Here is a 57,451-nt window from a genome sequence, read left to right as displayed (position 1 = left end):
GGGCAGAGAGTAAAGGGTTCATAAGTCAACTCTAATATGAATCTGTGTGTATATTTAGGTTGACTTCTTAGTGGCGCAAAATCCAATATAAATAAGATATATTTTGATATAGAAAATATATGGGTGGTTAATGGAATTTCGTTACATGAAGTACTTTGCGGCCGTCGCAGAGGCAAAACATTTCACGCGTGCGGCGGAGCAACTTGGCATAGCCCAGCCACCTTTAAGTCAGCAAATCAAAAAGTTAGAAGAAGAGCTTGGCGTCAATCTTTTCAAACGATTATCACGAGGCGTTGAGTTGACGCCCGCCGGTGAGCTTTTTTATCAGGATACGACCAGCATTCTCCAACAAGTTGAACGAGCCAAAGATCGAGTTAGACAAAGGGCAAGGGGAGAGCATCTTGAACTGCGTTTAGGCTTTGCTGCCTCAACCGCCAGCAGTTCTGTGGTATTAGAAAAAGTGTGCCAACTGCATGAAACGATTCCAGATCTACAATTGATCGCCGTAGAACATCCGATGCCAGAGTTGGCTAGAATGATCCAAGAAAAACAGTTGGATATCGCATTTATGCGTTTGCCTTGTTATGCCAGTGAAGCGCTACGGCGAAAGATATTATTTGATGACCCATTTGTGGCGGTGATCCCCGCCGTGCATACGTTAGCGGAAGTGGAAAAGATTCAGCTCATCCAGCTTAACCATGAAAATGTATTGATGTTTCCACGAGAGGTCGGCCCGGCCCTGTACGACAATATTGAAGCCGCATTCAGCGCAGCCGGTGTCAATATCGCGCGATCGTATGCTGCGCCACAGTTAAGAACGGCAATTACTATGGCGCAAGCTGGGTTTGGCATTGCGATCGTTCCTTTATCGCTCACAGATCATCTTGACCATTCGGTGGTGGTGAAGACGATTCAAGATATGCCGTTTGTCAGTCAGGTTGCTATCGTTTCTGATGCCGGACATCACCACCCCTTACTCAATCGCTGCATTGCGTGTATGGGGGAGTGAATACAGAAGCAACATTTATTTGCCATCATCGACCAAGTGAATGTGGTGGATCTGATTCGCTACCTATCCCAACGATCCAAAACCACACTATGAAGGTGGAGTGAATAAAAATAGAGCGTCAATCGACGCTCTATTTTTTTATAGATAGGCTTACATCAACACTTGGACAATGAATATTGACTTAATGACTACACTTTATTTTTCTCAATAACGTGAATCGCTACCGCTAAAAAGAGAATATCTTTCAATAAAAAGAAGTTTGGAACCAAAATCCCATCCGATACCTTCCAAGTATCAGGCGTTGTGATCAGAAAACTTAAAGTGCTAATAAAAATCACCACGCTCGCAATGCCAGAGTAATAAGCTACTTTAGAAGAGCGTAATCCAATCAATAAACCAATCCCTACTATTATTTCTGTCGCACCAATTAGGTTAGAAACCGCTTGTACGGAGAGAAATTGGTAAGTCCAGCCCATCAAGGGGTGGTTAAGTACCAAAGGCTCGATTAATTTGGCTTCGGTGGGGGTAAATTTGTAAATCCCCAACCAAATCAAGATCAGTGATACCCCCAACACACCGATAAGATAGCTGTATTGAGTTGTTAGGTTGTGCGTTTTCGAGTCGTGCATGAAAGCTCCTTTAAACAGATATACAAAGAATTATTGAGCAAAAATGAGTTCACATTTGCTGGTTCAAAGGAGATGACCTGAGAGGTTGAAAAATTCATTCACGCTTTTATATCGTATTTGGACATGAGTTATAACCAGTTTAAAAACAGCCGACATGCTTAAAAAACGCCCGAGAATAGAGAGCTAATTTAACCATCTCTAATAAATGGTTCTGTGAACCAATATCACAAATATTGGCTTAAAATAATGACGGTTGATAAGTAAAAATATGAGAAGTCATCTAAAACTTTCGTTTAAATCGATTTTCTCTATTAAATTCATCGTTATTTCCCATTTAGTGAAAAGGGTTATTTACCCTTATATTCTCGCTGGGCAGAAAAGAGCTTTTGATTTCTTCATTCTCCGCAACGTCGGTCAGAATGGCAGGTCGCATTGGAGAGCAACCATGCATATGTCAAAAAGCTTTTTAATTATTTCAATGGGTTTTGTGGCGGTATCCGTACAGGCACAAACTCTTACGCGAGACAACGGTGCGCCAGTTGGCGATAACCAAAACTCCATCACGGCAGGTGAGCATGGCAGTGTATTGCTGCAAGATGTTCATCTGATCCAAAAATTGCAGCGTTTTGCCAGAGAACGTATTCCTGAGCGGGTAGTGCATGCCAGAGGAACTGGCGCACATGGTGAGTTTGTCGCATCCGGTGATTTTAGTGATCTGACACTCTCCGCGCCGTTTACCAGCAAAGGCAAAATCACACCGGTATTTGTGCGTTTTTCAACGGTGATTCACTCAAAAGGTTCGCCAGAAACGCTGCGCGATCCGCGAGGTTTTGCGACCAAATTTTATACCGAACAAGGCAACTGGGATTTGGTAGGGAACAACCTGCCTGTGTTCTTCATTCGTGATTCGATCAAGTTTCCGGATATGGTTCACTCGCTGAAACCATCACCCGTCACCAATCTTCAGGATCCGAATCGCTTTTTTGATTTTTTCAGTCATGAGCCAGGGTCTACACATATGTTGACTTGGGTGTATACCAACTTAGGTACACCGGCAAGCTATCGAACCATGGATGGTTTTGGTGTTCATGCTTATAAATGGATCAATCAAAAAGGCGATGTGAACTACGTGAAATTCCATTGGAAAAGCCTGCAAGGAATTGAAAGTTTGCGCCCTGATGAGGTCGTCAAAGTTCAAGGACAGTACTTTAACCATTTAACGAATGATCTCTACACACAAATTAACGCGGGTAATCACCCCAAATGGGATCTTTATGCTCAGGTGTTGACACCAGAACAACTGAGCAAACTGGATTACAACGGCTTAGATGCCACCAAGGTATGGTTGGATGTGCCGGAGAAGAAAGTCGGTACGATGACCTTGAACAAAGTACCTGACAACTTCTTTTTGGAAACCGAACAGTCGGCATTTGCGCCATCAAACCTAATTCCTGGTATTGAGCCATCGGAAGACCGTCTGTTGCAGGGGCGTTTATTTGCGTATGCCGATACACAGCTTTATCGCTTAGGTGCCAATTTGTTCCAACTGCCAATTAACCGCCCATTGGTTGAGGTGAACAGCCATAACCAAGAGGGCGCGAGTAACAGTGCACAAACGGCTTCAGACATTAACTACCAACCCAGTCGTAAGCTTGAATTGAAAGAGGACCCTCAATTTAAAGCGGTACAAACGCAGTTGGTTGGAAGTGTTCAGCAAAAAGCGATCAGCAATCCGCGTAACTTTTATCAAGCAGGTGTGCTCTATCGCAGCTTAAATGAACAGGACAAACAAGACCTTATCACCAACTTGGCGGGCGACTTAAACAAAGTCACGGACAAAGAGATCAAAGCTACTATGGTCAGCCATTTCTACCGAGCGGATAAGGATTACGGTACTCGCTTAGCTCGTGCGACCAATACCGATTTGAAACAGGTGGCAAAACTGGCCGCGATGTAACCGATAAAAATTTGCCCCGCAAGAGATAAATCCGCTCTTTTCTGCCCAGAAAATAGGGCTCTTGTGGGGCATTCACTATGGCAAAGGAGAGGAATGATGAAATGGCTATGGCAGCTCGCCCTAATCGGCTTATTAGTACTATCCCCTTTTAGATTGAGTGTAGCGGCTTCGGAGCCGTCTGGTACTGCACGGTCAGATACAAGCCAAGAGTACCAGTCTCTGATCTCACTCTTTTTCGCAGCAGTAAGGACAGGGAATGACGAAGTTGTGAATGAATTTCTCTCCGCTGGATTTCCGATTAATCAACGAAATGCGGAGAGCTATACCGCATTAATGGTTGCAGCCTACCAAGGCAACGCACAAACCGTGGAACTTTTACTACGCTTTGGAGCGAATGCTTGTTTGCAAGATAAACGTGGTAATACGGCTTTAATGGGAGCTCTACTGAAGCGGGAAATCCAAATCGCGAGAGCTTTATACCAAGCAGAGTGTGCGGATAACCTTCGCAATAAAGCGGGACTCTCGGTGCAAGAATTTGCTGAGTTGTACGGTCAATCTGAGACGTTAAAAGCGCTGCATCAAGAAAAATTGGCTGTGTCGTCTTCCACTCAATCACGACCTCTCAACTAACTGTGTCTTACTCTCAAACCCTCAATAAGGATATCCATCATGAATCAATTTACTTTGTTTGCGGTCGCCGCGTTTTTTTCTTCTTCGGTTTTGGCGCAAGAAATGACCGTAGTGATGACGGATTTGAGCTCTGGCCAATCCGTGGGCACCGTTACCTTAACTGATAGCGAGTATGGTACGGTCTTTACTCCGCAGTTAACTGGCTTGCCAGCCGGTTTGCACGGTTTTCATGTACACGCGAATGGCTCATGTGAAACCTCGTCCAAAGATGGCAAAACCGTATTAGGTGGCGCTGCGGGTGGGCATTATGATCCGCAAAACACGGGAAAACACGGCTATCCGTGGACCAACGACAATCACTTGGGTGATCTCCCAGCTTTGTACGTGGATGCGCAAGGCCAAGCAAATCAACCCGTTTTGGCATCCCGCTTCAAAATGGCAGAGGTAAAAGGTAAAGCTTTGATGGTCCACGCGGGCGGGGATAACCATTCCGACCATCCAATGCCTTTGGGTGGCGGTGGTGCGCGCATCGTATGTGGTGTGATTGGTTTATAAAACGCTTTAAATATTGTTGGCCATCCTAGATGGCCAACAATATTTTATCTCGCACTGGAATCTGAGCTGGGCTGAGTGATGCGTTGCCAAGTGCCTTGGAGATATATCTCAATCCCTTGATCAGCAAAACGGGCCAGATAGAGCCATTCATGCTTAACCAAATGTTCAACCACGCGGTGTGAAGCCATCACTTGCTCAATCCGTTCGCGCGGCGCATCAATCACCACAGTGAGACGTAAGGCTTCATGTCGCCACCCTTGGCCATCATGCAGCGATTGCAGGGCTAAGCCACAGCGCAGATCGCCTCCGTTGCCTTCAAAAAGACCGATATTTCCTCCTACCACATTATGCAAGGTTTTATTGCCACTGCCGAAGCGGCGATTATCGACGGTGGAGGCAAAATACTGCATGTTAATCCAGTGTGTGACCAGCATTGGGGCTGTCATAATTTGTGTCAGTAATTGCCCTTCGGGATCGCGCTCCGGTTGGTATTCATGCAAAAACACTCGACCATCGAGTTTCGCCTGCTTTGAACGTTGGCGCGGTGCAATGATAAAAGCGGCATTGTTGGTCAGCCCCCATTCAGGGCGAGTTTGCGTCCAATCATGGGCTCGACGCAGAAACGCTTGCTCCAACTGCTGGGCAGATAGGGCGTTGTCCTTGCTTGGAGGCGCTTGGTGGTTGTGATTCAATTCAAGACTTGGCGCGCGTTCTTGACGTGCGCCATGGCTGGCGGCCGTGAGCTGCTGATCAAGTTGTTCTAGCGCCTCGCGATGGCTTGTTGGGATCTCATGGCGATCAAAAAGCCTCATCGCTTCTGTCGTGGTGTTGTGTAGCGCCGCGATAAAGTGGACGTCATCGCGCAGCGAAATTCCATATTCAGGCAACGCTTGGCGCACCGCCTGATCATTTAGCAATGCTGCTAACGTGCGAGCGTTGACTTCGCCGCTTTGACCGCAGCAGGCTCCACAATCCAGCCCTGCACGCTGCGGATTATTTTGCGTCTGTGAGCCGTGCCCCACGAGTAGCACCAAGCGTGCTTGCTCGGTGGCGATCCCCAACGCTCGCAGAATGTTGGCCGCCATTTGAGCACGCTGCGCTAACGTCTGTGGATCGCGCGTGAATTGCGGTTTGACACTCTGCCACTCATGTTCCGTAAAGGCGAAACGCTCCACCGATGCACTCAATGCAGGGTAGGATAAGGTGCGTTTAAGGAGCTTGGTTAAATACGCCAACCCCGTGGTTTCCACCAGAGTAAACGTGGAGGCGGGGAGGTGATGAAACGCGCGCCAGCTAAAGTGTCGCTTGAGTCGAGCACGGCGACGCAAGGCCAATTTCGCGTCTTGATCTTCATTCCCTGTGCTGTCAGAGACGATCAAGCTCGGCGCTAATAAGCCCGGTAACTGTGGGCGGCTTGCTTCGGTGCCCAATAACTGATAGCGGATCGGTAAGCCAAAAAAGCCTGCGAAGCCAAGGGTTTGAATATGGGGTGATTGCGCTTCTAAGTGGCGGCGAATGACTTCTGAACGCACATCGATACAAAAAGCCGCTTGCACCTCGGGATAACTTGATTGGGGAGCCGACTCTTGTGCTGATGTCAGCGCAGCAAAAAGTTGGCGTTGATAGGCGATTTCCGCACTGCGTTGCCACAGTAGCGCAATGCGTAGTGCGCGATCCTCCTCGCACGATTGGCGCGGTGCCCAAGATTGCTGCCATTGTAACCACACAGAGCCCATACCGCGCTCACCATCATCAAGTAAGTTCTCCCAGCAGAGACGAATCGCCAACAGATCGCGCAGGTGCTCATCGTGCCGACCCTCAAACCCTGCCTGCCATGCGAGATAAGCACACCAGGATGCCCAGCCACTGATGCGCATTAACACGGCTTGTAAATACGTTTCTTGTTGCGCAGGGGCAATAGCGAGTTGCGCTAGAGTTTGCTCGATGGCGGCCATAGCATCCTCGGGAAGCTTGGTGGCTTTTTGTTTTACGCTTGTCTCGTTGAGCAGCAGCGTAATGCTGCGATCGTGGATCATCGCCTCACGCCAAGTGGCAAAGAGTCCGGTTTGCTGATCTGGGCTCCAATCGGCTTGATGATGGTCAAAATAGGCGGCGCAAAATTGCGAAATTTGATGGGTGATGGCGTCATTCCATGCGGGATGATGCTCAAGATCACGCCGGCTATCGACGGTGTCGCACAGCAATGGCCAAGGATGACTCGGCGCTGTGGGCTGTTGTAAAGCGGCAATCAAGGTAGATTCGCTAAGGTCACTGTTTTGTTCAGCGATGGCTTGTTGCAAATCCGCTGATTGGATTTGCTTATTTTGCCAACGAAGGTGGTAATCACTGAGCGTCATGGTCATGGGGGAGGCGGCCAATTGTTTGAGCTCGGCGGCGGCTTGTGCAAAGGGCTTATCAATCCGTTTCCAATAAGGGCTCACCGCAATCATGCGATCCAGCGGCCAGTTAGGAGCAATCAAGGCGCAGACTTGTTCGACAAGTGTCGATAATGCTGGGTTAGCGGTGGTGCTTAAAGCTGAGAGCGAACGTGGCGCATTCATACGCGTTCTCCTGTCGTCGGTTGCGCTTGAGTTGATGAAAGAGCGGTAGGCAGAGTTAATTGCACGGGCCAATATTTGAAGGTCAGGCGCGTAAAAGTCTCATCAAGATAAAAACCATGGTAAACCCAAGGATAGAGCCACAGTGATAAACGGCTTTTGGGGTAGAGGCAGAGCAGCACTTGCATCAGATACAAGGTGATAAAACAGAACATCACAAAGCTCAGCGCGAGTGGGCTAGCGGGGCGCAGCTCGGGTGCTAAACCCGCAAACAGCAGATGCCATACGAAATAGAGTTGGGTGAGTAGGGCAACCCGCAGCACACCGAGGCTCAAGCCACTTGGTGTAAAACGTCCACTTTGCCAAAGTAGCGGAGCAAAACCTAAGGCGAGAATCGCGACCACCGCATTGGGTAGATGCAAATTGGGTGTTAAGGATTGCCATAAATGGTGCAGTATCAGGATAAGCGCTGCGCTGAGCCCTACCGCGAGCAAAGCCCCCACGGCTTTACCATTGACACTTTGTGGGGCTTGAAAATCATGCAGACGTGCTCGCTCCACCGCTTCGCCAGAACTTAGGAAGGCATAAGCTTTATAAAGTGAATGCGCCACCAAATGGAGCAGGGCGAGCTCATATAAGCCTAAGCCGATTTCCATCAGCATAAAGCCCATTTGCGCGCACGTTGACCAAGCTAAACGAACTTTAATGCTGATCCGAGTCAGCATGACCATGCCAGCGAGCACCGCAGTGAGGCTACCGACGATCACCAGCAACCATTGCGCCGAAGGAACAAGTCCAATCAGTTCTGCGACGCGCAGCAGAACGAATCCCCCCATGTTAACCACACCCGCATGCAATAACGCCGAGACTGGCGTTGGCGCTTCCATCACCTGAATCAGCCAGCCGTGCAGAGGTAACTGGGCGGTTTTTAAGATAGCAGCGAAGGCGAGTAACAACGCAGCCCCTGTTAAGCTAAGTGGCAGCGAATCCTGCGCGTTTAACGCGAAGTGAATCTCTTGTAGCGACAAGCTACCGACATCGAGATAGATCAAACCGAGCGCTAACAACAAACAGATTTCGGCAAAACGGCTGACTAAGAATTTTTTGTGTGCCACCACGCGTGCGGCTTTGCGCTCTGGGTAAAAGGTCAGGAGACGATGTAGGCCAACGCTGGTTCCGCTCCACGCCAGCACGATCACAAGCAGATGCTGACTGGTGACCAACAAGGCTACGCAGCTTAGGGTAAACAGCGTGGCGGTGACAAAACGCGCTTGCTGCGCTTCGCCTTGCAGATAACGATGGGCGAAGCGGGTTATCACCCAGCCTAGGAGCGAGACGAGTATCGCCATCACGATGCCTAATCCATCGACTGGGACTAGGTTGATGCTCGCTTGCCCTATCGCAAAAAGGGTATTTCCAAGCATGGCGATGAAGCCGGCGAGAGTGGCGAACTTGGCGATACGCCACTGCTGTTGAGGTAACCATAAGCTCAATACAAGGCCACCAAGATACAAACTAACAAGGAGCCACTGGGGTGACAGTTCCGACATGGGTCGGCCTCCTGATTGAAAAATAAGATGTTATCGGTGGCGCTATTGTGGTTGCGAAGGAATGAGTAAGTAAAATATATTGTTATTAACAAAACGTTCTATAAAAGAGAACAAAGCGATGCGACATCTGAATTTTCACCATTTACATTACTTCTGGACTGTGGCTAAAGAGGGGCATCTCACTCGTGCTGCGCAGCAACTCAATGTGTCACAATCGGCGCTTTCTTCACAAATTCGTCAGTTAGAAGGTCAATTGGGGCATGATCTGTTTGTGCGCCAAGGGCGCAGTTTGCAGCTCACCGAAGTTGGGCATTTGGTTCTGGAATATGCCGAAAGCATATTTAACTTGAGCGGCGAGCTGCTTTCGATCATGGAGAGCGGTGAATTACAACGGGTACAGCAATTAAGGATTGGCTCGGTGGCGACCTTATCGCGAAACTTTCAGGAAAACTTTTTACGCCCTGTGCTCGGTAAATCGGATGTGCGGCTTATCTTGTCTTCCTCTACCTTGGAAGATCTTCTAGGTCAGTTACAAATGCATAAGCTCGACCTGATCCTTTCCAATCGTCCGGTACCGAGTGACTCAACGCAGCCTTGGCGTTGTAAGCGCATTGCACAGCAAAGTGTCTGCCTTGTCGGACCGCCGAGCGACACTTTGCGCCGTTATCAATTTCCGCAGGATTTACCTAAAGTGAAAACCTTGGTGCCGGGGGCAAGCAGTGAAATTCGGCTGCAATTTGATCTGTATTGTGAACAGTTAGGGTTAGCGGTAACGCCCTACGCTGAAGTCGATGATATGGCGATGTTGCGTCTATTGGCGCGCGATGTGGAAGGCGTCACTGTGGTGCCCGAGGTCGTGGTACAAGATGAAATTGAAACAGGGAGGCTGTGCAATTACGGAACACTGGACGCGGTGACCGAAAGCTTTTACGCGATCACCACGAAACGCCATTTTGATATGTCTATTGTCAATCGGTTGCTCGACAACTAGTTGCAATTATAGGTTGTAGACCTTCGCGCCATAGAAAGGAGGCCGGGCGCTCGGTAGCTGACAATGCCATACAATTCTGCGACAGATTTGTTACAGAGAGAGGGTTATGGTGTCGTGCATAACCAATTTATCAATAACATGGCGATGTACTGCGAGACAAGACACTCTATTTTGGCGGCTATTCAGGCTAACCGACATGCCCCTGCATTATGGGTTAAACAGAAAACCTACACCTATCAAGAGATGACCGATATGGCACTCTCATTGAGTGACTATTGGCATTTACAGGGCGTGCAGCGAGTTGCGATCCTTTCGGTGCGCGATCTCGCGGCTTATTCTGCGATATGGGCGAGCTATTTGGGCGGTATGACTTATATTCCGCTCAATGCGCGAGCAACAACAGAACAGATCCAAGAGACGCTGATCGCGACACAATGTGATTCCATCATGGTAGACGCGCAGCAATTGAGTCGTTTGTCCTCCTTACTAGAGACTTGCATTGACCGATTACACATTTATGCACTGCCTGATGTGGATGTGGAACCGTTACGTCAGCAATATCCTCAGCACACTTTTCACACAGTGCAAATAACCGAACAAGATGTGGAATTACTGGTAGTGAAATACCATTTAGACAATGAACATGAGTACGCTTATATCATGCAAACCTCAGGTTCGACTGGTAAACCCAAACGTATTGCGGTCAGCTACAGTAATTTGCATTGCTATATCAGTCAAATTGACAAACTATTTCCACTCAATGCGCAAGATCGAGTGGGGCAATATTCTGATTTGACTTTTGATCTTTCGGTACATGATATTTTTTACAGTTTGATCTCTGGTGCTTGTTTATATGTTGTGCCTGAATTGGCGAAATTAAGTCCAGCAGAATTTATTCGTCACCATCAATTAACGGTATGGCTTTCTGTGCCTACTGTTATTGAGTTGGCCCTACAAAGACAAACCTTAACCCCACACAGTTTACCTTCTCTGCGACTGAGTTTTTTCTGCGGACAAGCCTTGCTGCATGATTTAGCCGAACAATGGCAACAGGCCACCCAGCAGCCGGTGATCAATCTGTATGGTCCAACAGAGTGCACGATTGCCGTTACCTATCATCGATTTGTCGCCCATTCAGGTATGGCATCGGTGCCGATTGGTCGTGCTTTTGAAGAGGAGTGTTTAGCCATCATCAACGAACAAGGCGAGTTGATGCGCTTTGAATCTGCACCCGAGGGGTATCGCGGAGAATTACTTCTGTCGGGCAAACAGTTAGTGAAGGGTTATCTGAATGATCCGCTGAATACGCAAAGTGCCTTTTTCCAGCACGAAGGGCGTCTTTGGTGTCGTTCAGGTGACATTGTCACTAAATCAAATGGCGTGCTGATTCATCTTGGGCGCCGCGATCACCAAGTGAAAATTGCCGGACAACGGGTGGAATTAGAAGAGATTGAAACCGTTGTTCGCCGCGTGACTCAAGCGCACAGCGTGGCGATTGTGCCTTGGCCTTTAAGTGAGTCGGGCTATGCCAGCGGCACGGTGGCGTTTGTGGATACCCATACCCAATGGCAACCAGATCTGTGGTTGAGCCAATGCAAACAACAATTAAATCCGACTTTTGTGCCTAAGCGTTGGTATGCCATTGAACAATTACCAAGAAATGCCAATGGCAAAACCGATATTAAAGCTTTACAACAACAATTAGCGAGTCAGACATATGAAACAAGCCATTGAAAATATCCTTATTGAGCGATTACAAACCAGTATTGAGGGTATTTCATCGATATTGTCGCCAAAGTAGAAAGCCAGTTTTCGGCACAAATTAATCTATTTGATATGCCATTAACCATGGAATCGTCAGTCAATGAAGTCATTGATTGGTTAGTGAGCGAAGTAGGGGAATAACGTGCGTATTTTTTGGTTAAAAGCGTTAACCTCAGGTTTATTTTATTTACCACTGTCGATAAAAAATGGTTTATGCCGCCTCGTGGCTAAGCCGATAAGTCGGAAAAAAATGGCAGCGGCTTTAACGCAACTTAATTACGCGTTACCTGATTTGAGTGACGTAAAAAAGCAGGCGATTGTTGAGCAATCCACGCGCTTATCATTGAAGAATTTACTCGGGTTTTGCCATCTTAAGCGTTACCAATATCAAGTTGAACAGCCTGACTTGGTTCAAGAGATCCTAGATAACCAAGGCGGCGGTATTATCGTTTGTCCCCATATGGGCGTTTACGATGGGGTGACTTGGTGGCTTAACCAGCAAGGTAAAAAAGCCGTCACTATTTTTGGGGCGGGCAGCTCAGGCGATCGTCCAGATGAAAATGCCATGATCTCCCAAGCTGCGAAATTAGCCAGAGTTCCCTATCTGCTACGCAAACAAAACTTGATGTTGGAGTTAGCACAGCGGATCAAACAAGGTGAATGGGTGGTGTTACATATGGATATGCGCACTGAAGGTGTGCCTGTTCGTTGGTTTGGGCAAGCCACACAATTGTCGGCAACGCCTTTTTTCCTTGCGCATAAACTCGCATGCCCGATCTATTTTCATTATGCGCTCAGTGAGGGAATGACGCAGAGACTGCATTTCTCGCGCTTTGCCTTGCACCAAACCGATGACTTAAGTCGCAATATTGCGCAGGATGCGCAGCAGTTAGCCGACATGATGCAGCAAGCGATCACCGCGCATCCCGAGCAGTGGATCTGGCTTTATCGGCGTTTTAAGTAAAAGCAATTCGGTGTATCTAAGAAGTTGATGTGGATGATTGAGCGCCACGCGCGATTCGCTGATTCATCACACAAACAGCCTCGATAATCCCTTGACCTCATTAGGGGAATGCTTCATAAAGCCCCCCTGATACGCGATTTATCGAGGCTCTTAATATGTCCGTCCCAACTCAAATTACCTTTTTTGAATTTTTGACCCCCTTGGTGGCCTCTGGCCAGAAGACCATCACCATCCGTGATAAATCGGAGAGCCATTACGTGCCCGGCACTCGCGTTGAAGTGTTCACTTTAGAAACCCAGCGTAAAGTGTGTGAGATAGATATTCTGGCGGTTGAACCGCTCAAGTTTGATGAGATCAACGAGTTTCACGCTGAGCAAGAAGCGATAGAATTACCCAAACTCAAGGCGTTGATCCAAGAGATTTACCCCAATATCGATGAGCTGTATGTCATTACTTATCAACTAGCGAAGTCATCGAGCGCAAGAATCATGGTGAAATAAGCATGTCGAATACACACCAAGGCTTAAAAGCGGTCGCGATTTTAGAGTCGACCAAAGGGATTGTGTCGCTATTGTTGGGGTTAGGGCTGCACTATGTTGCTGGCGATAGCCTACAGCAGTTGTTGCTAGATCTGTTACAGCACTTGCACCTTAATCCTGCCAGTTATTGGCCAGAGAAATTACTGCATCAAGCGGGGCTTCTCACCCATTTCAATTTGAACTGGGTGGCCGCAGGTGCGCTAGTGTATGGTGCGATCCGTTTGATTGAAGCTTATGGTCTTTGGCACAACTTATTATGGACGGAGTGGTTTGCACTGCTCAGCGGAGCCATCTATCTACCATTTGAAGTGTATGAGTTGTTTACCCATCCTGGTGTATTCAGTATGGCGGCTCTACTGATTAACCTAGTTATTGTGCTTTATATGTATCGGATTATCCGCAATAAAGTACCGCAAAGGTAAGATGCAAACGGCATGGCGCTCCTATAGACTAGCGGCGCCGTAGTTTGGGACGGTTATCCAAAGAGGACAGAGTAAAAATGAATCCGATTGTGGTCAGTGTCGGTCTGCTGATTTGCAGCAATGTGTTTATGACTTTTGCTTGGTACGCGCATCTTAAAGAGCTGAATAACAAACCGTGGATTATTGCGGCGTTGGTGAGCTGGGGCATTGCGCTGTTTGAATACTTACTGCAAGTACCCGCCAATCGAATTGGTTATACCGCGCTAAATGTTGGGCAACTTAAAATTTTGCAAGAAGTGATTACCTTAATGGTGTTTGTGCCTTTCTCAGTCTTTTATCTGCGTGAACCATTAAAGCTCGATTATTTGTGGGCTGGGCTTTGTCTGGTTGGGGCGGTCTATTTCGCCTTTCGCAGCAAGTTTGCTTAACCTTGATCTAGGCTCCTTATCGATCGTTTAGCGGCATAAAAACCGGAATGATATCTAGAATTCGCCCCTCCAATGAGGGGCGCATTCTTTTATGGCTAAGGTTTAATGGCTAGGGTTTTATGGCTAAGGTTTAATGGGCAATCCCGCCTTGTGTGAGATTTTTCGGGTCAAGCAGGGCTTCAAGCGCGGCGCGATCAAGGTCCGTCTCTTCCGCAGCGACATCCAAAATCGCGCGGCCTTGCTGGTAGGCTTTTTTGGCAATATCAGCCGCTTTGAGATAACCAATGACAGGGTTCAAGGCGGTGACGAGAATCGGGTTTTTGGCCAAGGCTTTTTCCAGATTGTCATGACGAACTTTAAAGGTTGCGATGGCTTTATCGGCGAGCGCATGGCACGCATTGGTCAATAATGCTATTGATTCCAGTAGGTTGTGCGCGATCACAGGCAGCATCACATTAAGCTGGAAATTACCGGATTGGCCAGCCACGGTAATGGTAGTGTCATTGCCAATCACTTGCGCAGCGACCATAGTCACGGCTTCCGGGATCACAGGGTTAACTTTTCCCGGCATGATCGAGGAGCCCGGTTGTAAGCCTTGCAGCTCAATTTCCCCTAGCCCCGCCAAGGGACCTGAGTTCATCCAGCGCAAATCGTTAGCGATTTTCATCAGCGCGACTGCGGCGGTTTTCAACTGACCAGAAAGGCCGACCACGCAGTCTTGGCTGCTTAGGTTATAGAAAAAATTGTCGCTGGGCTGAAAAGCAACATGACTCAATTGACTGAGGTTATCGGCAAAAATACGCGCGAAGCGCGGATCCGCATTAATGCCTGTGCCGACCGCTGTGCCGCCTTGCGCCAAGGCTTTGATGGGGGAAAGCGCATGGCTGATGCCTTGCGCGGCGTTGTCGATTTGGCTTTTCCATCCACCCAGTTCTTGTGCGAAAGTCACGGGCATCGCATCCATCAAATGGGGGCGGCCAGTTTTGACCACATCAGCCAACTCTGACTGTTTATCCGCGAGAGTTTGACTTAAATGCGCCAAGGCGGGGAGCAGTTGCTGCTCAATATTGATGGCCGCACTGACTTGGATTGCTGTTGGGATCACATCATTACTGCTTTGTCCCATGTTGACATGATCGTTTGGACTCACCGCATAGCCCAACTCACGCGAGGCGAGGGTGGCAATCACCTCATTGGCGTTCATATTGGAGCTGGTGCCTGAACCTGTTTGGAAAACATCAATCGGGAACTGTTCGGCATACTGACCATCAATCACCGCTTGCGATGCATTGGCAATCGCTTGGGCGATGTCCCCTTCTAAATGACCTAACTGCGCATTGGTCATCGCCGCCGCTTGTTTAATGTAGGCGAGGGCAGCAATAAACGCGCTAGGCATGGTGTAGCGGCTTAACGTAAAGTTATCTACGGCACGTTGAGTTTGTGCTTGATAAAGCGCATCAGCAGGGACTTTGACCTCACCCATGCTGTCTTTTTCAATTCGGTATTCGCGAGTCATAACAGATCCTTTTGGTTAATCAAGCGGGGCTTGAATTCGTTGTAATTGTTGTTTGAGTTGGCGTAAACGCAGTTCACCGTTATCCACTTGTTGATAACATTTGTTGAGCTCCATCAAGAGGATATAGATGGAATCAAGGCAGACGCGGCGGAAAATGCGGCTACGTGTAGGGTCTTGAATGGCATCTAAAAAATGGAAGTAGATTTGGCGTAGAAACAGTTCACACAGCAGGAAGTTTTGCTCTTTTGCACCTTGGTAATGGAGTGAGGCGAGTAAGCGCGCGCAATGAATGTAATCATAGATCACTTCGGGTTCAAAACCGCTCTCCACCTCATGCGCTAGAAATCGATCCTGCGCCTTAAAAAAGGCGTTGTATAACCACGTTCTGTTTTCCATATCCCCCCCTTCTTCATTTAAATGATAATTATTATCACATTAATGATGATTGCAACCGACTTTTGCGTTTATGGACGAAAAAAGCAGTCCAACCTGAACAGGAATGGCGAATCGTGTATACCCTTCCTACTTGAAGCTGCAGCGGTGTTGGCTACGTTCGTTCACCCCAATCACATAGTGTATCTATGCTCATGGGGATGAACTCACTTGCCGCCTACCTGCAACTCCAAGTAGTTTGGGTGTATAAAAATCCTTGGACTATGGCGTTGATGGTTTGATCGCTCACTTAAGGCGTTATTTCTTATCCTTATCAGGTAATGTTTTGTCATTATTTCTCTGAGTTTAGATACACCTTTCCTCTCGGTTTCCTTCATCAAAATTGATACAAATCAAATTTGTCTGGCACGGGCAATTTGCGCTGCGCGGACTAAACCAATCCAGTGCCAATGACGTATGAGTCACTAAAGATGGTCGTTAGTGTTAACCCCATCACTGGTTTGTTTCATTTTTTGAGGAAAAGAGATGTTAGATACCCTCATGCTGTCGCGGATCCAATTCGCTGCCAATATCAGCTTTCATATACTGTTTCCCACCATCACCATTGCGTTGGGCTGGATATTGGTGTTTTTCAAATGGCGTTATTTACGAACACAAGTCAGTGAATGGCTCGATCTCTACTATTTCTGGGTAAAAGTGTTTGCGCTGACTTTTGCTCTTGGGGTGGTGTCGGGCATTACCATGAGTTTTCAATTTGGCACTAACTGGCCGGGCTTTATGGAGCGGGTGGGCAATGTGGCAGGTCCCTTACTTGGCTATGAAGTGATGACCGCCTTCTTTATGGAAGCGACGTTTCTTGGTGTGATGCTGTTTGGCCGAGGGCGTGTACCCGAATGGTTGCACACACTATCGACTGTGCTGGTGGCCGTGGGCACAAGTTTATCTGCGTTTTGGATTCTGGTGCTCAACAGTTGGATGCACACTCCAGCCGGTTATGAAGTGATTGATGGCGTGGTGCATGTCACCAGTTGGAAGGAGGTGATTTTTAACCCCTCGATGCCATATCGCTTAGCGCATACTTTGCTGGCATCGGCATTGACGGCAAGTTTTTTGATTGCTGGGATCAGTGCTTATCAAGTGCTGCGTAATGCCAAACATCAAGCCGCCAAAATGGGCTTAAAAGTGGCCGTGAGTGTGGCCGCGTTAGCGATTCCTGTACAGATCTTGGTGGGGGATTTACACGGCCTCAACACCTTAGAACATCAACCAGCGAAAATTGCGGCGATGGAGGGGGTATGGCAGACCGAGCGCGGCGCACCGCTACTGCTGTTTGCTCTGCCAAATGAAGAGACTCGCAGCAATGATTTTGCTCTTGGTATTCCGAATTTGGCCAGCTTGATTTTAACCCATGATATGAACGGGGAAATTGTTGGACTTGATGCCTTCGCGCCAGATCATCCCCCCGTCGCACCGCTGTTTTTTGGTTTTCGCGTCATGGTGGGAGTAGGCGTACTGATGCTGTTGGTCAGTTGGTTTGGCGCTTGGCATTTATGGCGTAACAAACCGCTGCCCAAGCCCTATATGTATGCCTTAATCGGCATGACCTTTTCGGGTTGGGTCGCCACGATTGCGGGCTGGTATGTCACGGAAATTGGTCGCCAGCCTTGGCTGGTGAGTGGCGTATTGCGAACCTCTGAAGCCGTGACCCCCGTGGCCAGTAGCTCGGTTGGGATCTCGCTGACGCTTTATCTCATCACTTATGTTGTATTGTTGGTCGCTTATGTTCACACCCTATTTTACCTTGCGCGTAAAACAGGACACGCACCGCAAGTTTCACCAAGCTCTACAAAGGCCGCGTTATGATGCAGTATTTGCCAGAAATTTATTTGTTGTTGTTGGGGTTCACCGTGTTTATGTACGCGGTGTTGGATGGTTATGACTTGGGCGTAGGCATTTTACTGCCGCGTAATGATGTGGCGCAGCGCGATCGAATGATCGCCTCGATTGGCCCATTTTGGGATGCCAATGAAACTTGGTTAGTGTTGGCGGTCGGTATCTTGCTGATTGCCTTTCCTACGGCACATAGCCTGATATTTACTGAGCTTTATCTGCCGACTGCGTTGATGCTGATTGCGCTTATCATGCGTGGAGTCGCGTTTGATTTTCGGGCAAAAGCCAAAGCCGACCACAAAGATCATTGGGATCTGTGCTTTAAAATCGGCTCTCTGCTGGCCGCGCTTACCCAAGGCTATATGATTGGCCGCTATGTCGTCGGATTTGAATCTGCGCCTGAAGCTTATGCTTTTGCGGTGTTAAGTGCACTCTGTGTGGCCGCCGCCTATGTGTATATTGGTGGCGCTTGGTTGGTGCTCAAAACCGAAGGGGAGCTGCAAGTGCGTGCCGCGCGTTGGTCGCGTAAAGCAGGATGGCTGGCGGCGTTAGGGGTGCTGTCGGTCAGTTTGGTCAATCCATGGGTGAATTCTGCAGTCGCAGAACGTTGGTTTAGTTTTCCTGAGGTGATCCTACTTGCGCCGATCCCTATTATCGTTTTTGCCACGATTTTAGTGGTGGATCGCTATCTCAAACGCGTACCGACGGTGAATGATGCGGGTGTGCAATGGCCTTTCTTTGGTGTGGTGCTGATTTTTGGATTGAGTTTCCTCGGGCTCGCGTACAGCTTCTTTCCTGAGATCGTCCCCGGAATCATGACTGCGCAGCAGGCGGCGTCATCACCCGAAACCTTGATGGTGGTAGGGATTGGCGTGGTGATCGTCATGCCAACCATTCTGCTGTACACCTTTTTTGTGTATCGGATTTTCAAAGGCAAAGCGACCGATCTAAGCTATCTGTGACCTTTACTACACTTGAATCCAAACAAACGGCACATCACGCGCCGTTTGTTTTATCCGCACCATTAGGTGGTAGTTAAGCCGTGGGCTCATCACTGACGACTTGCCCATCTCGAATGGTCACAATTCGCTTAGTACGTTTGGCTAGCTCATTATCATGAGTGACGACGATAATGGTGCGACCTTCGCGGTGCAGTTCATTGAACAGCGCTTCAATTTCGGCACCGGATTTTGAATCCAGCGCACCAGTTGGCTCATCTGCCAGCAGAATTTGTGGCTGATTGATCAGTGCGCGCGCAATCGCAACGCGCTGTTTTTGTCCGCCTGACAACTGATTGGGTTTGTGATCTAAGCGATCCGCAAGGCCAACTCGAGTTAAGAGTTCTGTGGCGCGTCGACGGCGATCTTTGGCTTTTACTCCCGCATACACCAAAGGAAGGGCGACATTATCCAGAGCACTGGCGTATTCCAATAGGTTGAAGCTTTGGAACACAAAACCAATCTTTTGATTGCGGATCGCAGCCAGTTGCTGAGTGCTTAGGCTATCGACCGGATGTCCGTCCAATTGATAGCGGCCCGCGGTAGGTTTATCCAAACAGCCCAGTACGTTCATCAGGGTTGATTTACCCGATCCCGAAGGTCCGAGAATTGCCAAGAATTCACCGTGACGAATGGTTAAGTCGACGCCATCAAGCGCTTTAACCACGTTTTGCCCACTGGTGTAATGTTTACAAATTTGCTGTAGCTCCACCAAAGGAGCAGGAGATAAAGACTTCATTATTCACTCTGTAATGCTTGTAACGGTGTCACTTTTGCTGCGTGATTGGCGGGTAACCAAGCAGCAACAATGCCCATCACGGTAAGGGTGACAATCACTATCACAATGACGCTAAGCGACAGCTCTGGAACCGGTTGGCCTAAGTGGTCATAAATCGGATTGCCCTGTAAAGGAATGGCGGCGAGTAGGCGAACCATCGCACATGTCACACCTAAGCCGGCAATTCCTCCCAATCCCATCGTGATCAAAGATTGAGCCAAATAGTGGCAGCGAATGGTATTGGGGGTTGCACCTACAGCCATGCGTACGCCAATGTCGCGTGTGGCCCGCTTCACGGTAGCAAACATCACATTGGTAATGCCTAAACTTGCTACGGCTAAAGTGATAAACCCAATAATGCCAAGGAAGCTTTGTAGTCTCAGCAGAAACTGCTGCATACTTTTCTGGCTCAAAAAGTGGTCTTGCACCATGACAATTTGCTGATCTTGCAAGCTCGCGGCGTATTTGCGTTTTAACACTTGCTGTACCGTGGCTGCCAACGCTTGACGGTCACTGCCCACCCTCGGTTCAAGATTAATTCCGCTGATCGCTTGGTTGGGGTGAAAACGCTGCCAAGTACTGAATGGCGTAAAACCACTGTAATCAATAGGTGAACCCTGCTCAATGTTGCCGCTGTTTTTGGCCAGCACTCCGATCACCGTAAATTCGTGTGCGCCTATTTTGGCAATCTGACCGACAGGATCTTGCTCTAACTCGCCGCCGCTAAACCAGTCGCCCTCTTGCTGATTAAACAGTTGTACCGCGAGTTGATAACCGAGGACGACCACTTTACGTTGCTGTGTTTCATCAACGGGATTAAACCAGCGCCCGCCGGGTAACAATCGCAGTTTATTCATCGCCTGATACTCACTTTTCACCGCGTAAGGCATCATCCATGAACGCTTATCTGCAAACGTGATCAGCTCTTGCCACTCGGCCGAAGGAAGTGCGTGTTTGACCATAGGCAGAGCGGCCAAGACTTGGCTATCTTGCTCGGTGAGAGAAAGTGCTTGCCCCTCATGAAAACGGCCATGGGTTTGCGTGGCATAACCGCCGCTGACATGAATTAGGTTACCATTGCCATTTTGGATGGTGCGTACAATTCCACTACGGATCCCTTCACCGACCGCAAGTAGCCCTGCGATACATAAGGTTGACCACGCAACGGCCAAAATAGTGAGGCTCAATCTGAGCTTTTCGGCCGCCATTTCCTGCATAATTTGTCTTATTGGCAACATGCATTAACTCCGACTACTGAGCGCAATGACGGGCTCTAATTGCGCCGCTCTGCGAGCTGGGAAGTAGGCCGCCGCTAAGGCTAAAATGCTAGTCACCAACATAGAAAGACAGACGGTGGTGGAAGTGATCACCGGCTCGCCAAGCCATGTGGGTAGGCCAAGGTGATTAAGCAGCAACACGCCAAAGTAGGCCAGCAGTAAGCCTGCTAACGCCCCGATGACCACCAGCAGCAATCCTTCTAATAAAAACTGCTGTTGAATTCGTTGCGGTGTAGCACCAATGGCTAAACGCACTCCGATTTCTCGCGTACGCTCGGTCACCGCTAAAAACATCATATTGGCAACGCCTAAGATGCCGACAGCCATAGTCATCATGCCACTGGCGGCGAGAAAGGCTTGAATTCCTCGTAAAATGGCAGTGATCACCGCAACACCACTGCCGAAATCGGGGAGAAAGACCGCCTCTTGATCCTCAGGTGAGAAATGTAACCGCTGAGCAAAAGTGTGACGTAACTGCTCGCGTAACGCCCAGCTTGAAACACCTTGAGCGGGCAGTACCAACATCATGTTCGGTTGGGTATCCCAAATGTCTTTAAATGTGGAGCTTGGAATAAACACTTTTTGGTTATCACCAAATGAAAAGCGGCTGCTTTCATCATCCATAATGCCAATCACTCGAAAAGCGATGCCACGAATTTTGAATTCATCTCCAATCTTAAGCTGGCTGGTGGCTGCAACGTGATCGCCAAGAATGGCCACACGGCGGTGGTTGTGTTGATCATGAAGGCTGAAATCTCGTGAACCTAAGGTGAGTTTTAATCCAGCAAGAGAGAAATACCCTCTATCCACACCACTGACCATACTACCAATCGCTGTCCCTCGCTGTTGGGTGATGGAGACTTCTCGATTCTCATAGACGATGGAGTAACGTTGGATCTCCGGACGTTGTGCGACTTCACGCATTAACGATTCGGTCAGTTGAATCGGGCGTCTCGCAGGCATGCCTTGCCACACTTCGCTGGTCTGGCCGGAGGCGACCATTTGTGTTTCTTGCAACAGAAAGCGAAAGGATTCGGTTTGAGCACGATAAAACCCTTCGCCGAGCGCCATCAAGATCACCACAGAAATCACCCCCCAGCTAATCGCGGTGATCGCCAATACGCTTTTCAGGCGATGAGCGAGCAAAGTTTGCCAAGATTGCTGTAACAAGAGGCGCATTAACGAAAGGCTCCTGAAAGCTGAGCGATGGCATTATCGTTCAACTGACCTGTTAATTTGAGTAGCTCAATGCGCTGACGCCAATAGCTATACCAACGACTGGCCAGATTATGTTTGGCTCGAAATAGGCTGTTGTGCGCATCGATTAAATCGGAGGCTTCGGCTAAGCCAGCATCAAACAGTTGCTGTTTACTGCGCAGCACTTTATCGCGATGGGTCACTTGCTGATCCGCCATGGTAATTTGCTGCCATTCAATCTCAACCTGCTGAATTTGTTGACGCAAATTTTGATCTAATCCGATCTCGACTTTGCGTTGCTGTTGCTGAGCCATCAACCAGTTGAGATGAGCTTTTTCGTTATCACTGCGGGTTGCTCCATTTAAATCAATCGGGATGGAGAGCGTGAGACCAGCATTGAATTCACCGTTTCGTTGATCGCCGTCTTGATAGCCTGCAGAGGCGCGCAAACTCGGATAATACCCACTTTGACTCTGCTGCTTAGCAATTTGGCTGATCGCCACTTTTTGGATAGCAATCAAGAGCTCAGGGCTGTGATCTTTGGCGGCGGTAAGCCAGTCATCCAGTTCAGCACTGAATGGCCAACTCGGTGTTGGCGTGTGGGTATCCACTTCATCCACTTGCGGGGCTGAGGCATTGATCAGTATTGAGAGTTGGCTGCGTTTGGTTTCGAGTTCAGCCTGCGCATTGAGAATGGTTGACTCTTCATCAAGTTGGTTGACACGTAGCTCTTCCAACTCCACAGATTTTATTTTACCCGCCAGATAACGCTGTTCAGCGATGGCTAATAATTGTGCGCCATCCGCTTGTTTTTGCTGGGCAAGAGTCAAATTACTTTGCGCTTCCGCTAAGGCAAAATAAGCGCTGAGTAACTGATGAGCGAGCTGGTTATAAGCTTGGTTACGTTCAAGTTGAGCTAACACCCAGTCCGCATCGGCTTTATCCAACGCGATCCATTTTCGGCTATCCCACAAGGTTTGCTCAATGGTGGCGCCATAACTGCTCGATCCATTTTGGCTTTCTGACCAGTTCATTCCGGCACTGCCTGAGAGTGAAGGAAGGAGATCGCTTTTGGCGAGATACTTATCTTGCACGCTGAGCTGCACCGAGAGTTCGGCAATGTGTGCATCGGGTGACTGTTGTTTGGCTTGCTGCCACGCTTGCTCGATGGAGAGCGCTAAAGCAGAAGAAGATGCCATCAGGCTAGTCAGTACACACGCGGTGAGAAAGCCCTTATTCATGCTGGCCTCCCAGCATGCTGTTATCCACTATGCTGTCTTTTTCGGCTACGCCTTCTAAGATCTCAACCTGTACGCCGTCAGAAAGCCCAAGCTTGACCGGATGAGCGGTATAGCCTTGTGCAGAGCCATCCGCAATCAGCACCATGGGCGTTTCGCCCTCAAACTGTAATGCGCGCTCCGGAAGGGTAATAACATCCGCGGCACGTTGTAAGGTGATTTTTGCGCTGGCAGAGAATCCAGAACGTAATGTCATGTTTTCAGGGATGTCTAATTGTCCGATTTCGACTTGAAATCCGTTATCAAAACTTTTGCCATCTTTGTTTTCAGGATTATTTAAGCGCTCCGATTGAATCGCGACTTTGGTCAACTGACCATTGATCACCTGCTCAGGGTAGGGGGCAACGGTAATACTGGCGGGCATGCCGGCATTCAGCTGCGCAGCATCATGTTCACTGACACTGCCTTTAAACACGATATTTTTCATATCCGCTAACTGGATCATTTCTGTTGCCGCTTGGCTCGACTCGGTAGAGATGATCGGCTCTCCGACCTCGACTTTGATATTTAAAATCGTGCCACTGATCGGGGCATATAGAGTAGAGGAGAGCTTGGCTTGCCCAATCGAAGCTTCACCGCTGCGGATCAACTCTAGGTTTTGGCGTTTTTGCTGCACTTCGGCTTGCTTAGCTTTGACGTCGGCTTTCGCGCGGACGTAATCATCATAATTGGCAGGAATGATTTGCTGTTTCACTAAGCGCTCAAGGTTGGCTAAGCGTTGTAAGTCTGATTCAAGATTTGCTTCACTTTGCATCAGTTCTGTGGAGGCATCGGTCAACGCCTGTGGTGTTGGATTCGGACGAACCTTAATCAAGGGTTGTCCTTGCTCAACATGTTGCCCTTCACGCACATAAATTTCACCGACAATACCGTTGATTTGCGATTTAATTGCCACCGAATGTGAAGGCATGATTTGACCAACCGCGACCGCCTGTTTCTCTATTGTTCCCCGGCTGACGTTGAGGGTCGGTAATGGGGATGAAGACTCAGGGGTATAAGTGAGAGTGTAATAACCACCTGCCAAGCCAACACCTACTAAGGTTGCAAGAAGTGTCCAACGTTTTGCCATAAAAAACTCATTTATTTCATCAATCAATTAGAGACGGGATTCAGACTAAGGATGATAAGGAAAGTTCAAAAAAACGTTGTTTTTTAACATGCGAAGGGAAAAATAAAAAGCCCTGTCCATGCTGTATGAACAGGGCTTAGTCCGTGAGAATAGAAGAGATAGAGAAGGTCGTCTAATTAGTGATCAATCATATCTGCGAGAATCATTGCCGCGTGTGTTTCAACCACGCCTGAATCGAAACCGTACATGTGGCCATACTTGTTTACCAGTGCGGTATGTACATTGTTAGTGATCTCATCTTGCCAGCGTTTGAACCAAACAAAGTGGTTACCGTCACTCAACACTGGAGTGTAGGGGGCGACTTCTAGCTGCTTGCCCACTTCAGTTCTGATGTCCGCAATATACTCAAGCAGATCTTTTACATCCTGTTTCGAACCTATATTGCCATGGCCACCGTTAATAAAGTCCCACTGTTTGCTCAGCGGTTTGCTCAGAAGGCTTTGTAGATCTTCTTCGTAACCGTGGAAATGTTCTGCTCCCGCGAAATTGTAAAACGGTAGTTGATCGGGATTAATCATGTCCGCGAAATGCAACACGCGATCGCTTGGGATCAGAATCATGGTGTTATCAGGTGTATGGCCAGAGCCTTTTGGTGCCATCATCTTGATTTTCATTGAGCCAAATTGAACCGTTTGAGGCTTCGTCAGGTCGTATATGTCATTCGGCGCTGGAACTTTCGGGGTTTTCACACCGTTTTCGCCTACTTCGGCGTGTTGGTTGATCTTGTCCGCAACGGTTTGGCTAGCAATAACGCGGATTTTATCTACTTTTGGATAATTTTTCTTAATTAAGTCAACCAGTTGGTTGCCACCACCTAAATGATCTAAGTGGTAGTGAGAATACATAATCGTAGTGATCGGTTTATTCGTGATGGATTGCACCCCTTTAAAAAGCGCATCAATACGACCATCGCCTAGTGGGTCAATCAGCAAGACAGAGTCTTCGTTAACCACAACGGTAGCGTTGTAATAATTGACCCCTATCCAGTAGGTATTCTTGCCCAATTTTTGAACGGTGGCTTGGCTGTTATCAAACTGGCGCTCATACAGATTATTAATTTTTTGTCCCAGTTTCAGAGACTGAGTCGCAGAAGGCTCAACTTCGACTTTCACAGTGTCTTGAACAGTTTCACCAGGGAAAAAAATCGCGCGTTGATTGTCGTGGTCATGGCCTTTAGCACTTGCATTAAAAGTAAGTAGTGCTGCAGTAATAGGGGCTAAAGCTAAGGTGGATAGTTTCATTTTTCTCTCCTCAATCAGGTGGGGAAAAGATAAATGAGAAACAAACATATCAAAAATGCATGCTTGTTATAGTATGTATATCATTTACGCACGAAATTATTAGGTGATGAGATGGTCGCCCCCGAAATCAATTTGCGCAGCATTGATTTAAATTTATTAACGATTTTAGAAAAGTTATTGATTCATAAGCATATTAGCCAAGCCGCACAAGCATTGAATATGAGCCAACCCGCCGTCAGTCGAGCCCTCATGCGTTTGCGTGAACAATTTGGTGATCCACTGCTGGTGAAAGTAAAAAATGAGTACCGATTAACCGCAAAAGGTGAGCGCCTCTGCAGTGAACTGGAGAGAACGCTCAATACCATTCGACACATGTTGGTAGATGACAAGTTTGACCCAATGCACTATTCCGGTGTGTTCACTATTGGTGCATTGGATTTCGAGATGATGATGATTGTGCCGAAATTGTTGGCGCGTTTTCAACAACGTGCCCCTAATTTGAAGTTACAAATCGTACCGTATAACGCCTATATGCCGCTGCATGATTACTTGGAAAAGGTGGCGGATTTACTGCTGTATTCCACTGATGAGTCACCCACCAATGTGTTTAAGCAGCGTTTATTTAATGACAACTATGCTGTGGTCATGTGTAGAAACCATCCATTAGCCAATCAACCGATAACACTGGAGAGTTATTGCCAGAGTCGACATGTGATCATTTCCGGTAATGGTTTAGGAAAAACGGATATGGATCATGAGCTGAAAAAGCTCAATTATCAGCGCGAAGTGGTGGCATCGTTGCCACATTTTTCGATGGTGCCGGAGTTACTGATCAACACCGATCTGATTGCCACCTTACCAAGACGTTTGGTGACTCACTTAGGCCAGCGTTATGAGATAACCGTGGCTGATTTACCTTTCTATACTGCCGATTTTCGAGTGGAACAATTTTGGCATCTTATTCATCACAGTAGCCCGATTCATCAGTGGGTGAGGCAAGAGATCAAAAATTTAGTCTATGAAGAGATCGATAAGAAATAATCTCCTATCAAATTTAAAACAAAAGGCTGCCATTCGGCAGCCTTGAAAGGGATGGTGAGATGGATTACACCAGATCAAATCGATCCGCATTCATTACTTTGGTCCATGCGGCAACAAAGTCTTTGACGAATTTTTCTTTGTTGTCGTCCTGTGCGTACACTTCCGCATAAGCACGTAGGATGGAGTTAGAACCAAACACCAGATCAACACGAGTGGCTGTCCACTTCACTTTGCCGCTCTTACGTTCAACAATCTCGTAAGAGTTGCGACCAGTTGGTTTCCAGGTGTAACTCATGTCGGTGAGGTTAACGAAGAAATCGTTGGTCAACGCACCCACGCGGTCGGTAAACACGCCGTGTTGGCTGCCACCGTAGTTAGTGCCAAGCACACGCATGCCACCAATTAACACCGTCATTTCTGGAGCGGTGAGGCGCAGCAGTTGCGCTTTGTCGAGCAACATTTCTTCCGGTGTGACCACATAATGCTTTTTCTGCCAGTTACGGAAGCCATCCGCGAGAGGCTCAAGCACTTCAAAGGACTCAACATCGGTTTGTTCGATTGTCGCATCGCCGCGTCCCGGTGCGAACGGTACGGTCACATTCACGCCCGCGGCTTTAGCCGCTTGTTCGATACCTACGTTACCAGCCAGAACAATCGTATCGGCGATACTGATGCCAGATTCAGCGGCAATTTTCTCTAATACCGCCAGAACTTTACCAAGACGCGCAGGTTCGTTGCCTTCCCAATCTTTTTGTGGAGCGAGGCGAATACGCGCCCCGTTGGCTCCCCCACGTTTATCAGAACCACGGAAAGTACGAGCGCTATCCCAAGCGGTGCTGACCATTTCACTGATGCTTAGACCGCTTGCCGCGATTTTTGCTTTGACCGCATTGACATCATAATCTTTACGACCTGCTGGAACAGGGTCTTGCCAGATCAAATCTTCTGCCGGAACATCTGGGCCAAAGTAGCGCGCTTTTGGTCCCATATCGCGGTGAGTGAGCTTAAACCAAGCTCGCGCAAACACTTCTGAGAAGTAAGCGGGATCTTTGTAGAAGCGCTCTGAAATCTTGCGATATTCAGGATCGATTTTCAGAGCCATATCGGCATCGGTCATCATTGGGTTGTAGCGAATACTTGGGTCTTCCACATCAACCGGTTTATCTTCCTCTTTGATGTTGACAGGTTCCCATTGCCATGCACCTGCAGGGCTCTTAGTGAGCTGCCATTCATAGCTGAGCAGTAAGTAGAAATATTCGTTATCCCAACGGGTTGGGTGAGTGGTCCATGCACCTTCAATACCACTGGTGACGGTGTTTCGACCAATCCCACGGCTGGTGTGGTTGTTCCAACCTAAGCCTTGTTCGTGCAGTTCAGCGCCTTCAGGATCAGGGCCAAGGTTAGAAGCTTTGCCATTACCGTGCGCTTTACCCACCGTATGGCCGCCAGCCGTCAGAGCAACGGTCTCTTCGTCATTCATTGCCATGCGAGCAAAAGTGACACGCATGTCTTGCGCCGTTTTGAGTGGATCTGGGTTTCCATCCACACCTTCTGGGTTGACGTAGATAAGCCCCATCATGACGGTCGCAAGTGGGTTTTCGAGATCGCGCTGACCAGAGTAACGGCTATTTTCACCGCCAGATTTGGCAAGCCACTCTTTTTCAGAACCCCAGTAAATGTCTTTTTCTGGGTGCCAGATGTCTTCGCGGCCAAAGGCAAAACCAAAGGTTTTGAGGCCCATCGATTCATAAGCCATGTTCCCCGCGAGGATCATCAAATCCGCCCAGCTGATTTTGTTACCGTACTTTTGTTTGATAGGCCACAGCAAACGGCGTGCTTTATCTAAGTTGGCGTTATCAGGCCATGAGTTCAGTGGGGCAAAACGTTGGTTACCGGTACCGCCGCCGCCACGACCATCGGCAATACGGTAGGTACCCGCAGAGTGCCATGCCATACGAATCATCAAACCGCCGTAATGTCCCCAGTCGGCCGGCCACCACTCTTGGCTATTGGTCATTAACGCTTTCAGATCGCGTTTTAGCGCTTCTACATCAAGCTTTTTCAGCTCTTCGCGATAGTTGAAATCAGCACCAAGTGGATTGGTTTTGCTGTCATGCTGATGAAGGATGTCTAAGTTTAGCGCTTTAGGCCACCAGTCCATGTTGGACATGCTCGCCGAAGTCAAGCCACCGTGCATGACAGGGCATTGACCGCTTGAACCCGCTTTATTGTGCTCCATTGATTACTCCTTGCTTCGCATTATTCCCTTTCAGTTGAAAGTTGCTGCGTGTTGGCCATTTTCATGAGACCCGCACTCATATTGGTGTAGGTGCACAGTTGGCCATTTTGCGGCAACCCCAAGTGTCTGGGGATTCTTTGATGAATTTCATCACTCGAAAGCAGAAAATCAGCTTGTATTCGAATGAGTTGAGATACTGTGTTGACGTTTAGAGTCTAGACATGGATCCCCACTAAGACTAATTAGAATTGCCGATACTTGTGATAGGTAACATTGACCATGGTCATATTGCGGACATTTTGTTTTGTAACCGGTTTCAGAAACTGGTTACATTGTAAAAAAGTTTAAGTTATAGTGTCAGCAGTTTGAACTGGCTAAAAATGAATTGCCAATTTTGTGAGAGAGGTCATCTATGGCTAAGTCTATTTTTCCTAACGATTTTTTGTGGGGTGGTGCGGTAGCGGCGCATCAAGTGGAAGGCGGTTGGGATCAAGGTAGTAAAGGCGTGAGCATTGTTGATGTGCTGACTCGTGGTGCGCACGAAGTGCCACGCCGTATTACCGATGGGGTTATGGAAGACGAATTTTACCCAAACCATCAAGCGGTCGATTTTTATCATCACTATAAAGAAGATATCGCGCTGTTTGCTGAGATGGGTTTTAAATGTTTCCGTACGTCTATTGCGTGGACACGGATTTTCCCGAATGGCGATGAAGCCGAGCCCAATGAAGCAGGATTACAGTTTTATGATGATCTGTTTGATGAGCTGTTAAAGCACAATATTGAACCTGTCATTACGTTGTCACATTTTGAAATGCCACTGCATCTGGTAAAGCAGTATGGCAGTTGGCTCAACCGCGACTTGATTGATCACTTCACCAAATTTGCGCAAGTCGTGATGACCCGTTACCAGCATAAGGTGAAATACTGGATCACCTTTAATGAAATCAATAACCAATGCAACTGGAAGCTGCCGATCTTTGGTTATTGCAACTCAGGTATGCTTTACGCTGAGCAAGACCGCCCAGAACAAGCCATGTACCAAGTGCTACATCACCAATTTATTGCCAGCGCATTAGTGGTGAAACTGGGGCACGAGATCAATCCGGATTTTAAAATTGGCAGCATGATCCATATGATGCCGCTGTATCCTGCCACCTCACGTCCGGAAGATGTGTTGTTGGCACAAGAGTTGATGCGTGAGAAATATCTGTTCAGTGACGTACAGGTTCGTGGCTATTACCCCAGTTATCTGCGCAAAGAATGGCAACGCAAAGGCATCGAAATTGAGATGCAAGCTGGTGATGAGCAGATCCTGCGCCAAGGCTGCGCCGATTATCTCGCCATCAGCTACTACATGACCAACATTGTCTCTGCAGCGCCAGAACAAGAGGGCGAAACCACCTCTTTGTTTGAAACCAGCCGCTTAAACCCGTATCTTCCTGCGTCCGATTGGGGATGGCAGATTGATCCACAAGGTTTACGTTATGCGCTTTCTGAGTTGTATGAGCGTTACCAAAAACCGATTTTTGTGGTAGAAAATGGCCTCGGCGCGCTAGACACCGTCGAAGCGGATGGTTCAATCAACGATGATTACCGAATTCGCTACCTCTCTGAGCATATCGCGGCAGTCAAACAAGCGATCGACTATGACGGTGTTGAAGTGATGGGTTACACCCCTTGGGGCTGTATCGACTGTGTATCGTTCACCACTGGCGAGTACAAAAAACGCTACGGCTTTATCTATGTGGATAAACACGATGATGGCAGTGGCACCATGGCGCGCGCTAAGAAAAAGAGCTTCTACTGGTATCAACAAGTGATCGCCAGTAACGGTGAAAAGCTTTAAATCGTGTCGGCGGCCTTTGGGGCGCCGCTTAATTTTTGCGGACTCAGTTTGAAGGATTGTTGATGGCAACCATAAACGATGTGTGTAAATTGGCGGGTGTCTCCAAAGCCACGGTATCACGAGTGCTGAATGAGACAGGCCAAGTCAAAGCACAAACGCGTGAAGCGGTACTTGCCGCCATGCAGCAGCTCGGTTATCAGCCCAACAGTTTGGCGCAGGCGCTCGCTACCAATACCACAAACTCAATTGGCTTGGTGCTGCCGCATTTTGAGAGCAGCTATTTTGGTTCGATTTTGTTTGAAGCCGAACAAGGCGCGCAGAAAGCTGGGAAAAAACTGCTGGTTATGAACAGCAAAAACAGTGAGCAAGGCGAAAAAGAAGCGGTCGCCACATTAGCGGCGCAGCGTTGTGATGCGATCTTGCTGTACAGTCGTCATTTGAATGAGGTGCAATTACTTGAATTACAACAGCAACATCCATCGCCCTTAGTGATCCTCAATCGCCGTTTACATCACCCGCAATTGCACAGCTTTGGGCTCGATCAAACGCAAATTGCCCAGTTAGCGATGCAGCATTTGTTGAATTTAGGGCATCGTCAAATTGCCTGCATTACATCGCCGTTGGTGAGCGAGACGGGAAAAATTCGTTATCAGGTCTATCAACAAGCGTTACATGAGCAAGGGATAGAGTTGAGCTCGTCCTTGGTCATTGAAGGGGATAACACGCTGCTTGGTGGTTATCAGGCAATGCAACAACTGCTGCAACAAGGCATTTCCATGACGGCTGTTTTTGCCTGTAACGATGATATGGCGCTCGGTGCAATGCGTGCCATGCATGAACATGGCATTCATGTACCCAAACAAGTTTCCATAATCGGGATTGATAATGAACCCGCGGCGGCTTTTGCTATCCCGAGTTTATCGAGCGTGAGTCTACCGATCGGCGAGTTAACTCAGCAAGCAATCAGTTTGGCTGTCGAGATTGCTAATAAAAAACCACAAGATGCACAGCACAGGCTCTATCAAGGGAGTTTGATCGCCCGTGAATCCACCATAGCGCTCAAACTATGAGTAAAACAGCAACGTGTCAGTAAAATTGCGGGGACAGAGCGCGATTTTACGCTTCATCTTGGCTATCCTGCTCCCCGATATAGATAAGTGAAGAGGCGACATGCTTCTTCGCGAATAACGTAAAAGAGAACACCATGACAATACATCGTATTAATCCAGGCACTCGTTGGTCTGACATCACCGTGTTTAATGGCATTGCCCATTTTGTTGAAGTCGCCGATAGCGACACGTCGGCCGATATGCAAGGCCAAGTTGAGCAGGTTCTCGCGCAAGCAGAGCGCCAATTGGCGAAGATTGGCAGCGATCGTTCACGCATCTTATCGGTGACGATTTATGTCACGGATTTTGCCGACCTCCCAGTGCTTAACCAAATTTGGGATGCGTGGTTCCCAGAAGGTTGCGCCCCAAGCCGAGCGTGCGTGAAAGCGGAGCTGGCTGACCCAGACTATAAAGTGGAAATGGCTTTTGTGGCGGCTTCGGGCGAGCAGTATCAATAAGGAAACGCCGATGTTTATTGGTCATATCACGCAGCGCCAGTTTTGCGCTGCATTGTCACCTCAGTTGCAACGGCTGATTAATGAAGTATTACAGCGTGTAGCGGCACCACTACCAACAGGTAAACACGAGTTGCAGGGTGATTCGGCGTTTTTTCTGGTGATGGAAGATCATACCCAACCGCTCGCTCTGCGTCGTAGCGAGTGCCATGCTCGGTATCTCGATGTGCAGATTTTACTGCAAGGGCGTGAGCGCTTTGGTTACAGTCTCGCGCCGTTCAGTGGCTTGGACGAAGATTTGCTGGCAACACGCGATGTGGCGTTCAGTGCACAACTGGTCGAAGAGCGCTTTGTCGATTTGGCGGCGGGAGATTTCATTGTGTTCTATCCCGGTCAACCGCATCGCCCTTTGATTGCGGTAGAAGGTGAGGGTGAGCCTGTACGTAAAGTGGTGATCAAGGTTGATAAAGCTTTTTTTGAGTAAAAACTGAGTCGCTGAAGTGAAACCATGAAAAACGCCCATTTGTATGGGCGTTTTGCTGAAGTCCGAAAGCAGAAACTAGTTGATAAAGCGCTCTGGGAAGTCGGAGAAAATGGCATCGACTTTGTCTAAATAGCGGAATTTATCCACTTGATTGAGGGTGTAACACCAAATCTGGTAGCCACCATTTTTCAAATCGCGGATGTGTTTTTCTGTGATCCAGCGGTAGTTGAGGTTACAGCTAAACGCATTCACCTGTTTAAGCACTTGGCGATCCCGCTGAGTCAAACGCTCACTCAAAATCCCCAATTTATAACCCGGACAATGCTGGTGCAGTTGCAAAATAATGTCGTGGCTAAAGCTCGACAGTAAGATTTTGTCGGCAACCAGCGGGCTCTGGTCAAGTTGCGCTTTCAACTGTTGTACAACACTGGCCACATCATGCTTATCGACTTTGACTTCAATATTGAGTCCTAAATCGTGTTCGGCGGCGAGCACCAGCAGCTCTTCCAGCGTCATGATGGTTTCGCCCGCAAAACGAGGATCAAACCAAGCACCGAAATCAAGTTGCTTGAGTTCGGCGAGTGTGTACTCATCAATGCGACCTTTGCCATTACTGCAACGGTCAATCGTATGGTCGTGACACACAACCAGTACATTGTCTTTGGTCGGCTGCACATCCACTTCCACCCAAGATAAACCAAGGTTGATAGCGGCTTGTACACTGACACGGGTATTTTCTGGATACGTTCCAGCCACCCCACGGTGGCCGACGATGATTGAAGGCATCATGCTTCCTTAGTGAGAATCACACTCAAATCACGATTCAATAAGTTCGACGTGGTACAAAAGGGACAACTGTTGAAAAGCAGGCGTACTTTTATCGACGAAGAGGCGATGCATTTCAGACAGTTCACCACTGACCACGGGAGCATAACGCTCTAATTTGCTTTTGTCTGCAACTAACCAACACTGTTCGCTATGTTCTATGATGGCGCGGGTTAAATTGGCTTCTTCTGGCGTAAAATCAAGCAATTGACCGCGAGAATTGAGCCCGCCTACACCAAAAATTCCAACCTTAATATTAAAGCTACGATAAAAGCGGGTTGTCGCTTCGCCGACGGTATCTTCATCGGAATGGCGAACCAGCCCGCCCGCAAGGTGCAAATTGATGTTGGGGTTACGGCTTAAGGTCAGTGCGGCATTGAGGTTGTTGGTCACCACAGTCAAACCGGGATGATCGAGCAGCGCTTGCGCCACTTGTTTCGGGGTTGTCCCGATACCCAGAAAAATACTGCATCCTTCCGGTAATTCTTGCGCCACCCTCTGCGCGATTCGCTGTTTTGCTGTCAGGTTGATCAAATCGCGATTACTGAACGATAAATTGTCATTCGGACTGGGCAGGGAAATGCCGCCATGCACGCGGCGCACCATGCCTTTATCGCTCAAATCATTCATATCTTTGCGAATGGTTTGTACCGACACCTCAAAGCGTTCCGAAAGTAGGGCGCTCGAAAGCACCCCGTGAGTTTGTTGCAAGTATTCCAAGATCTGTTTTTGGCGGTGGGATAATAAAGTCACAAGCTTCCTTACTGTTGACGAATTTTATTGCTGACGAGTGCTAGCGACTTTGCTGCTCTGTGTACAAGAACGGTGTGACTGGACAAAGCGTTTACCTTGTTGATCAAAAAGATGCAGTTGCTCAAGCGCAACCCAGATCGGCAGGGTTTGATGCACATCGAGCGGAATTTCTGCAGTGACCGCGATGAAATCCTGCTCGCTTTCTAAGCCGATAATTTTGCCATGCACCAGCTGGTTCGGACCTAGTGGCTCAACGACCTGAATATCCAATTTTAACTCAATCGCATTGGTTAGCGGGTGCAGCGAGGCGTGTTCAGGGCGAATACCTAGCGTGATGTTTTCGGAACTCATTGCGTCAAACTGTGGCAAGTAACAGTGCTTGCCTGCGATGTGTAGTTGTCCTTGCTTGATAGATGCAGGGAGAAAGTTCATTGCAGGGCTGCCGATAAAACTCGCCACAAAGGTACTGGCAGGTTGATGGTAAACTTCGGCTGGCGTACCAACTTGCTCAATTTCGCCCTGTTTGACCACCACAATGCGATCGGCAAGCGTCATCGCTTCCACCTGATCATGGGTGACGTAAACACTGGTTACGCCAAGCTCACGCTGTAGTTTTTTGATTTCTAAGCGCATGTGCGCGCGCAGCGCCGCATCCAAGTTCGAGAGCGGTTCATCAAATAAAAAAAGTTGCGGATCGCGCACAATCGCACGCCCCATTGCCACGCGCTGGCGTTGTCCGCCGGAAAGTTTGGCCGGTTTTCGGTCTAAGTACTCTTCAATTTTTAGGGTTTTCGCAACCTTAGCAATTTTCGTTGCGATGGTTTGTTTATCCACACCACGATTTTTAAGGCCGTAGGCGAGGTTATCGTAGACACTCATATGCGGATAGAGCGCATAGTTTTGGAACACCATAGCGATGTCGCGATTGGCCGGTTTTTCGTTATCGACGCGGCGTCCCGCCAGATGAATTTCGCCGGAAGTAATGCTCTCTAAGCCTGCGATGGAGCGCAGAATGGAGGATTTGCCACAGCCCGATGGGCCGACTAAAACGATAAATTCCCCTTGATGAATCGACAGATCCACGCCTTTCACCGCTTGATGGCCGTTATCGTAAGTTTTGACCAGTTGTTTGATGTCTAACATAACAGGCTCCGCGTGTTTGGCGCTGCGTAGCAGATGAATATTGGAGTTCTGATTATTTTTCACTTTCGACTAATCCTTTTACAAACCAACGTTGGAAAATCACCACCACCAAAACCGGTGGCAGCATGGCGAGGATCACCATGGCAAACGCGTAGTCATAACGCGGCAAGCTGGTTTCATTGATGTTATTGAGAATCTGTTTGATGCCCATCACTATGGTGTTGTATTGCTCATCCGTGGTCATCATGATCGGCCACAGGTATTGGTTCCAACCCACCACAAACATGATGATGAAAATCGCGGCCATCATGGTTTTCGAGAGGGGAAATAAAATATCGATAAAAAAGCGCACCGGTCCTGCGTTATCAAGCTGAGCTGCTTCCAACAGTTCATCCGGTATGGTTTTAAAAAACTGACGGAAGAAAAACGTCGCGGTAGCGGAGGCGATGAGTGGCAGCACTAAGCCTGTGTAGCTATTGAGCATGCCTAAATTGGACACCACTTCATAAGAGGGAATGATCCGCACTTCAAGCGGCAGCAGTAGGGTAATGAAAATCAGCCAAAACCACGCACTGGCATAAGGCAAACGAAAGTAGACCAAGGCGTAAGCGGCCATCATCGAAATTACGATTTTGCCAATCGCAAAACCCAAGCCCATGATCATCGAGTTAACGATCATGGTTTGCGCGGTGACATTACCGGCAAAACCGAGGCTTTTATTCCATGCTTCTTGATAAACTGCGCTGAGGTTATCGCCAAGAGTCCATTGCAAACCTTCCGAGACAATGGTGTTTGGCTGATGGGTTGAGCTCGCGAAAATCAGCCACAGCGGCACTAGCATAAACAGTGCGCCAGCGATAAGGATCAAATGATCGGAGAGTCGATTACTTTTCATCGTAACTCCTTAGTAATGAACACGTTTTTCAACAAAACGGAATTGCAACCAAGTCAGCACCAGCACCAACACGAGTAACACCACCGATTGCGCCGAGCTGCCGCCAAGGTCTGCACCAACAAAACCGTCGCGATACACCTTATACACCAGTGAGGTGGTACTGCCGCCGGGGCCGCCATTGGTCATGGTGTCAATCACGCCGAAAGTGTCGAAAAAAGCGTAAGTGAGGTTGATCACCAACAGGAAAAATCCCGTCGGGGCGAGCAGCGGAAAGGTGATACTCCAAAAACGTTTGCTGTCGCTTTGGCAATCGAGCAGCGCCGCTTCGCGTACCGCGTAGGAAATTGACTGCAAACCGGCCAGAAAATAGAGGAAGTTGACCGAAACCTGTTTCCAGACTGAGACCAAAATCAGCGCAATCGTCGCATCCACAGGGTCGGTCTGAAAGCTAAATTGCCAGCCGATGTATTGGAAAAAGTCGGACAGGACACCAATGTGCGGATTAAACAGAAAACCGCCAATGATGCCCGCGACGGCAGGCGCAACGGCATACACCCACGTTAGCGTGACGCGATACGAACCTTGGCCATGAATGATGTTGTCGGCTTTTACCGCGAGTAACAGCGCAAGTGCCAGCGAAAGAAAAGAGACAATCACCGAAAACAGCAGAGTAAAGCCCAGTGAGTCAAGATAGTCGGTTGAGCTAAACAGTACCTGATAGTTTTCAAACCAAACAAAAGTTGAGGAGAGCCCCCAAGGATCTTCCAACATAAAAGAGAGATAAATCGCTTGTGCGGCAGGATAAATAAAGAATACCGCGATGATCACGATTTGCGGCGCAAGCAGCAAATAGGGCAGCGGAGTGTGAGCGAAATGTTGTCGACGTTGCACAGGAAAACTCAAATTAGACAGTAAAAATAACAAGCCGCCAGCAAAATCTCAGGATAATGCTGGCGGCGTTTGGGGTTATTGCACGGTACGAGCAAAGCGATTCAGTAACTTAGCGCTTTCATCTTCGACTTTATTCAAGCTGCTCTCGACAGCTGAGCGGCCAGAGAAAATGTTATCGAACTCGCGATGCATGACTTCGCGCACTTGTGGGTAGTAACCGAGGCGATAGCCTTTGGTCCATTCACCATCAGGCAAGCTAAGCTGCTTTACACCCACTTCTGCATCCGGGTTTTCTTGGTAGTAGCCCGATTGTTTGGTCAGGTCGTAGGCTGCATTGGTGACGGGCACATAACCTGTGGTTTTATGCCAATTCATTTGCGTTTCGGGCTTGGTCAGGTAAGCGAAGAAAGCCGCGACACCTTTATCCTGCGCTGGAGTGTGGCCCTGCAGTGCAAACAGCGCGGCACCACCAATAAAGGTATGGGTTGGGTTTTTGGTGACCGATTCCCAGTAAGGCAGGTAGGTCGTACCGAGATTGAATTTCACGCGGTTACGTAGACCACCGAATGAGCCAGAAGAGCCCATCCACATTGCCACTTCGCCACGTTCGAATGGCGTTTGGTTGGCATCCCAATCACTGCCGTAATACTTGTAATAACCTTTATCTGACCACTCTTTGAGTTTTTTCACATGCATCAGCATATCGTCAGAGTTAAACATGATTTTCGTCGAGAGATCTTGATAGCCATTTTGCTTATCAGAAAGCGGTAGGTTGTGGCGAGATTTGAAGTTCTCAAACATGATCCACGGCGTTAAGGATTGGGCAAATCCCGCTTGACCTTTTTCGGCTAACTTAGCAGCAACTTGTTCTAGCTGCTCATAAGTTTGTGGCGCTTGCGCGTTAACGGAAGCCAACATGTCTTTGTTGTAGTACAGCACAGGCGTTGAGCTGTTGAATGGCATGCCGACCATTTTTCCCGTGTTATCGGCATAAAAGTTACGTACCCCAGCAATGTAATCTTGCGCGGTGAACGGATAGCCTGACTCAATCATCAGATCTTGCACGGGTTTGGCAACGCCTTTGCTGCTCATAATGGTGGCGGCACCAGCATCAAACACTTGCAAAATATTGGGTGCTTGGCCAGCACGAAACGCCGCAATACCTGCGGTCAGTGTTTCTGTGTACGAACCTTTATAAACGGGAGTGAGCTTATAGTCGCTTTGTGAGGCATTAAAGTCAGTTGCCAACTGATTGACCGTTTCACCCAGTTGACCACCCATGGCATGCCACCAAGTAATTTCGGTTGCCGCTAATGTTGAGGCTGAAAAAACGCCAGAAGCGGTTGCTGTCAGCAAACCGATTAACCATACCTTATTCATTGATTCATTCCTTGTAAGTTTCGAACGAGACTGTTTGTGTTTCGTTAGAAGGTATAGTGGCGAGCAAAAGTTACAGTGCCGTGGCTGAAAAATGGCAAAAATATGAAAGATTTATGGAAAAGGTATGACAGATACACGGGAGTATTTCACCGCGAATAAGACGATGGCGTGCGCGATTTGGCCGCCAGAATAGACTTAAGACGGTTACGAAGCGCGAATTAAAACGGTATGAATGGAAAACAATGGTTGAACTTGGTTGATAATGAGAGCGTTTCTCAATAGAATCCCAATCATTCCTTAAACGGCTAATCACAACCCATGAAAAGATGTCTCTCACTTCTTTGCGTTTCGGCACTTTTGCCAGCGCATGCCGCTTCGCTCGATCAAGCGCAAGCGATTCAAAACAGTACTAACCAAGCTTCTGCACAGAGCCAGCAAAAAATTGACCGCAGTGCCGAGCAGAGTTTGTTACTGCGTGCGGAAATCGAACAGTTGAATGAAGAAGTCAAAAATCTTCAGGTCTACCGTAATCACTTACAATCTTTGGTTGCCAATCAACAGCAAGAGATGGCCAGTCTTGAACAGCAAACCGAAGAGATCAAACGCACGCGCCAAGGCATAGTTCCTTTGATGTATGACATGATTGAAGGACTGGAGGAGTGGGTTGCACAAGATAAACCGATTCGTCTTGCGGCACGTCAAGAACGCATTGAGAAACTCAAAGAACTGATGCCTCGGGCAGATGTCAGTGATGCTGAAAAGTACCGTCGTATTCTCGAGGCATATCAGATTGAACTCGACTACGGCAATAAACTTGGCACCTATCAAGCCAAAATCACTCTCCCTTCTGCACAAGAAGTGGAAGCGGATGTGCTCTATTTAGGTCGTCTGTCGCTATTAGCACGCAGTTTGGATGGCGAGCAGTTCTGGACTTGGAATTCCAAGCAGAACGCATGGCAAGCAATCACGGATGCCAACAAAAGCGATCTCGCTGCCGCTTACCAATTGGCTCAGCAACAGATTGCGCCGACACTGTTGAACTTGCCTGTTTCGTTAACCGCTGCGGAGGCTAAATAATGACACTTAGAAAGACCACCTTAGCACTGGCATTAAGTCTGCCATTCGCCTTTGTAAGTGTTGCTAACGCTTCGAATAGCCTCGTCCAACAAGCGACGCAGGAAAAAGCGCAACAGCAACAACACAACCAGCAGCGTGAAGCGGGTTTTGTACAAACGGCGCAAGAATTACAAGCCGCGAAAGCCGAGTTACTGGCTGAGCGTAATCGCTTACAGAAAGAGGCGGATCAGCTATCTAGCCAGTTCAGTGATAACGAAAATACGCTCGCGCGTCTTGAAGAAACGCTGCGTTTGGAAACCGGTAGCTTAGGTGAGATGTTTGGCGTAGTACGCCAAAACGCGAAAGAGCTGCAAAGTGAACTGGATCAATCAGTGACTGGCGTTGAGCCTCGTGCTCATCAGCAGAGCATTGATGACGTGGTGGCCGCCAAAACCTTACCGTCAATGGCTCAACTGCGCGGTTTATGGCAAGCCATGAGTGAAGAGATCCGTGCGAGTGGACAAGTCAAAACCACCGAAATTCAGTGGCTCAACGGGCAGGGTGAAACGCAGACCGTACCTGCTTTACGTTTAGGTTCGCTTGGATTAATTTCCGAGCAAGGCTATGTGAAGTGGGATAATGCACGTCAGCAAGCATTGAGCTATCAGCAGTTACCATCCGATTTCCCAACCTTCAGTCATATTCGTACTTTAGTTGATGGTGACGTTGTCACCATGAAAGTCGACCCATCACGCGGTGTGTTGCTCGAGCAACTGGCGCTCACCCCAACATTTAGCCAACGCCTACAAGCGGGTGGTGTGATTGGTAACGTGATCCTCGTGTTACTGGGTGTGGGATTAATTATTGCTTTGTACCGTGGCGCGATATTGGCCACTCTGCGTCAAAAGATCAAAGCGCAACTCAAAAACCCAGAGCAGCCGGGGAATAACCCTCTCGGACGTATTTTGGCGGTTTACAATAAAGAGCAGCAACGCAGTGTCGAAGCGCTCGAGCTGCGTTTACTGGAAGCCGTTGTGGATGAGCAAAATCATCTTGAGACGGGCCTGTCGATGCTGAAATTGCTGGCCGCACTGGCTCCTATGCTTGGATTACTCGGCACCGTGACCGGGATGATTGAAACCTTCCAAGTGATCACCCAGTTTGGTAATGGTGACCCGAAAGTAATGGCGGGGGGGATCTCGATGGCCCTAGTCACTACAGTGGAAGGCTTGATTGCGGCGATCCCACTGCTACTGGCGCATAATATTTTGAGCGCGCAAGCGGAAGCGATCCGCAACATCCTCGAGAAACAAGGGATTGGCCTTGTGGCACAGCAAGCAGAACGTGATTGTGGTGCCGCGGTTACTCAATCTCGTGTTGAACAAGCAGCATAAGGTCGAGTGATGAATTCAGCATTCTCTTTCCTACTGGATTACTGGCAACCGCTGGATGAGTTTATGGCTCAAGGCGGCGCTGTGCTCTGGTGGTTAGCGGTGGTTGTTTTGCTCTGTTGGCTGTTAGTGATTGAGCGTCTGTTGTTTTTGAGTGTTACCTTTCCTAAACAGCGCCAACATTGGGTTGACCTCTGGTTGCAACGTGCGGATCAACACAGCTGGTTTGCTCGCTCCATTCGTGAACAATGGCTGGGCGAAGCACACAATGCGCTCAATCAGAATCTCAACTTAATTAAGGTTCTGGTAGCCATTTGTCCTATGCTTGGCTTACTTGGTACCGTCACCGGAATGATTTCCGTGTTTGATGTGATGGCCACACAAGGCAGTAGTGATCCAAAGTTGATGGCTTCGGGCATTTCACTCGCCACCTTACCCACCATGGCGGGCATGGTGGCCGCATTAGCGGGACTCTTCGTCCACGCACGTTTGAGCAAAACCTGTCGTGGACTTGAAATGAAATTAGAACAAGCGTTAAGGAGCCAATCATGAGGCTAGGGCGCAGAACGTCAAAGCAAGAAGAAGCGCAGATCGATCTGACTTCGATGCTCGACATCGTCTTTATCATGTTAATTTTCTTCATTGTGACCAGCTCGTTTGTGCGCGAATCGGGTGTGGAAGTCAATCGCCCGACAGCGGCGCATGCCGTAAGCCAAAAACAGGCTGGGATTTTTGTGGCGATTACCGCGGCCAACGACATCTACATTGATAAACGTCAGGTAGACGTGGAGCGAGTGCAAGCGACTTTAGAGCATCTGTTGTTAGACCAACCGGATGCTTCCTTAGTGATTCAAGCTGATGAGCATGCCTTTAACGGCACCGTGGTCAAAGTGATGGATGCGGCGAAAGGCGCTGGAGTAAAAAGCATTGCATTAGCGGCGGAGAAACCCTAATGGGACGCTTGATCTTAGCCAGCCCGATTGCGTTGTTAGTGACACTGGCGCTGTTTAGCTTGATGGCTTGGATGGTGGATAACGGCGGAAAGAGCATTCCTAAACCGACTGCTGCGCTCAGCTTTACCATGGTCATGGCTGAGCAGGAGCAAGATGTACAACGCAGACAACGTAGCGTACCAGAGCAGCCACAAGTCCCGCAGGTGCCGACACAAGCGCCTGCAAAAGCTGAACAAACGGCGGCACTCGATGTTTCAGACCTCAATCCGGTGATGGACTTAAACCTCAGTACCGCTATGGAAGGGGTCGCCGTTAACGCGCCTCAGTTTGGTGATTTCGCGGTTAACCAGCAGGTGATGCCGCTACACAGGGTTGAGCCCAACTATCCAGCGAAAGCTCTGCAACGGGGAGTGGAAGGTTACGTTATCTTGCGTTTTACCATCGATGAGTTGGGAAAAACGCGCGATATCGAAGTGGTGGATGCTAACCCGAAACGCTATTTTGAGCGTGAGGCGATGCTGGCTCTGCGTAACTGGAAATACCAGTCTAAGATAGTGGATGGTCAACCCGTAAGCCAACCCGGACAAACGGTTCGACTGGAGTTTAAACTGAACAAATGAAACGACGAATCTTAAGTTATCTCTTGCTGTCTTGCCTATCCGTGACGACTTACGCCGCGGAGCTGACACCGTACACGGCCAGTAAAGTGGTGAAAGCGAATCAGCTAGCACAAGAGAATAAGGTGAAAGAAGCGATTCAGATCCTAAAACAAGCAGAACTCAGCCGTAGTTATGATCGCGCTTATGTGGCGCGTATGCTTGGGGTGTTTTATTGGCAGAATGAGCAAATCCCTGCGGCGATAGCATCCTTGAAGTTGGCGGTAGAGAGCAACGAGTTACAAGACGATCAAGCGTGGACAACACGCAAAATGTTGGCGGATCTTTTGATAAGCCAACAAGAGTATCGTTCAGCACTCAAACATTACTACACGCTAGCGCAAGCCATTCCCGCCGATCAAAAAGGGAATGAACTCTGGCTGCGCATTAGTCAGTTGCACTTCCAAATGCAAGAGTGGAAGGCGGTACTGAATGGGATGCAACAGTATGCTCAGTTCCAAACCAAGGATGCGGTATTGCCACTTTCACTACAATTAGGCGCACAGCTTAATTTGGAACAGTGGAAGCCGGGAATTCTCACCCTAAAACGCTTATTGGTGTTGGAGCCACAGAAAACCGAGTGGTGGCGTCAGTTAGTGAGCCTAGAGTTGCGAGTTGGCCAGAAGAAAGAGGCGCTCAGCACACTGGCATTGGCGAAGATGCAAAAAGTGGCACTTAACCAACAAGATTTGCGTTTGCTTGCTCAGCTCTATGCGCAAAATGGCATTCCAGAGTGTGCTGCACAAGTGATGGAAAGCCTAGATGAGGCACAGAGCAATCAACAGCTTATTACTGAGCGAGCCATCTACTGGCAACGTGCGAAAGAGTGGGATAAAGCGATCGCTACGTGGCGTTTAGCGGCGACAAAAGATGCCAAATATCACTGGCATGTCGCACAGTTATTGCTGCAAGAGGGCCATTATCAACAAGCACTTGCTGAACTGGATCAGGTCAAAGAGCGTGATAAACAAGCGCAAGTCGCTTTAGCGAAAACGCGTGCTTTGTATAAGCTCAATCAATTTGAGGCCGCATTGGTGCAAGCTAAACGAGCAGACAGCCTCCAATCATCAGAAAGCGCCAAACAGTGGATCAAATATTTGTCGCAGCAGCGTCAAACTCAATCCACCCAAGACTCGTAGCGATGTTCTAGAGTTCGAGATATACCTTTCCTACTTGAAGTTGCAGCGGTGTTGGCTACGTTCGTTCACCCCAATCACATAGTTTGCCTATGCTCATGGGGATTCACTTACTTGCAGCCTACCTGCAACTCCAAGTCGTTTGGGTATAGAGGCAATAAACAGGTGATGCAGTCAGCTTTGCTATGTAATTCTCTGTTTGCTCAATAACGAGATTTAATGAACTGTTTCGCATCGTGAATGCTTCACCCTTCCATACATCAGCGTCCCTAATGACAATGCTGACGCATTCTCATTAGGGACGTGACCATGCTTATACGACTGACGCTCACCGCTGCCGCGATCATGCTGGCCCAGCAAACGCTGGCCAATGATGGGCCGCTGGCTTTTATTCCAATTACTTACGCCAACAACTACCAACACGGCATTGATATTTTCGATTACTGGAAAAGTGAGAAGCTTGACGGTATCCGCGCGATTTGGACGGGGAAACAACTGGTCACTCGTAACGGTAACCCTATTGCTGCCCCCGCTTGGTTTACCGAGTCGTTACCCTCTTATTCACTCGAAGGTGAATTGTGGGCAGGGCGCGGCAATTTCTCACTGGTACAGCAAACGGTTTTAGATAGCCAACCGGCTGACTCCGCATGGCGCAAAATCAGCCTAATGCTGTTCGATATGCCTGATGCGGCGGGCGATTACAGTAAGCGCTATTACAACCTCATCCATTTGGTGAATAGCCTTGATCTCAAGCATATCCGATATGTCGAACACACCCCGATAAAATCTGAGGCGGAACTGCTTTCCTACCTTGATAACATCAGTGAGAAATCGGGGGAAGGGGTAATGCTGCGCAAAATCAGCGCTCGCTATCAGGCAGGGCGAAGTAATGATTTGTTGAAGCTGAAAAGGCATCAGGATGCAGAAGCAACCGTGATTGGTTATCGGCTCGGCATGGGAAAATACAAAGGTAAAATGGGCTCTATGCTGGTTCGGACCGCAGAGGGGCTAGAATTTTATATCGGCAGTGGATTTAGTGATGTCGAGCGCGCCGAGCCGCCCAAGATTGGTAGTGTTATCACCTACCGTTACAACGGACTTACAACGGAAGGCAAACCAAGGTTTGCCCGTTTTGTTCGGGTCAGAGAAAACTATTGAGGCAAGCTACTGAGCTTGCCCAACCGTGATACGACAACGCGCAAACAGCCGCTGCCAATATTGGGCATGCTGCTGAGTCGCAAGACGGAAAGTTTGATGGCTGGCTTGAATCGGAAACGGTGAGTGAGGTTGCTCAAACAGACCAAGTTGTGCTGATAACTGGTAGTAGGTTCGATCCAGTGAAGCGAGATAAGGTTGTATTTTTTCAACGTATTGGCTTTGGAATACATTGCGTAAGTAGTTGAGTTTGGTGTTATCACGATGAGGCCCACAGACAATCGCATCATCATTGTTCTCTAACTGCTGCGTCACAACCTTTAACCAGACGCTCGCACGATCCAACGAAAATTTAAAGTGACCTAATAAGCGCTGTTTCTCTAGCACTTCTTGCTGAGTGACTAATGGTTTGGAGGCTATGGGTCGCTCTGAAAGGAGTTGGTGTTGAATCGTGTTGAGTTGCTCTAGTGCTAACAGCAGCTCACTGTGGCTCCAGTGTTCATCGTACCACTGCGAACCACTGAGTTGAGTGCGCATGGTATCACTGGTGTAAAGCAAATTATGCCAACGTGAAGCCAGCTCCTGCTGTTTGATGTTTTGTATATCGAGCAACTGTGCTTTCAAGGATTGGCTAAGCTGCGGTGAGGTTAAGCAGCCTTGAATGCCGTTTAATAAAGCGACCTGGTAATCCCACTCGCGAAATTCGTCCTGCACTTTACCTAAAATCGAATTACGCTCGGCAATCAGCTCAAATAAGCCGCATTGACGCAGTTCGTAACTGTCGAGCAAGCTAATGGTTACGGGGTCTATAGCTATCAACAACTCACGTTTTTCGGGAAGCGATTGAGCGGCCATCGCCGGTGGTGATAAGGCATCGCGCTGCTGAACATTAGCGATACGCGATAAGTAGCGATCAAAATCCGCGTCGATGGCTAGACGTGGTTCGCATCCAGTAAGCAGCAAAAGTGCAGCCAGTACAACGCTTAAACGCATAATTCCCTCACAATAGCTCCTTTTACTTTTCCCTTCTTAATCGAAGCTGCAGCTTGAAGTCGGTAGGGGATAATTTATCACTCACAGACCGTCTACTTATAACGCCAAGTTCTTTAAATATACGTAATACTGCGTTTATGGTTCTTCTCAATCAATAAAAAGGCCAGCATAGATTGGCTGGCCTTGAGGGGATTTTCTATCGATTATTTTGCTGCAAGGTGTAACTGTACGTCATCACTCTGTTTTTGCAGCCAGTACAAACGCTGTCCTAGCATCAGTGCGGCCGCCGAGAGTCCGATGATAAATCCGAGCCAGAAACCTTTGGCACCTAAGGGTTGCTCCGTCAGCCAGTTGGTCATCCCTAGGATATAACCGGTGGGCAAGCCAAGTACCCAGTAGGAGATAAATGTACGGTGGAAAATCGCTGTCATATCTTTATAGCCACGCAGTGATCCTGCGGCGACAACTTGTACCGCATCCATACATTGATAGATTGCCGCAAACAGTAAGAGCTGCATCGCTAACGCTACCACCACTTGGTTTTCGGTATACAGCAGCGCGATCTGTTCACGAAACAACACGGTGAGCAACGCGGTAATACACGCAGTGGCAAGGCCAGTCATTAAACCCACATTGGCTGCAATTGCAGCGCCTTTGGTGTCTTGCTCACCTAACTTATGGACAACACGAATGGAGACCGCGGCACCAATACTCATTGGGAACATAAACACCAAAGAAGAGAAATTGAGCGCCACTTGGTGTGCCGCCACGACAGTTGACCCTAACGGTGCCACTAAAAGTGCGACCACAGCAAAAAGAGTCACTTCAAAAAAGAGGGCGGCTGCAACAGGAAAACCTAAGCGAAATAGACGGATCAACTCTTTTGGCTGTGGTTTATGGAAAGTCTCAAACACTTTTACATGTGCCAGACGCTTAGAGGTCACGATGTAAAACAGTAGCAGCAGCAACATGATCCAATACACAATCGCGGTTGCAACGCCACAACCCACACCGCCTAGCTCTGGTGCGCCAAATTTCCCGTAAACGAAAATCCAGTTGAGAGGGATATTGAGCAATAACCCAATAAAACCAATCACCATCGCAGGTTTGGTCAGTGACATACCATCGGTAAAACTGCGCAGTGCCTGAAACAGTAAGTAAGCGGGGACCGCAAAAATGACGGCGTGCATATAACCGACGGTTTTGGTCGCCATTGCCTCTTCTACATCCATAAACCGAATGATGAATTGAGTTTGAAAGAGTACCGCAATGATCGGGACCGAAACCAATAACGCGAGGATCAACCCCTGATGAACTTCAAACGGAATCTTGTGTTGGCGACCTGCGCCATTGAGCTGGGCAACGACCGGCACTAAAGCCATCAGCAAACCCACGCCAAACAAAATGGAAGGTAGCCAAATACTGGCTGCGATCGATACCGCGGCCATGTCTATCGCACTGACACCACCCGCCATGATGGTATCGACAAAGCCCATACCCGTTTGCGCGACTGAGGCAATCAGTACGGGTGTCGCGAGTTTAATTAAATTTGATGCTTCTTTTTTGTAACGATGCACAGAGTTCTCCAAAGAGGGACAAGCAAAGAGGAGCCTAAACAGTGAGTCGCGGGATACTCAACTTATGGCAATGGATGGCATGATAATGAAATGTCGCATTAAGCTCCACGAAAAACTGATTTAAATCACAGATTGTCGGGGGATTGATGATAAGACGATGAGGACTGGAGTGGCGGCTTTTGGTTTTAAGTAGTTTGGGTATACAAGCTTGTAAAAAGAGCGCCGCGATGGGCGCTCTATACAAAATCGAATGATTAGAAAATTTGTTCATCGTCTGCATCAACATACAACTCAATGGTATCGTGCAGCTCATCAACTGTCATGTTGAGATGGATTGCGTGACAGCAGGCTGGGCAATCATCATAAAACTCCTGACTTCCGTTCGAAGCATCTAAAGTCAAACGGATCCCGTGACCGCAATGCGGACAGGTAACTGACTTTTCCGTGAAGTTTCTCATATCTCTCTTCCTTACGTCCTTTGAGATACAGTAATACTAAGCAGGGAAGTTTCTTAAAGCGTAAAATTAAGTCTAAAGTTTGAAGGTCAACATAAAATCAACAATTAAGTCTGGCAGCTATGATCCAAGAAAAATCAATGAGTAACAGTTAAAGCATTCAGTAAGACAATATCTTCTCAATCAATTTCTGTGCTTCATCCAAATAATGCCCACCAAACTGGTTATAGTGGTTTAGTACATGATAAAGGTTGTAGATATCTTTTCGTTCTTCATAACCCCAATCGAGTGGCCACACGCTTTCATAGCCTTGGAAGAACTCAGGTTGAAAACCACCAAACCATTCAGCGAGAGCAATATCACACTCGCGATCTCCCCAATAACAAGCAGGGTCAAAGCACAAGGGGCCATTAACGATGTTGGCGACATTGCCAAACCAGAGATCACCATGCAGTAGAGAAGGGCGCGGAGAGTGGTTGGCCAAACGAGTTTTGACCATCTCAACAAACTCATTGATGTTGGTGAGGTTGACCCCTTTTTCTTGCATTAGCTGTAGCTGCCAACCGATACGCTGCTCTGCAAAAAATAATGCCCACTTTTTGTGCCAAGGGTTAGGTTGAACTGTCGCTCCAATGTAATTATCGATATCGAAGCCAAACTCTTTTTGCTCTCCCCAGCGATGCAGGTTGGCCAGTTGCACCCCAAATTCGTAACTTCGTTCGGCGTCATCTAATGGCTTGGTCGCTAAATAATTAAGCACCAGATAAGCATGCGTTTTGCTCGTGCCGTGCAGAATGTACTCGGGTACTTGAACGGTATTGGACTCGCGCATCACACGCAAGTTTTCCACCTCGGCGGTAAATTTGGTCAGATACTCGCGTTGGTTTGTTTTCACAAAATAACGATCTATTCCATCGCTAACCATAAAGCATTCATTAATGTCACCCCCATGCACTTTTTCTTTTTCAACGAGGTGAAAATCTTTGCCCAACTGCTCGGACAATTGTTGAATAATTGCTGGCCACATAATTCAAGCTCTCGGTTATTGATCTGCATACTGGCTATAACTTGAATCTACAGTGGTGTTGGCTAGGTTCGTTCATCCCAATCACAATGTTTATCTATGCTCATGGAGATGAACTCACTTGCCGCCTACCTGTAACTCCAAGTCGTTTGGGTATAGTTTATGCCAAGCGCTCCAATATGAAAGTTTATGAGTGCACATAAATCTAACTTGAGTAAAAATTGCAGAAGTAGAAACACCTAAGTGTGATTTAACTCATAAAATCATTATGTTCACTCCCATAATATCGTGCGCAGTGTGCGTCATGAGATGGCACTGCAAACAATTTTTCGAATAATGGGATAAAACTCATCTCAGTCAGTTTTAGCTCATAATTAAGCCGTACTAAGCGAAATAATCGAACTCTTGGTGGAAAGTGCAGCAACTAGCATTTGCCATCTGTGAAAATGGCTATTCATGTCTTAGTATTAAACAAGATACAAACTAACTGGCGAACAGCAGCAGTAAAGCGGAGAAAGAATGTGGTTGTAGAAACCGATGGATATCTGGCCCTGATTGAACATCTGTCATTCAATATGGATGTTTTCACTCAGGAAGGGGATACGGGAACTGAAAGTGTTGAAGATGTCATCACAGATATGGTGGCAAGCAACATCATGTCTATTTTTGAACAAAACCCTGAGCTTCATTCTAGTGTTCGCTTCCAATTACTGAAAGAAGCCGATTCGGTGGTCGAAGACTTAGGCGAAGTGTTAGCGGGGGTTTGGTATCGCCCCGCGACTAATGAGCAGATCGCCTTTTTGGATGAATACATCGCCCTAGTGAAAAACTTGTTTGACTCAGCCGTTGCGAAATACGACTAACCCCATTCATTAGTTTGACAACAAAGGCGGATTCTCAATCCGCCTAAAATGCCAAAATTTTGAAGCCCAGTAAGGGTTATCCATTCTCGAAATGATCACGCCTTTCGACGTTGAAGCGTGCATAAACTGCTTATCCCCTAAATAGACACCGACGTGAATATTGGTGCGGGATGTCTTAAAAAATACCAGATCCCCATATTGAGCATGTTCATATGCGATTTTCTGACCCGTTTGCGCTTGAGACTGTGTGGTGCGCGGTAAATCTCGTTGCCATGCGTCGCGGTAAGCAATTTGTACAAAAGCTGAACAATCAATGCCGTTTTTGCTATTCCCGCCTAAACGATAGGGTACGCCGCGCCACTCTGTGAATACACTCGAAAAGTTCGCCAATGGTAGGTTACTCGAATTCGGTTCGGATACAGAAGTATCAGGCTCGGAAGGCGGAGTGGCTGTACACCCGACAAGGAATCCTAGAATAAGCAGAGAAAACGTTTGCTTGACCGTCAACATGAGTCACCTTATTGACAAAAAAATGAAATAAAACTGAAACAGCCACTACCTACCATGGCGTCGACTCTCAAACCTAAGACGCATTTACATGGCTTTGACAAAAAATTTATCCTTAACCCAAACACTCGGTGCGGTGTTTCTATGCATAACCATACTGATGATTAGCTTATCTGTCACCAGTTTACGTGGCATAGAGCGGGTTGGCGCTCAGTTTAATCAACTGTCTGAACAAGCTTTGCCCTTTGCGCTTAATAATGCAGCGTTAACGCAAAATTTTCTCGAACAAGTGAAGTACCTAGGTTATGGCACTCGTAGCCAATCTGAGCAAGAGCTCAATCAAGTGCTCAATGAATGGCAAAAGCTGGATGCTCAAGCGGGAGATGAAATAACAAGATTGCAGCAGAACGTACAATTGCTCTCTAGCGCTGAAGCGGTTCAACAAGCCGAGCAGTTACAGCGAGAGATCCTTCATTTTCAACAGCTAGCCCAATCGATTCTCAAACTTCAACAACTGCAATTGAGTAAAACAGCACAAATCAGTGAGCAAGCGAAACAATTTCGTTATGGCTTGAGTTCAATCGGACCTGAAATGGGCCGTATCGCCTCGTTTTTAGCGGTGGATAACCCAGAAGCCATGGATGCAGCGAACCGATTTACCGCCAGTGCCAGCGCAATGGAAAGTGCTTTTTTATTGCTGTTTATCGAAGAAGAGATGTCAGCAGCGCAAAAATACCGCCAAGAGTTAAAAAATCGGGTAGCGGGATTGGAACTGGCGTTTGATGACTTCAAAGAGTGGTACCCAGAAATTAAAGATTACGCGAGCTTAACTGCCCCCTATGAAATGGTGTTAGCAGGCTTTCAAGCGCAAGCCGTGATAGAGCAGATCATTAATAAACTGGAAGACGCGCAACAACAAAATAAGGATTTTGCAAGCGCTGCAGAGGTTGCGCAGCAACTTGTCACGCAGCTCAATCAGTGGTCAACATTGGCTCAACAACACATTGTGCAGGGTAAGCAAGAGGTAACATCAACCATTTCTGCCGTCACCCTCACACAGCAAATCAGCGGCACTCTCTTGGTGCTGGCGATTTTGGCGGTGTGGTTTGGCTTGCGCCGTTGGATAGGGCGAGCGCTGAACAACATCACTCGTCATCTCGCGCAGTTAACACAACATAAGCTTAACCACAGATTAGATTTAGTCGGGCCGCAAGATTTTCAAAATGTCGCAGCGCAACTCAATCAAGTGATCGTATCAACGCATGAGTCGCTCGCATTAGTCACGCGCAACTGCGAAACGCTCTACCAAACGGCTGAGCTGAGCCATGGTTCCGCAGAACAATCAAACCAAAGCTTAGCGGCGCAAAATCAAGCCTTGTTGACCATGGCTGCAACCATTAATCAACTGGATGCATCAATTCGCGAAATCGCCGGAGTGAGTCACGATTCGTACACGGATTCTGTGGAAGCGGCGGAACATTCCGCGCAAGGTGTGAAGGTGATAGAGCAGAATCAGCAGCGTTTACAAGCATTAGAAACCACCTTAGCGGTTAATGATGCGGCGATGTCTGAACTCAATCAGCGCGTAACCAGTATTCGTGAAATGGTGGATATGATCAGTGGCATTGCCGATAGCACCAATTTGTTAGCGCTGAATGCGGCGATTGAAGCCGCACGAGCCGGAGAGCAAGGGCGCGGTTTTGCCGTAGTGGCTGACGAAGTTCGTAAATTGGCCAGTGATACCAGTAAACAGACCACCAATATTCGTGACATGATGAATGAGTTGGTGACTGCGGCCAGTAAATCACGCCAAGCGGTGGATGAATCGCGTAAAGAGATGGTCACCGCCCTACAATCGAGTGAAGAAGTAAAAAGTACCTTTATGCAGATTGAGCGTGCAGTGGCACATATTCGCACTCGAGTCGAGCAGATCACTCAAGCGACCGAAGAACAAAAGCGAGCCACGGCGGATGTAAACAAAGCGGTAGCGCAAATTTCCGAACAAGGGCAAGAAACCAAACGTCAGTTGGATGCCATGTTGGAAAGCGCGGAACAAGTCGCAGAGATTGCTGGTCATCAACAAGCGATGTTGCATAAGTATGAGTTGAACTGATTTAACGTTCGCGAAACGGTTGAGTCAGCATTTTATCCAGCCACTGTTCTCGTGCTTGACGAAACAGTGGCAAGCCAATCTTCATTCGCTCATGGCCCATTTCTGGCTGCGCAATATAGGTGTGAAACATCTTGTCCCATATCGAAAGAAAAAAGCCGAAGTTGGAGTGGGTCTCGTGAACTAAAACGGAGTGGTGGACTCGGTGCATGTCCGGTGTTACAACCAGTAAACGCAGCCACTGGTCGATTTTATAGGGCAGCTTAGCATTGCTGTGATTAAACATCGCGCTGGCATTGAGCAAAATTTCAAACACCACGACGGCCAACGGAGATGCACCCAATAACGTCACTGCGCCGATTTTTATCCACGCAGAAATCATTATTTCGAGCGGATGAAAGCGACTGCCAGTGGTGACATCAATATCTTGATCTGCATGGTGCATGCGGTGTAGCCGCCACAACAAAGGAATACGGTGAAACAACAGGTGCTGCCAATAAATCACCGCATCCAGTAATACCACCGCAACGAAGAGCGCGATGAAAGGTGGGATCTCCAACCAATACAGCAAGCCAAACTGTTGGCTTTGCGCCCATTGCGCGGCACTGAAGGCTAAAATTGGCATCAGCGCGGTGATCAAAAGACTATTAAAGCCAACCAATCCGAGGTTATTCAGCCAGCGAACCCGCTTGCTTTGCGACAAGGTTTTGCGTGGACGATTCGATTCCCACAAGGCACAAATCACTAATACAGAGAAAAAAATCGCTAAGCGGATCAGCTCAATTTGTTCACTCATTGGGTTCTCCTTGATTTGGGCCACGTCGAGAATCTTTACTGGCGCAAAAGCCCTGTGGTCAGTAAAATCGCAGCCATTTTTCCGCCAGTAGTCCGAGCCATGAGAATTCACGCGTTTCATCACTTATATCAATATCGCCTAGAACGTTCAACCAAGCCATTTTTAGCGCGGGGTGGCAAGATTAAACGCTGCTTGTACTGTCTGGTTGAGTTGACGCACTGCTTGTGTGCCCATCAGCCTGATATTGAAAGCCAAGTGGCGGTACTGCTGATCGTCTCTGAAAACGAAGTATTTAAACCCAGCAACACTGGGCGCTTAATTGCAGACACGGTGAAAGAGACCTATGTATATCAATGGAGTCGTACGGAGCCAAACCCAGAGATGCTCGCGTTACTCAGTAACCCTGCCTATTATCCGGTGCTGATTTTTCCCGCGGAAACGGAAGAGGACAAAACTCGCGTGTTAAGCCCAATCCCCACTGAGTTTGCAGGCAAAAAACCATTATTGGTATTGATTGATGGCAGTTGGCGTGAAGCGAAACGCATCTTTCGCAAATCTCCGTATCTTGCATCATTGCCTTTGGTATCGGTGGAGCCGGAACGCTTATCGCAATACATCATGCGTAAATCGGAAAACGAACAGCACTTGGCAACGGCAGAAGTGGCTAGCTTGGTGTTGGACATGTTCGGTGATCGACACTCCGCAAGTACGTTATCGCTGTGGTTCGAAGCATTTAAAGAAACTTACCTGACCTGCAAATCGCGCAATAAGCCGAGTATTACTAAACCCGCATTGCAACGATGGATAGCACATCAACAAAACGCGAACTGCCTCTAAACTTGCGTGTGACCTTGGTCGCTTATTGTGCAATCAGTGCCATTGGCCAGATAAATAAGTGCTTTGTCACGGACTGTTGAGGGTAGCTTGTGGATAATACGCCTCACTTTTGTGTTTTTATTTTTTCCCAAGGCTGGGATAGGAAATTGAGGAGAGAAGGCCATGTATTACGGCTTTGATGTGGGCGGAACCAAAATTGAATTTGGTGCGTTCAATGAACAGTTAGAACGCGTTGCCACGGAACGCGTCGCGACACCAACGGATGACTATGCCAAATTGGTGGAGACTATTGCCGGGTTAGTCCATAAATACGATGCGCAATTTGGCGTCGAAGGTACGGTTGGTCTGGGTATTCCGGGCATGGAAGATGCCGATAATGGCTGCGTATTGACCGTTAACGTGCCTGCAGCCAAAGGCAAACCGCTGCGTGCCGATTTGGAAACCAAACTCGGCCGCGTAGTGAAAGTGGAAAATGATGCGAACTGTTTTGCGCTCTCTGAAGCTTGGGATGATGAGCTAAAAGAAGCGGCTTCCGTGATGGGCTTGATTCTAGGTACCGGTTTTGGTGGCGGACTGGTCTACGAAGGTAAAGTGTTCTCAGGTCGTAACCACGTAGCGGGTGAAATTGGCCACATGCGCCTACCGATTGATGCTTGGTTCCATCTTGGTGAAAAAGCCCCATTACTGGGCTGTGGCTGCGGCAATAAAGGTTGTATGGACAACTATCTCTCTGGCCGTGGCTTTGAGCTGTTATACGAGCACTATTACGGCGAAAAGAAAAAAGCGATTGATATCATCACCGCACAGAAAGAGGGTGAATCCAAAGCCGTTGAGCACGTTGAGCGCTTTATGGAATTGCTGGCGATCTGTTTCGCCAATATTTTTACTGCCAACGATCCACACGTGGTGGTGTTAGGCGGCGGATTATCAAACTACGATCTGATTTATGAAGAAATGCCAAAGCGTGTGCCTAAGCATCTGCTCTCTGTTGCGAAATGCCCGAAAATCGTTAAAGCCAAACATGGCGACTCCGGCGGCGTGCGCGGAGCGGCTTTCCTCAACATTAAATAAGTTGAAGATCAACAGAATAAATTAAGGGCTTGCACTGCAAGCCCTTTTCCCCTTCCTACTTGAAGTTGCAGCGGTGTTGGCTGCGTTCATTCACCCCAATCACATAGTTTGTCTATGCTCATGGGGATTCACTCGCTTGCCGCCTACCTGCAACTCCAAGTCGTTTGGGTATCGGTATTTTAAAATTACAGCTAAAGCATATTGGCTTAGCGAGTCGCTTTTGGTTTTTTGCCTACACCAAAATTCTCTTTAGGTTGTAGCGTGATGATACCGAAACCGAGCTTTTTGAAGTGGTTATCACGGAAGTTACGCACCGATTTAGTATCTGAAATCGCTTCCAGTTGCATCTCCATCTTCAGAAATTCGGTCAGGTCAATGCCTTCCGCTTCGGCTACCGCTTCATGAATGTTGTGATGCTTTTCGTATGAGAAAGTCAGCGTTTTCTCTTGGTTTTTGTAGGTGTAAATAATTGTACGAGCCATGTTTTCTCTCGACGCTGAGCAGCGTTTATGTCGTTAAGATTTTATGACTGCGATGATAGCACAAGCCAAAAGCGGTATTGCAGCAATATTCTCGACTTTCTTTGCGATGAACAGAGATAGGGTAATTGTGACTTTTGGTGAGTTAAAGGTTGAGTTTATGGTTATTTTTCCACTCAAGCTCTATGCTTTCTCTAGTTATGTGTGAGGTCTAGTCTATGAACTATTTCATTCGTCAGTCTTGGTTATTTTTCTTTACAGTCACAAGTTCTTTTCATGTTTCAGCTACAACGACTCTTCGATTAGCCTACTCAGATATTGAATCTTACCCGTTTCAGATGGGCAATGGTGAGTCTGTTGCCAATCCTCCTGGTCTAGCGTTAGATGTCCTCAATGATGTCGCAACTAAGTTGGAACTGAAAATTGAATATGTTCGTCTTCCTGGTAAACGGGTATTGGATTACATTGATACAGGCAAAGTAGATGGCGGTTTTATCTTTTCTTACAACACACTACGAGCTCAGTATGCTCGTTATCCAATGCAAGATGATAGTCCGGATAGCCAAAAACGGATTGCCACGATCGGTTATTACTTTTACACGCTTCAAGATCAGAAATTGGATTGGGATGGAGAGAAAATTTTGAATACCGAACAACAAGTCGGTGCTCACTTAGGATTTTCGATTGTGAATGAGTTGAAGAAAAAACAATTGAATGTTCAAGAAGTCACCACCACAGAACAACTTTTCCAAATGTTACAACTGGGTCGCTTACCTGTTGTCGCCGTTCAAGATACTACCGCTCAGCAGTTTCTCAGTAGTAAAAAAATCAAAAACATCACGAAAGTAGAACCTGCAATCACCACCAAAGATTACTACTTAGTGTTTAGTCACCAATTTTATGATGCGAATGCAGAGATTGCAGAACAGATATGGCGAGAAATTGGAGCACTCAGAGAGGAGGCTCACTCAAAGCATGGAGGTAAATATCTTGAGTGATGATGGATGTTCTTGATTGCCGCTTTTGGTAAAGAGTCCCTATATTGACGTCATACTATGAAGAGAAGCAAGTATAGGGAGTGAACACACTAGATTCTGCCTTGAAGTGGGATGATTGTCACGCTTTCACCGACTTTTACCGTATCAATCGCCGGAGCAATTTCAATCAAGCAGTTCGCTTCACTCATTGAGCGCAAAATCCCCGAACCTTGTTTGCCCGTGGTACGTACTGTCAGTTGTCCTTGCGTATTAAAAGCGTAAACCCCACGGCTGAACTCAGTTCTGCCTTGGCGAGAGCGCAGATCTTCCAACGCAATCGCATTGACTTTCAGTGGTTGCCAACCTTGTTCACCTTGCATTTTACGCAGAGCAGGTTCCACAAAGTTGATGAAAGAAACCATTACCGCGACAGGGTTGCCCGGTAGACCGAAGAAAGGTTTTCCAGCAATCTGGCCAAACGCCAGTGGGCGTCCCGGACGCATATTGATCCGCCAAAAATCAATTTGTCCCAGCTTCTCTAGCGCGGATTTGATGAAATCCGCATCGCCCACAGAAACACCACCGGAAGTGATCACCACATCAGCCTGTTTTGCTGCTTGCTCAAGCACTTGCATCAT

56 protein-coding genes and 1 pseudogene (2 of these 57 only partly in view) are annotated in these 57,451 nt (G+C 47.9%); 30 read left to right on the top strand and 27 right to left on the bottom strand.

The window, feature by feature from the left end:
- On the bottom strand, positions 1–22 hold the 5' portion of the coding sequence (budA, locus tag T411_RS0109930) for an acetolactate decarboxylase (protein WP_001068896.1). The gene continues 764 nt to the left of window position 1, outside the view; the window shows 22 of its 786 coding nt (coding positions 1–22); it begins with the start codon at positions 20–22; the stop codon falls past the left edge of the window.
- Positions 23–130: 108 nt separating this feature from the next.
- Between budA and T411_RS0109925 the strand changes: the two genes are divergently transcribed.
- Positions 131–1,009: a LysR family transcriptional regulator gene (locus tag T411_RS0109925; protein ID WP_001890038.1), complete on the top strand. Its 879-nt coding sequence runs from the start codon at positions 131–133 to the stop codon at positions 1,007–1,009.
- Between the two features lie 188 nt (positions 1,010–1,197).
- Here the strand turns inward: T411_RS0109925 and T411_RS0109920 are convergent, their stop codons facing one another.
- Positions 1,198–1,638, bottom strand: coding sequence for a YkgB family protein (locus T411_RS0109920; protein ID WP_000543911.1), 441 nt, complete (start codon positions 1,636–1,638; stop codon positions 1,198–1,200).
- A 445-nt stretch (positions 1,639–2,083) separates the two neighbouring features.
- Between T411_RS0109920 and katE1 the strand changes: the two genes are divergently transcribed.
- The 3 genes from katE1 (at position 2,084) to sodC (ending at position 4,780) form a co-directional block, all read left to right on the top strand.
- Positions 2,084–3,595 carry a catalase KatE1 gene (katE1, locus tag T411_RS0109915; protein ID WP_000551120.1) on the top strand — a complete coding sequence of 504 codons (1,512 nt, stop codon included), beginning with the start codon at positions 2,084–2,086 and terminating at the stop codon, positions 3,593–3,595.
- Positions 3,596–3,688: 93 nt separating this feature from the next.
- Positions 3,689–4,225 (top strand): ankyrin repeat domain-containing protein, encoded by a 537-nt coding sequence (locus tag T411_RS0109910; protein ID WP_029274043.1) that lies wholly within the window; start codon positions 3,689–3,691, stop codon positions 4,223–4,225.
- Positions 4,226–4,264: 39 nt separating this feature from the next.
- The gene (gene sodC, locus T411_RS0109905) at positions 4,265–4,780 is read left to right on the top strand and encodes a superoxide dismutase family protein (protein ID WP_001071440.1); all 516 of its coding nucleotides are present in this window, start codon (positions 4,265–4,267) and stop codon (positions 4,778–4,780) included.
- A 44-nt stretch (positions 4,781–4,824) separates the two neighbouring features.
- Here sodC and T411_RS0109900 read toward each other — a convergent pair whose 3' ends face one another.
- A complete protein-coding gene (locus T411_RS0109900) occupies positions 4,825–7,341 on the bottom strand; it encodes a YbcC family protein (RefSeq protein ID WP_000993485.1) in 2,517 nt (838 codons plus the stop codon).
- A complete protein-coding gene (locus tag T411_RS0109895) occupies positions 7,338–8,888 on the bottom strand; it encodes an NADH-quinone oxidoreductase subunit L (protein WP_001292954.1) in 1,551 nt (516 codons plus the stop codon). Before T411_RS0109895 ends, T411_RS0109900 begins: the two co-directional genes overlap by 4 nt.
- 118 nt (positions 8,889–9,006) lie before the next feature.
- Between T411_RS0109895 and T411_RS0109890 the strand changes: the two genes are divergently transcribed.
- The 7 genes and pseudogenes from T411_RS0109890 to T411_RS0109860 all read left to right on the top strand — a co-directional run bounded on the left by T411_RS0109890 (position 9,007) and on the right by T411_RS0109860 (position 13,996).
- A complete protein-coding gene (locus T411_RS0109890; RefSeq protein ID WP_001216246.1) occupies positions 9,007–9,879 on the top strand; it encodes a LysR family transcriptional regulator in 873 nt (290 codons plus the stop codon).
- Positions 9,880–9,942: 63 nt separating this feature from the next.
- Positions 9,943–11,613 carry a lipid A modification system glycine--protein ligase AlmE gene (almE, locus tag T411_RS0109885; RefSeq protein WP_001146753.1) on the top strand — a complete coding sequence of 557 codons (1,671 nt, stop codon included), beginning with the start codon at positions 9,943–9,945 and terminating at the stop codon, positions 11,611–11,613.
- Positions 11,597–11,784, top strand: a pseudogene (locus T411_RS01000000119285) (lipid A modification system glycine carrier protein AlmF). The gene almE and the pseudogene T411_RS01000000119285 overlap by 17 nt, the downstream one beginning before the upstream one ends.
- A gap of 1 nt (position 11,785) precedes the next feature.
- Complete coding sequence (gene almG, locus T411_RS0109875; protein ID WP_001912499.1) at positions 11,786–12,607, top strand: glycine--lipid A transferase AlmG; 822 nt, start codon at positions 11,786–11,788, stop codon at positions 12,605–12,607.
- 155 nt (positions 12,608–12,762) lie between these two features.
- On the top strand, positions 12,763–13,107 hold the full coding sequence (yqfB, locus tag T411_RS0109870; RefSeq protein WP_000115900.1) for a N(4)-acetylcytidine aminohydrolase: 345 nt from the start codon (positions 12,763–12,765) through the stop codon (positions 13,105–13,107).
- Between the two features lie 2 nt (positions 13,108–13,109).
- The gene (locus tag T411_RS0109865; RefSeq protein WP_000072374.1) at positions 13,110–13,568 is read left to right on the top strand and encodes a DUF2127 domain-containing protein; all 459 of its coding nucleotides are present in this window, start codon (positions 13,110–13,112) and stop codon (positions 13,566–13,568) included.
- A gap of 77 nt (positions 13,569–13,645) precedes the next feature.
- A complete protein-coding gene (locus T411_RS0109860; protein ID WP_001068360.1) occupies positions 13,646–13,996 on the top strand; it encodes a DMT family protein in 351 nt (116 codons plus the stop codon).
- Between the two features lie 130 nt (positions 13,997–14,126).
- Here T411_RS0109860 and T411_RS0109855 read toward each other — a convergent pair whose 3' ends face one another.
- Positions 14,127–15,512: a class II fumarate hydratase gene (locus T411_RS0109855; RefSeq protein ID WP_000196490.1), complete on the bottom strand. Its 1,386-nt coding sequence runs from the start codon at positions 15,510–15,512 to the stop codon at positions 14,127–14,129.
- Positions 15,513–15,527: 15 nt separating this feature from the next.
- Positions 15,528–15,908 (bottom strand): hypothetical protein, encoded by a 381-nt coding sequence (locus T411_RS0109850; RefSeq protein ID WP_000431619.1) that lies wholly within the window; start codon positions 15,906–15,908, stop codon positions 15,528–15,530.
- 522 nt (positions 15,909–16,430) lie between these two features.
- On the opposite strand from T411_RS0109850, the gene T411_RS0109845 reads away from it, so the two are divergent.
- The gene (locus T411_RS0109845) at positions 16,431–17,768 is read left to right on the top strand and encodes a cytochrome ubiquinol oxidase subunit I (RefSeq protein WP_000887576.1); all 1,338 of its coding nucleotides are present in this window, start codon (positions 16,431–16,433) and stop codon (positions 17,766–17,768) included.
- Positions 17,765–18,757 carry a cytochrome d ubiquinol oxidase subunit II gene (locus T411_RS0109840; protein WP_000984103.1) on the top strand — a complete coding sequence of 331 codons (993 nt, stop codon included), beginning with the start codon at positions 17,765–17,767 and terminating at the stop codon, positions 18,755–18,757. The genes T411_RS0109845 and T411_RS0109840 overlap by 4 nt, the downstream gene beginning before the upstream one ends.
- 73 nt (positions 18,758–18,830) lie before the next feature.
- Here T411_RS0109840 and T411_RS0109835 read toward each other — a convergent pair whose 3' ends face one another.
- The 6 genes from T411_RS0109835 to T411_RS0109810 all read right to left on the bottom strand — a co-directional run bounded on the left by T411_RS0109835 (position 18,831) and on the right by T411_RS0109810 (position 25,713).
- A complete protein-coding gene (locus T411_RS0109835; RefSeq protein WP_000839105.1) occupies positions 18,831–19,532 on the bottom strand; it encodes an ABC transporter ATP-binding protein in 702 nt (233 codons plus the stop codon).
- A complete protein-coding gene (locus tag T411_RS0109830) occupies positions 19,532–20,809 on the bottom strand; it encodes an ABC transporter permease (RefSeq protein ID WP_001912497.1) in 1,278 nt (425 codons plus the stop codon). The genes T411_RS0109835 and T411_RS0109830 overlap by 1 nt, the downstream gene beginning before the upstream one ends.
- A gap of 3 nt (positions 20,810–20,812) precedes the next feature.
- A complete protein-coding gene (locus T411_RS0109825; protein WP_001238019.1) occupies positions 20,813–22,027 on the bottom strand; it encodes an ABC transporter permease in 1,215 nt (404 codons plus the stop codon).
- Entirely contained in the window at positions 22,027–23,286 is a 1,260-nt protein-coding gene (locus T411_RS0109820; protein WP_001032340.1) for a TolC family protein, read from the bottom strand. Before T411_RS0109820 ends, T411_RS0109825 begins: the two co-directional genes overlap by 1 nt.
- Positions 23,279–24,412 (bottom strand): efflux RND transporter periplasmic adaptor subunit, encoded by a 1,134-nt coding sequence (locus tag T411_RS0109815; protein ID WP_001129600.1) that lies wholly within the window; start codon positions 24,410–24,412, stop codon positions 23,279–23,281. The genes T411_RS0109820 and T411_RS0109815 overlap by 8 nt, the downstream gene beginning before the upstream one ends.
- A 176-nt stretch (positions 24,413–24,588) precedes the next feature.
- On the bottom strand, positions 24,589–25,713 hold the full coding sequence (locus T411_RS0109810) for a VarG family subclass B1-like metallo-beta-lactamase (RefSeq protein ID WP_000778181.1): 1,125 nt from the start codon (positions 25,711–25,713) through the stop codon (positions 24,589–24,591).
- Between the two features lie 111 nt (positions 25,714–25,824).
- On the opposite strand from T411_RS0109810, the gene T411_RS0109805 reads away from it, so the two are divergent.
- Positions 25,825–26,754: a LysR family transcriptional regulator gene (locus T411_RS0109805; RefSeq protein WP_000226382.1), complete on the top strand. Its 930-nt coding sequence runs from the start codon at positions 25,825–25,827 to the stop codon at positions 26,752–26,754.
- Between the two features lie 64 nt (positions 26,755–26,818).
- On the opposite strand, the gene katG is transcribed toward T411_RS0109805, so the two are convergent.
- Positions 26,819–28,993: a catalase/peroxidase HPI gene (katG, locus tag T411_RS0109800; RefSeq protein WP_000400806.1), complete on the bottom strand. Its 2,175-nt coding sequence runs from the start codon at positions 28,991–28,993 to the stop codon at positions 26,819–26,821.
- A gap of 412 nt (positions 28,994–29,405) precedes the next feature.
- On the opposite strand from katG, the gene T411_RS0109795 reads away from it, so the two are divergent.
- The 4 genes from T411_RS0109795 to T411_RS0109780 all read left to right on the top strand — a co-directional run bounded on the left by T411_RS0109795 (position 29,406) and on the right by T411_RS0109780 (position 32,890).
- Complete coding sequence (locus tag T411_RS0109795) at positions 29,406–30,842, top strand: 6-phospho-beta-glucosidase (RefSeq protein ID WP_001129895.1); 1,437 nt, start codon at positions 29,406–29,408, stop codon at positions 30,840–30,842.
- Positions 30,843–30,904: 62 nt separating this feature from the next.
- On the top strand, positions 30,905–31,912 hold the full coding sequence (locus T411_RS0109790) for a LacI family DNA-binding transcriptional regulator (protein WP_000201196.1): 1,008 nt from the start codon (positions 30,905–30,907) through the stop codon (positions 31,910–31,912).
- Between the two features lie 134 nt (positions 31,913–32,046).
- Positions 32,047–32,409, top strand: coding sequence for a RidA family protein (locus T411_RS0109785; RefSeq protein WP_000152368.1), 363 nt, complete (start codon positions 32,047–32,049; stop codon positions 32,407–32,409).
- 10 nt (positions 32,410–32,419) lie between these two features.
- Complete coding sequence (locus tag T411_RS0109780) at positions 32,420–32,890, top strand: NanQ anomerase/TabA/YiaL family protein (protein WP_000469788.1); 471 nt, start codon at positions 32,420–32,422, stop codon at positions 32,888–32,890.
- Between the two features lie 75 nt (positions 32,891–32,965).
- On the opposite strand, the gene T411_RS0109775 is transcribed toward T411_RS0109780, so the two are convergent.
- From T411_RS0109775 to T411_RS0109750, 6 genes are all read right to left on the bottom strand, one after another.
- Positions 32,966–33,676 carry a glycerophosphoryl diester phosphodiesterase gene (locus T411_RS0109775; protein WP_001139221.1) on the bottom strand — a complete coding sequence of 237 codons (711 nt, stop codon included), beginning with the start codon at positions 33,674–33,676 and terminating at the stop codon, positions 32,966–32,968.
- Between the two features lie 30 nt (positions 33,677–33,706).
- Complete coding sequence (locus T411_RS0109770; RefSeq protein WP_000173767.1) at positions 33,707–34,468, bottom strand: DeoR/GlpR family DNA-binding transcription regulator; 762 nt, start codon at positions 34,466–34,468, stop codon at positions 33,707–33,709.
- Between the two features lie 24 nt (positions 34,469–34,492).
- Positions 34,493–35,674: a sn-glycerol-3-phosphate import ATP-binding protein UgpC gene (locus T411_RS0109765; protein WP_000794727.1), complete on the bottom strand. Its 1,182-nt coding sequence runs from the start codon at positions 35,672–35,674 to the stop codon at positions 34,493–34,495.
- Positions 35,664–36,506: a sn-glycerol-3-phosphate ABC transporter permease UgpE gene (gene ugpE, locus T411_RS0109760; protein WP_000841540.1), complete on the bottom strand. Its 843-nt coding sequence runs from the start codon at positions 36,504–36,506 to the stop codon at positions 35,664–35,666. Before ugpE ends, T411_RS0109765 begins: the two co-directional genes overlap by 11 nt.
- A 9-nt stretch (positions 36,507–36,515) precedes the next feature.
- Positions 36,516–37,397 carry an ABC transporter permease subunit gene (locus T411_RS0109755; RefSeq protein ID WP_001189751.1) on the bottom strand — a complete coding sequence of 294 codons (882 nt, stop codon included), beginning with the start codon at positions 37,395–37,397 and terminating at the stop codon, positions 36,516–36,518.
- Between the two features lie 75 nt (positions 37,398–37,472).
- Positions 37,473–38,777 (bottom strand): extracellular solute-binding protein, encoded by a 1,305-nt coding sequence (locus T411_RS0109750; protein WP_001045549.1) that lies wholly within the window; start codon positions 38,775–38,777, stop codon positions 37,473–37,475.
- Positions 38,778–39,095: 318 nt separating this feature from the next.
- Here T411_RS0109750 and T411_RS0109745 point away from each other — a divergent pair, with 318 nt between their 5' ends.
- From T411_RS0109745 to T411_RS0109715, 7 genes are all read left to right on the top strand, one after another.
- The gene (locus T411_RS0109745; protein ID WP_001881338.1) at positions 39,096–39,854 is read left to right on the top strand and encodes a DUF3450 domain-containing protein; all 759 of its coding nucleotides are present in this window, start codon (positions 39,096–39,098) and stop codon (positions 39,852–39,854) included.
- Positions 39,854–41,227: a MotA/TolQ/ExbB proton channel family protein gene (locus T411_RS0109740; RefSeq protein WP_000175325.1), complete on the top strand. Its 1,374-nt coding sequence runs from the start codon at positions 39,854–39,856 to the stop codon at positions 41,225–41,227. The genes T411_RS0109745 and T411_RS0109740 overlap by 1 nt, the downstream gene beginning before the upstream one ends.
- Before the next feature lie 9 nt (positions 41,228–41,236).
- Positions 41,237–41,776, top strand: a complete 540-nt coding sequence (locus T411_RS0109735; RefSeq protein WP_001083290.1) for a MotA/TolQ/ExbB proton channel family protein — start codon at positions 41,237–41,239, stop codon at positions 41,774–41,776.
- Positions 41,773–42,177, top strand: coding sequence for an ExbD/TolR family protein (locus T411_RS0109730; protein ID WP_001236425.1), 405 nt, complete (start codon positions 41,773–41,775; stop codon positions 42,175–42,177). Before T411_RS0109735 ends, T411_RS0109730 begins: the two co-directional genes overlap by 4 nt.
- Entirely contained in the window at positions 42,177–42,797 is a 621-nt protein-coding gene (locus T411_RS0109725; RefSeq protein ID WP_000533090.1) for an energy transducer TonB, read from the top strand. The genes T411_RS0109730 and T411_RS0109725 overlap by 1 nt, the downstream gene beginning before the upstream one ends.
- Positions 42,794–43,972: a tetratricopeptide repeat protein gene (locus tag T411_RS0109720; protein WP_000829068.1), complete on the top strand. Its 1,179-nt coding sequence runs from the start codon at positions 42,794–42,796 to the stop codon at positions 43,970–43,972. Before T411_RS0109725 ends, T411_RS0109720 begins: the two co-directional genes overlap by 4 nt.
- Positions 43,973–44,278: 306 nt before the next feature.
- Positions 44,279–45,127 (top strand): DNA ligase, encoded by an 849-nt coding sequence (locus tag T411_RS0109715; protein WP_000908473.1) that lies wholly within the window; start codon positions 44,279–44,281, stop codon positions 45,125–45,127.
- 6 nt (positions 45,128–45,133) lie between these two features.
- Here the strand turns inward: T411_RS0109715 and T411_RS0109710 are convergent, their stop codons facing one another.
- From T411_RS0109710 to T411_RS0109695, 4 genes are all read right to left on the bottom strand, one after another.
- Complete coding sequence (locus T411_RS0109710; protein WP_001240009.1) at positions 45,134–46,117, bottom strand: DUF3080 domain-containing protein; 984 nt, start codon at positions 46,115–46,117, stop codon at positions 45,134–45,136.
- A 203-nt stretch (positions 46,118–46,320) separates the two neighbouring features.
- A complete protein-coding gene (vcmA, locus tag T411_RS0109705; protein ID WP_000555133.1) occupies positions 46,321–47,694 on the bottom strand; it encodes a sodium-coupled multidrug efflux MATE transporter VcmA in 1,374 nt (457 codons plus the stop codon).
- A 254-nt stretch (positions 47,695–47,948) separates the two neighbouring features.
- Positions 47,949–48,152, bottom strand: a complete 204-nt coding sequence (locus tag T411_RS0109700; RefSeq protein WP_001243592.1) for a CPXCG motif-containing cysteine-rich protein — start codon at positions 48,150–48,152, stop codon at positions 47,949–47,951.
- A gap of 157 nt (positions 48,153–48,309) precedes the next feature.
- The gene (locus tag T411_RS0109695) at positions 48,310–49,176 is read right to left on the bottom strand and encodes a fructosamine kinase family protein (protein ID WP_000267456.1); all 867 of its coding nucleotides are present in this window, start codon (positions 49,174–49,176) and stop codon (positions 48,310–48,312) included.
- A gap of 518 nt (positions 49,177–49,694) precedes the next feature.
- Between T411_RS0109695 and T411_RS0109690 the strand changes: the two genes are divergently transcribed.
- Positions 49,695–50,036, top strand: coding sequence for a DUF3802 family protein (locus T411_RS0109690; RefSeq protein ID WP_000259895.1), 342 nt, complete (start codon positions 49,695–49,697; stop codon positions 50,034–50,036).
- Between the two features lie 9 nt (positions 50,037–50,045).
- Here the strand turns inward: T411_RS0109690 and T411_RS0109685 are convergent, their stop codons facing one another.
- Positions 50,046–50,546, bottom strand: a complete 501-nt coding sequence (locus tag T411_RS0109685; protein WP_000958712.1) for a C40 family peptidase — start codon at positions 50,544–50,546, stop codon at positions 50,046–50,048.
- A gap of 88 nt (positions 50,547–50,634) precedes the next feature.
- Between T411_RS0109685 and T411_RS0109680 the strand changes: the two genes are divergently transcribed.
- On the top strand, positions 50,635–52,656 hold the full coding sequence (locus tag T411_RS0109680) for a methyl-accepting chemotaxis protein (RefSeq protein ID WP_001229324.1): 2,022 nt from the start codon (positions 50,635–50,637) through the stop codon (positions 52,654–52,656).
- A 1-nt stretch (position 52,657) separates the two neighbouring features.
- On the opposite strand, the gene T411_RS0109675 is transcribed toward T411_RS0109680, so the two are convergent.
- A complete protein-coding gene (locus tag T411_RS0109675; protein WP_000003105.1) occupies positions 52,658–53,449 on the bottom strand; it encodes a sterol desaturase family protein in 792 nt (263 codons plus the stop codon).
- A gap of 99 nt (positions 53,450–53,548) precedes the next feature.
- Here T411_RS0109675 and T411_RS0109670 point away from each other — a divergent pair, with 99 nt between their 5' ends.
- A complete protein-coding gene (locus T411_RS0109670; RefSeq protein ID WP_001900033.1) occupies positions 53,549–54,286 on the top strand; it encodes a tRNA-uridine aminocarboxypropyltransferase in 738 nt (245 codons plus the stop codon).
- Between the two features lie 162 nt (positions 54,287–54,448).
- A complete protein-coding gene (gene nagK, locus T411_RS0109665; RefSeq protein WP_000291355.1) occupies positions 54,449–55,357 on the top strand; it encodes an N-acetylglucosamine kinase in 909 nt (302 codons plus the stop codon).
- 206 nt (positions 55,358–55,563) lie between these two features.
- On the opposite strand, the gene T411_RS0109660 is transcribed toward nagK, so the two are convergent.
- Positions 55,564–55,839 (bottom strand): DUF2960 domain-containing protein, encoded by a 276-nt coding sequence (locus T411_RS0109660; protein WP_000124575.1) that lies wholly within the window; start codon positions 55,837–55,839, stop codon positions 55,564–55,566.
- A 614-nt stretch (positions 55,840–56,453) separates the two neighbouring features.
- Here T411_RS0109660 and T411_RS1000000121570 point away from each other — a divergent pair.
- The gene (locus tag T411_RS1000000121570) at positions 56,454–56,834 is read left to right on the top strand and encodes a type 2 periplasmic-binding domain-containing protein (protein WP_001881320.1); all 381 of its coding nucleotides are present in this window, start codon (positions 56,454–56,456) and stop codon (positions 56,832–56,834) included.
- A gap of 89 nt (positions 56,835–56,923) precedes the next feature.
- Here the strand turns inward: T411_RS1000000121570 and T411_RS0109640 are convergent, their stop codons facing one another.
- Positions 56,924–57,451, bottom strand: partial view of a bifunctional molybdopterin-guanine dinucleotide biosynthesis adaptor protein MobB/molybdopterin molybdotransferase MoeA gene (locus tag T411_RS0109640; RefSeq protein WP_000561939.1) — the final stretch only. The gene runs 1,293 nt beyond the window's last position; the window shows 528 of its 1,821 coding nt (coding positions 1,294–1,821); its start codon lies beyond the right edge, outside the window; its stop codon occupies positions 56,924–56,926.

Source organism: Vibrio cholerae ATCC 14035 (assembly GCF_000621645.1).
GTDB classification, from domain to species: Bacteria; Pseudomonadota; Gammaproteobacteria; order Enterobacterales; family Vibrionaceae; genus Vibrio; species Vibrio cholerae.
Note: the sequence above shows the minus strand (reverse complement) of the source record. Positions and strands in the feature narration are given on the sequence as shown.

What these genes read in the sequence shown, in the direction of transcription:
- T411_RS0109795 (WP_001129895.1), top strand. Translation starts at nt 29,406, where the DNA reads ATGGCTAAGTCTATTTTTCCTAACGATTTTTTGTGGGGTGGTGCGGTA.
- almE (WP_001146753.1), top strand. Translation starts at nt 9,943, where the DNA reads ATGCCATACAATTCTGCGACAGATTTGTTACAGAGAGAGGGTTATGGT.
- T411_RS0109850 (WP_000431619.1), bottom strand. Translation starts at nt 15,908, where the DNA reads ATGGAAAACAGAACGTGGTTATACAACGCCTTTTTTAAGGCGCAGGAT.
- T411_RS0109735 (WP_001083290.1), top strand. Translation starts at nt 41,237, where the DNA reads ATGAATTCAGCATTCTCTTTCCTACTGGATTACTGGCAACCGCTGGAT.
- T411_RS0109675 (WP_000003105.1), bottom strand. Translation starts at nt 53,449, where the DNA reads ATGAGTGAACAAATTGAGCTGATCCGCTTAGCGATTTTTTTCTCTGTA.
- T411_RS0109855 (WP_000196490.1), bottom strand. Translation starts at nt 15,512, where the DNA reads ATGACTCGCGAATACCGAATTGAAAAAGACAGCATGGGTGAGGTCAAA.
- T411_RS0109750 (WP_001045549.1), bottom strand. Translation starts at nt 38,777, where the DNA reads ATGAATAAGGTATGGTTAATCGGTTTGCTGACAGCAACCGCTTCTGGC.
- ugpE (WP_000841540.1), bottom strand. Translation starts at nt 36,506, where the DNA reads ATGAAAAGTAATCGACTCTCCGATCATTTGATCCTTATCGCTGGCGCA.
- T411_RS0109715 (WP_000908473.1), top strand. Translation starts at nt 44,279, where the DNA reads ATGCTTATACGACTGACGCTCACCGCTGCCGCGATCATGCTGGCCCAG.
- T411_RS0109785 (WP_000152368.1), top strand. Translation starts at nt 32,047, where the DNA reads ATGACAATACATCGTATTAATCCAGGCACTCGTTGGTCTGACATCACC.
- T411_RS0109710 (WP_001240009.1), bottom strand. Translation starts at nt 46,117, where the DNA reads ATGCGTTTAAGCGTTGTACTGGCTGCACTTTTGCTGCTTACTGGATGC.
- T411_RS0109890 (WP_001216246.1), top strand. Translation starts at nt 9,007, where the DNA reads ATGCGACATCTGAATTTTCACCATTTACATTACTTCTGGACTGTGGCT.
- T411_RS0109830 (WP_001912497.1), bottom strand. Translation starts at nt 20,809, where the DNA reads ATGTTGCCAATAAGACAAATTATGCAGGAAATGGCGGCCGAAAAGCTC.
- T411_RS0109680 (WP_001229324.1), top strand. Translation starts at nt 50,635, where the DNA reads ATGGCTTTGACAAAAAATTTATCCTTAACCCAAACACTCGGTGCGGTG.
- T411_RS0109815 (WP_001129600.1), bottom strand. Translation starts at nt 24,412, where the DNA reads ATGGCAAAACGTTGGACACTTCTTGCAACCTTAGTAGGTGTTGGCTTG.
- T411_RS0109730 (WP_001236425.1), top strand. Translation starts at nt 41,773, where the DNA reads ATGAGGCTAGGGCGCAGAACGTCAAAGCAAGAAGAAGCGCAGATCGAT.
- T411_RS0109895 (WP_001292954.1), bottom strand. Translation starts at nt 8,888, where the DNA reads ATGTCGGAACTGTCACCCCAGTGGCTCCTTGTTAGTTTGTATCTTGGT.
- T411_RS0109740 (WP_000175325.1), top strand. Translation starts at nt 39,854, where the DNA reads ATGACACTTAGAAAGACCACCTTAGCACTGGCATTAAGTCTGCCATTC.
- yqfB (WP_000115900.1), top strand. Translation starts at nt 12,763, where the DNA reads ATGTCCGTCCCAACTCAAATTACCTTTTTTGAATTTTTGACCCCCTTG.
- nagK (WP_000291355.1), top strand. Translation starts at nt 54,449, where the DNA reads ATGTATTACGGCTTTGATGTGGGCGGAACCAAAATTGAATTTGGTGCG.
- T411_RS0109725 (WP_000533090.1), top strand. Translation starts at nt 42,177, where the DNA reads ATGGGACGCTTGATCTTAGCCAGCCCGATTGCGTTGTTAGTGACACTG.
- T411_RS0109920 (WP_000543911.1), bottom strand. Translation starts at nt 1,638, where the DNA reads ATGCACGACTCGAAAACGCACAACCTAACAACTCAATACAGCTATCTT.
- T411_RS0109860 (WP_001068360.1), top strand. Translation starts at nt 13,646, where the DNA reads ATGAATCCGATTGTGGTCAGTGTCGGTCTGCTGATTTGCAGCAATGTG.
- T411_RS0109835 (WP_000839105.1), bottom strand. Translation starts at nt 19,532, where the DNA reads ATGAAGTCTTTATCTCCTGCTCCTTTGGTGGAGCTACAGCAAATTTGT.
- T411_RS0109845 (WP_000887576.1), top strand. Translation starts at nt 16,431, where the DNA reads ATGTTAGATACCCTCATGCTGTCGCGGATCCAATTCGCTGCCAATATC.
- T411_RS0109685 (WP_000958712.1), bottom strand. Translation starts at nt 50,546, where the DNA reads ATGTTGACGGTCAAGCAAACGTTTTCTCTGCTTATTCTAGGATTCCTT.
- T411_RS0109660 (WP_000124575.1), bottom strand. Translation starts at nt 55,839, where the DNA reads ATGGCTCGTACAATTATTTACACCTACAAAAACCAAGAGAAAACGCTG.
- T411_RS0109695 (WP_000267456.1), bottom strand. Translation starts at nt 49,176, where the DNA reads ATGTGGCCAGCAATTATTCAACAATTGTCCGAGCAGTTGGGCAAAGAT.
- T411_RS0109900 (WP_000993485.1), bottom strand. Translation starts at nt 7,341, where the DNA reads ATGAATGCGCCACGTTCGCTCTCAGCTTTAAGCACCACCGCTAACCCA.
- T411_RS0109700 (WP_001243592.1), bottom strand. Translation starts at nt 48,152, where the DNA reads ATGAGAAACTTCACGGAAAAGTCAGTTACCTGTCCGCATTGCGGTCAC.
- T411_RS0109790 (WP_000201196.1), top strand. Translation starts at nt 30,905, where the DNA reads ATGGCAACCATAAACGATGTGTGTAAATTGGCGGGTGTCTCCAAAGCC.
- T411_RS0109670 (WP_001900033.1), top strand. Translation starts at nt 53,549, where the DNA reads ATGAGAATTCACGCGTTTCATCACTTATATCAATATCGCCTAGAACGT.
- T411_RS0109825 (WP_001238019.1), bottom strand. Translation starts at nt 22,027, where the DNA reads ATGCGCCTCTTGTTACAGCAATCTTGGCAAACTTTGCTCGCTCATCGC.
- T411_RS0109820 (WP_001032340.1), bottom strand. Translation starts at nt 23,286, where the DNA reads ATGAATAAGGGCTTTCTCACCGCGTGTGTACTGACTAGCCTGATGGCA.
- T411_RS0109805 (WP_000226382.1), top strand. Translation starts at nt 25,825, where the DNA reads ATGGTCGCCCCCGAAATCAATTTGCGCAGCATTGATTTAAATTTATTA.
- T411_RS0109745 (WP_001881338.1), top strand. Translation starts at nt 39,096, where the DNA reads ATGAAAAGATGTCTCTCACTTCTTTGCGTTTCGGCACTTTTGCCAGCG.
- T411_RS0109775 (WP_001139221.1), bottom strand. Translation starts at nt 33,676, where the DNA reads ATGCCTTCAATCATCGTCGGCCACCGTGGGGTGGCTGGAACGTATCCA.
- T411_RS0109925 (WP_001890038.1), top strand. Translation starts at nt 131, where the DNA reads ATGGAATTTCGTTACATGAAGTACTTTGCGGCCGTCGCAGAGGCAAAA.
- sodC (WP_001071440.1), top strand. Translation starts at nt 4,265, where the DNA reads ATGAATCAATTTACTTTGTTTGCGGTCGCCGCGTTTTTTTCTTCTTCG.
- T411_RS0109810 (WP_000778181.1), bottom strand. Translation starts at nt 25,713, where the DNA reads ATGAAACTATCCACCTTAGCTTTAGCCCCTATTACTGCAGCACTACTT.
- katG (WP_000400806.1), bottom strand. Translation starts at nt 28,993, where the DNA reads ATGGAGCACAATAAAGCGGGTTCAAGCGGTCAATGCCCTGTCATGCAC.
- T411_RS0109910 (WP_029274043.1), top strand. Translation starts at nt 3,689, where the DNA reads ATGATGAAATGGCTATGGCAGCTCGCCCTAATCGGCTTATTAGTACTA.
- katE1 (WP_000551120.1), top strand. Translation starts at nt 2,084, where the DNA reads ATGCATATGTCAAAAAGCTTTTTAATTATTTCAATGGGTTTTGTGGCG.
- T411_RS0109720 (WP_000829068.1), top strand. Translation starts at nt 42,794, where the DNA reads ATGAAACGACGAATCTTAAGTTATCTCTTGCTGTCTTGCCTATCCGTG.
- T411_RS0109840 (WP_000984103.1), top strand. Translation starts at nt 17,765, where the DNA reads ATGATGCAGTATTTGCCAGAAATTTATTTGTTGTTGTTGGGGTTCACC.
- T411_RS0109865 (WP_000072374.1), top strand. Translation starts at nt 13,110, where the DNA reads ATGTCGAATACACACCAAGGCTTAAAAGCGGTCGCGATTTTAGAGTCG.
- T411_RS0109780 (WP_000469788.1), top strand. Translation starts at nt 32,420, where the DNA reads ATGTTTATTGGTCATATCACGCAGCGCCAGTTTTGCGCTGCATTGTCA.